Annotated in this window: 61 protein-coding genes and 1 other RNA gene (2 of these 62 only partly in view); 13 read left to right on the top strand and 49 right to left on the bottom strand. The window is 51.0% G+C overall.

Translation table 11 applies throughout. The features are described 5' to 3' along the window. The 5 genes from H581_RS0113320 to H581_RS0113300 all read right to left on the bottom strand — a co-directional run. A protein-coding gene (locus H581_RS0113320; RefSeq protein WP_028610426.1) for an aspartate kinase crosses the window boundary here: on the bottom strand, nt 1-174 show its 5' end (the start). The gene continues 1,080 nt to the left of window position 1, outside the view; 174 of the gene's 1,254 nt are visible here — the first part of the coding sequence; its start codon is at nt 172-174; the stop codon falls past the left edge of the window. Between the two features lie 123 nt (nt 175-297). Continuing rightward, on the bottom strand, nt 298-855 hold the full coding sequence (gene efp, locus H581_RS0113315; RefSeq protein WP_028610425.1) for an elongation factor P: 558 nt from the start codon (nt 853-855) through the stop codon (nt 298-300). A gap of 30 nt (nt 856-885) precedes the next feature. Then, nucleotides 886-1,959, bottom strand: coding sequence for a M24 family metallopeptidase (locus H581_RS0113310; protein WP_028610424.1), 1,074 nt, complete (start codon nt 1,957-1,959; stop codon nt 886-888). 28 nt (nt 1,960-1,987) lie between these two features. After that, nucleotides 1,988-2,428 carry a type II 3-dehydroquinate dehydratase gene (gene aroQ / locus H581_RS0113305; RefSeq protein WP_028610423.1) on the bottom strand — a complete coding sequence of 147 codons (441 nt, stop codon included), beginning with the start codon at nt 2,426-2,428 and terminating at the stop codon, nt 1,988-1,990. 92 nt (nt 2,429-2,520) lie between these two features. Further along, on the bottom strand, nt 2,521-3,030 hold the full coding sequence (locus H581_RS0113300; protein WP_028610422.1) for a YqhR family membrane protein: 510 nt from the start codon (nt 3,028-3,030) through the stop codon (nt 2,521-2,523). A gap of 213 nt (nt 3,031-3,243) precedes the next feature. Between H581_RS0113300 and H581_RS0113295 the strand changes: the two genes are divergently transcribed. Continuing rightward, nucleotides 3,244-4,188 (top strand): DUF1385 domain-containing protein, encoded by a 945-nt coding sequence (locus tag H581_RS0113295; RefSeq protein WP_028610421.1) that lies wholly within the window; start codon nt 3,244-3,246, stop codon nt 4,186-4,188. Between the two features lie 32 nt (nt 4,189-4,220). Then, nucleotides 4,221-4,544 (top strand): hypothetical protein, encoded by a 324-nt coding sequence (locus H581_RS0113290; RefSeq protein ID WP_051250774.1) that lies wholly within the window; start codon nt 4,221-4,223, stop codon nt 4,542-4,544. A 74-nt stretch (nt 4,545-4,618) separates the two neighbouring features. Here the strand turns inward: H581_RS0113290 and mntR are convergent, their stop codons facing one another. From mntR to H581_RS0113230, 11 genes are all read right to left on the bottom strand, one after another. After that, nucleotides 4,619-5,041: a transcriptional regulator MntR gene (mntR, locus tag H581_RS0113285; protein WP_028610419.1), complete on the bottom strand. Its 423-nt coding sequence runs from the start codon at nt 5,039-5,041 to the stop codon at nt 4,619-4,621. Nucleotides 5,042-5,162: 121 nt separating this feature from the next. Beyond that, nucleotides 5,163-5,876, bottom strand: a complete 714-nt coding sequence (locus tag H581_RS0113280) for a cytochrome c biogenesis CcdA family protein (protein WP_028610418.1) — start codon at nt 5,874-5,876, stop codon at nt 5,163-5,165. Nucleotides 5,877-5,897: 21 nt separating this feature from the next. Next, a complete protein-coding gene (locus H581_RS0113275; protein ID WP_028610417.1) occupies nt 5,898-6,707 on the bottom strand; it encodes a metal ABC transporter permease in 810 nt (269 codons plus the stop codon). Continuing rightward, nucleotides 6,691-7,503, bottom strand: a complete 813-nt coding sequence (locus H581_RS0113270; RefSeq protein WP_028611522.1) for a metal ABC transporter ATP-binding protein — start codon at nt 7,501-7,503, stop codon at nt 6,691-6,693. Before H581_RS0113270 ends, H581_RS0113275 begins: the two co-directional genes overlap by 17 nt. A gap of 68 nt (nt 7,504-7,571) precedes the next feature. Beyond that, nucleotides 7,572-8,627: a metal ABC transporter solute-binding protein, Zn/Mn family gene (locus H581_RS0113265; protein WP_028610416.1), complete on the bottom strand. Its 1,056-nt coding sequence runs from the start codon at nt 8,625-8,627 to the stop codon at nt 7,572-7,574. 294 nt (nt 8,628-8,921) lie between these two features. Then, nucleotides 8,922-10,931 carry a methionine--tRNA ligase gene (metG, locus tag H581_RS0113260; RefSeq protein WP_028610415.1) on the bottom strand — a complete coding sequence of 670 codons (2,010 nt, stop codon included), beginning with the start codon at nt 10,929-10,931 and terminating at the stop codon, nt 8,922-8,924. Between the two features lie 396 nt (nt 10,932-11,327). Next, the gene (yidD, locus tag H581_RS0113250) at nt 11,328-11,567 is read right to left on the bottom strand and encodes a membrane protein insertion efficiency factor YidD (protein ID WP_028610414.1); all 240 of its coding nucleotides are present in this window, start codon (nt 11,565-11,567) and stop codon (nt 11,328-11,330) included. A 17-nt stretch (nt 11,568-11,584) separates the two neighbouring features. Next, on the bottom strand, nt 11,585-12,022 hold the full coding sequence (locus H581_RS0113245; protein ID WP_028610413.1) for a Fur family transcriptional regulator: 438 nt from the start codon (nt 12,020-12,022) through the stop codon (nt 11,585-11,587). Nucleotides 12,023-12,096: 74 nt separating this feature from the next. Next, a complete protein-coding gene (locus H581_RS0113240) occupies nt 12,097-12,321 on the bottom strand; it encodes a hypothetical protein (protein ID WP_028610412.1) in 225 nt (74 codons plus the stop codon). 35 nt (nt 12,322-12,356) lie between these two features. Beyond that, nucleotides 12,357-12,557 (bottom strand): hypothetical protein, encoded by a 201-nt coding sequence (locus H581_RS0113235; protein ID WP_028610411.1) that lies wholly within the window; start codon nt 12,555-12,557, stop codon nt 12,357-12,359. 156 nt (nt 12,558-12,713) lie between these two features. Continuing rightward, nucleotides 12,714-13,136 carry an Hsp20/alpha crystallin family protein gene (locus tag H581_RS0113230; RefSeq protein WP_028610410.1) on the bottom strand — a complete coding sequence of 141 codons (423 nt, stop codon included), beginning with the start codon at nt 13,134-13,136 and terminating at the stop codon, nt 12,714-12,716. A gap of 137 nt (nt 13,137-13,273) precedes the next feature. Here H581_RS0113230 and H581_RS0113225 point away from each other — a divergent pair, with 137 nt between their 5' ends. The 6 genes from H581_RS0113225 (at nt 13,274) to H581_RS37900 (ending at nt 15,413) form a co-directional block, all read left to right on the top strand. Continuing rightward, the gene (locus tag H581_RS0113225) at nt 13,274-13,513 is read left to right on the top strand and encodes a spore germination protein (RefSeq protein WP_028610409.1); all 240 of its coding nucleotides are present in this window, start codon (nt 13,274-13,276) and stop codon (nt 13,511-13,513) included. Beyond that, nucleotides 13,510-13,713 (top strand): spore germination protein GerPB, encoded by a 204-nt coding sequence (locus H581_RS0113220; RefSeq protein WP_028610408.1) that lies wholly within the window; start codon nt 13,510-13,512, stop codon nt 13,711-13,713. Before H581_RS0113225 ends, H581_RS0113220 begins: the two co-directional genes overlap by 4 nt. Nucleotides 13,714-13,759: 46 nt before the next feature. Beyond that, entirely contained in the window at nt 13,760-14,428 is a 669-nt protein-coding gene (gerPC, locus tag H581_RS0113215) for a spore germination protein GerPC (protein WP_028610407.1), read from the top strand. Then, a complete protein-coding gene (locus tag H581_RS33960) occupies nt 14,429-14,686 on the top strand; it encodes a hypothetical protein (protein WP_036718579.1) in 258 nt (85 codons plus the stop codon). After that, a complete protein-coding gene (locus H581_RS0113205) occupies nt 14,679-15,116 on the top strand; it encodes a spore germination protein GerPE (RefSeq protein ID WP_028610406.1) in 438 nt (145 codons plus the stop codon). The genes H581_RS33960 and H581_RS0113205 overlap by 8 nt, the downstream gene beginning before the upstream one ends. Nucleotides 15,117-15,293: 177 nt before the next feature. After that, nucleotides 15,294-15,413, top strand: a complete 120-nt coding sequence (locus H581_RS37900; RefSeq protein ID WP_156889578.1) for a sporulation protein YjcZ — start codon at nt 15,294-15,296, stop codon at nt 15,411-15,413. Between the two features lie 80 nt (nt 15,414-15,493). On the opposite strand, the gene H581_RS0113195 is transcribed toward H581_RS37900, so the two are convergent. Continuing rightward, nucleotides 15,494-16,525 (bottom strand): YeiH family protein, encoded by a 1,032-nt coding sequence (locus H581_RS0113195; RefSeq protein WP_036718576.1) that lies wholly within the window; start codon nt 16,523-16,525, stop codon nt 15,494-15,496. Between the two features lie 191 nt (nt 16,526-16,716). Between H581_RS0113195 and H581_RS0113190 the strand changes: the two genes are divergently transcribed. Then, complete coding sequence (locus H581_RS0113190) at nt 16,717-18,588, top strand: prenyltransferase/squalene oxidase repeat-containing protein (protein ID WP_051250771.1); 1,872 nt, start codon at nt 16,717-16,719, stop codon at nt 18,586-18,588. Between the two features lie 63 nt (nt 18,589-18,651). Here the strand turns inward: H581_RS0113190 and H581_RS0113185 are convergent, their stop codons facing one another. The 6 genes from H581_RS0113185 to H581_RS0113160 all read right to left on the bottom strand — a co-directional run bounded on the left by H581_RS0113185 (nt 18,652) and on the right by H581_RS0113160 (nt 26,701). Continuing rightward, nucleotides 18,652-20,628 carry a glycoside hydrolase family 15 protein gene (locus H581_RS0113185; protein WP_028610403.1) on the bottom strand — a complete coding sequence of 659 codons (1,977 nt, stop codon included), beginning with the start codon at nt 20,626-20,628 and terminating at the stop codon, nt 18,652-18,654. Further along, nucleotides 20,610-22,076: a glycogen synthase GlgA gene (glgA, locus tag H581_RS0113180; RefSeq protein WP_028610402.1), complete on the bottom strand. Its 1,467-nt coding sequence runs from the start codon at nt 22,074-22,076 to the stop codon at nt 20,610-20,612. Before glgA ends, H581_RS0113185 begins: the two co-directional genes overlap by 19 nt. Before the next feature lie 45 nt (nt 22,077-22,121). Next, nucleotides 22,122-23,234, bottom strand: coding sequence for a glucose-1-phosphate adenylyltransferase subunit GlgD (gene glgD, locus H581_RS0113175; RefSeq protein ID WP_028610401.1), 1,113 nt, complete (start codon nt 23,232-23,234; stop codon nt 22,122-22,124). Then, nucleotides 23,231-24,397, bottom strand: coding sequence for a glucose-1-phosphate adenylyltransferase (locus H581_RS0113170; RefSeq protein ID WP_028610400.1), 1,167 nt, complete (start codon nt 24,395-24,397; stop codon nt 23,231-23,233). Before H581_RS0113170 ends, glgD begins: the two co-directional genes overlap by 4 nt. Before the next feature lie 16 nt (nt 24,398-24,413). Next, a complete protein-coding gene (gene glgB / locus H581_RS33955) occupies nt 24,414-26,324 on the bottom strand; it encodes a 1,4-alpha-glucan branching protein GlgB (protein WP_036718572.1) in 1,911 nt (636 codons plus the stop codon). A 137-nt stretch (nt 26,325-26,461) separates the two neighbouring features. Continuing rightward, nucleotides 26,462-26,701, bottom strand: a complete 240-nt coding sequence (locus H581_RS0113160) for a hypothetical protein (RefSeq protein ID WP_028610399.1) — start codon at nt 26,699-26,701, stop codon at nt 26,462-26,464. A 303-nt stretch (nt 26,702-27,004) separates the two neighbouring features. On the opposite strand from H581_RS0113160, the gene H581_RS0113155 reads away from it, so the two are divergent. Further along, nucleotides 27,005-27,898 carry a helix-turn-helix domain-containing protein gene (locus H581_RS0113155; protein ID WP_028610398.1) on the top strand — a complete coding sequence of 298 codons (894 nt, stop codon included), beginning with the start codon at nt 27,005-27,007 and terminating at the stop codon, nt 27,896-27,898. A 2-nt stretch (nt 27,899-27,900) separates the two neighbouring features. Here the strand turns inward: H581_RS0113155 and helD are convergent, their stop codons facing one another. Next, nucleotides 27,901-30,237: an RNA polymerase recycling motor HelD gene (gene helD, locus H581_RS0113150; protein WP_028610397.1), complete on the bottom strand. Its 2,337-nt coding sequence runs from the start codon at nt 30,235-30,237 to the stop codon at nt 27,901-27,903. Between the two features lie 83 nt (nt 30,238-30,320). On the opposite strand from helD, the gene H581_RS33950 reads away from it, so the two are divergent. Next, nucleotides 30,321-30,806 carry a queuosine precursor transporter gene (locus H581_RS33950; protein WP_051250769.1) on the top strand — a complete coding sequence of 162 codons (486 nt, stop codon included), beginning with the start codon at nt 30,321-30,323 and terminating at the stop codon, nt 30,804-30,806. A 27-nt stretch (nt 30,807-30,833) separates the two neighbouring features. Here H581_RS33950 and H581_RS0113140 read toward each other — a convergent pair whose 3' ends face one another. Then, on the bottom strand, nt 30,834-33,143 hold the full coding sequence (locus tag H581_RS0113140; RefSeq protein WP_036718570.1) for an alpha/beta hydrolase: 2,310 nt from the start codon (nt 33,141-33,143) through the stop codon (nt 30,834-30,836). Further along, entirely contained in the window at nt 33,134-33,922 is a 789-nt protein-coding gene (locus H581_RS0113135) for an ABC transporter ATP-binding protein (RefSeq protein WP_028610395.1), read from the bottom strand. Before H581_RS0113135 ends, H581_RS0113140 begins: the two co-directional genes overlap by 10 nt. 104 nt (nt 33,923-34,026) lie before the next feature. Between H581_RS0113135 and H581_RS0113130 the strand changes: the two genes are divergently transcribed. Beyond that, nucleotides 34,027-34,656 (top strand): GTP pyrophosphokinase, encoded by a 630-nt coding sequence (locus H581_RS0113130; RefSeq protein WP_028610394.1) that lies wholly within the window; start codon nt 34,027-34,029, stop codon nt 34,654-34,656. Nucleotides 34,657-34,709: 53 nt separating this feature from the next. Here the strand turns inward: H581_RS0113130 and H581_RS36435 are convergent, their stop codons facing one another. The 3 genes from H581_RS36435 to H581_RS0113115 are packed head-to-tail and all read right to left on the bottom strand — an operon-like array spanning nt 34,710 to nt 35,900. Continuing rightward, nucleotides 34,710-35,126: a hypothetical protein gene (locus H581_RS36435; protein WP_051250767.1), complete on the bottom strand. Its 417-nt coding sequence runs from the start codon at nt 35,124-35,126 to the stop codon at nt 34,710-34,712. A 6-nt stretch (nt 35,127-35,132) separates the two neighbouring features. After that, a complete protein-coding gene (locus H581_RS0113120) occupies nt 35,133-35,345 on the bottom strand; it encodes a DUF1540 domain-containing protein (protein ID WP_028610393.1) in 213 nt (70 codons plus the stop codon). A gap of 54 nt (nt 35,346-35,399) precedes the next feature. Next, nucleotides 35,400-35,900 carry a YpuI family protein gene (locus H581_RS0113115; protein ID WP_028610392.1) on the bottom strand — a complete coding sequence of 167 codons (501 nt, stop codon included), beginning with the start codon at nt 35,898-35,900 and terminating at the stop codon, nt 35,400-35,402. Between the two features lie 182 nt (nt 35,901-36,082). Between H581_RS0113115 and H581_RS0113110 the strand changes: the two genes are divergently transcribed. Then, nucleotides 36,083-37,930, top strand: coding sequence for a S8 family peptidase (locus H581_RS0113110; protein ID WP_028610391.1), 1,848 nt, complete (start codon nt 36,083-36,085; stop codon nt 37,928-37,930). Nucleotides 37,931-38,027: 97 nt separating this feature from the next. On the opposite strand, the gene rnpB is transcribed toward H581_RS0113110, so the two are convergent. The 20 genes from rnpB to yqfC form a co-directional block, all read right to left on the bottom strand. Next, an RNA gene (rnpB, locus tag H581_RS36560) (RNase P RNA component class A) lies at nt 38,028-38,434 on the bottom strand. 67 nt (nt 38,435-38,501) lie between these two features. Further along, the gene (locus H581_RS0113105) at nt 38,502-39,623 is read right to left on the bottom strand and encodes a Nif3-like dinuclear metal center hexameric protein (protein ID WP_028610390.1); all 1,122 of its coding nucleotides are present in this window, start codon (nt 39,621-39,623) and stop codon (nt 38,502-38,504) included. Beyond that, entirely contained in the window at nt 39,590-40,372 is a 783-nt protein-coding gene (locus tag H581_RS0113100) for a tRNA (adenine(22)-N(1))-methyltransferase (protein ID WP_028610389.1), read from the bottom strand. The genes H581_RS0113105 and H581_RS0113100 overlap by 34 nt, the downstream gene beginning before the upstream one ends. Beyond that, on the bottom strand, nt 40,372-41,208 hold the full coding sequence (locus H581_RS0113095; protein ID WP_028610388.1) for a hypothetical protein: 837 nt from the start codon (nt 41,206-41,208) through the stop codon (nt 40,372-40,374). Before H581_RS0113095 ends, H581_RS0113100 begins: the two co-directional genes overlap by 1 nt. Before the next feature lie 124 nt (nt 41,209-41,332). Next, a complete protein-coding gene (gene rpoD / locus H581_RS0113090; RefSeq protein WP_028610387.1) occupies nt 41,333-42,463 on the bottom strand; it encodes an RNA polymerase sigma factor RpoD in 1,131 nt (376 codons plus the stop codon). Nucleotides 42,464-42,481: 18 nt separating this feature from the next. Next, complete coding sequence (gene dnaG / locus H581_RS0113085) at nt 42,482-44,335, bottom strand: DNA primase (protein WP_028610386.1); 1,854 nt, start codon at nt 44,333-44,335, stop codon at nt 42,482-42,484. Between the two features lie 41 nt (nt 44,336-44,376). After that, nucleotides 44,377-44,847, bottom strand: a complete 471-nt coding sequence (locus tag H581_RS0113080) for a YaiI/YqxD family protein (protein ID WP_156889577.1) — start codon at nt 44,845-44,847, stop codon at nt 44,377-44,379. 73 nt (nt 44,848-44,920) lie between these two features. Then, nucleotides 44,921-45,736 carry a pyruvate, water dikinase regulatory protein gene (locus tag H581_RS0113075; RefSeq protein WP_028610384.1) on the bottom strand — a complete coding sequence of 272 codons (816 nt, stop codon included), beginning with the start codon at nt 45,734-45,736 and terminating at the stop codon, nt 44,921-44,923. Between the two features lie 20 nt (nt 45,737-45,756). Beyond that, on the bottom strand, nt 45,757-47,838 hold the full coding sequence (gene glyS / locus H581_RS0113070; protein ID WP_028610383.1) for a glycine--tRNA ligase subunit beta: 2,082 nt from the start codon (nt 47,836-47,838) through the stop codon (nt 45,757-45,759). Then, on the bottom strand, nt 47,831-48,718 hold the full coding sequence (gene glyQ / locus H581_RS0113065) for a glycine--tRNA ligase subunit alpha (protein WP_028610382.1): 888 nt from the start codon (nt 48,716-48,718) through the stop codon (nt 47,831-47,833). Before glyQ ends, glyS begins: the two co-directional genes overlap by 8 nt. A gap of 408 nt (nt 48,719-49,126) precedes the next feature. Then, entirely contained in the window at nt 49,127-49,870 is a 744-nt protein-coding gene (gene recO / locus H581_RS0113060) for a DNA repair protein RecO (RefSeq protein WP_028610381.1), read from the bottom strand. A 99-nt stretch (nt 49,871-49,969) separates the two neighbouring features. Beyond that, the gene (locus H581_RS37150; protein WP_084134574.1) at nt 49,970-50,131 is read right to left on the bottom strand and encodes a YqzL family protein; all 162 of its coding nucleotides are present in this window, start codon (nt 50,129-50,131) and stop codon (nt 49,970-49,972) included. Nucleotides 50,132-50,234: 103 nt separating this feature from the next. Then, a complete protein-coding gene (gene era, locus H581_RS0113050; protein ID WP_028610380.1) occupies nt 50,235-51,161 on the bottom strand; it encodes a GTPase Era in 927 nt (308 codons plus the stop codon). Beyond that, nucleotides 51,158-51,604 (bottom strand): cytidine deaminase, encoded by a 447-nt coding sequence (gene cdd, locus H581_RS0113045; RefSeq protein ID WP_028610379.1) that lies wholly within the window; start codon nt 51,602-51,604, stop codon nt 51,158-51,160. Before cdd ends, era begins: the two co-directional genes overlap by 4 nt. A gap of 28 nt (nt 51,605-51,632) precedes the next feature. After that, a complete protein-coding gene (locus H581_RS0113040; protein WP_028610378.1) occupies nt 51,633-51,995 on the bottom strand; it encodes a diacylglycerol kinase family protein in 363 nt (120 codons plus the stop codon). Next, a complete protein-coding gene (ybeY, locus tag H581_RS0113035) occupies nt 51,995-52,492 on the bottom strand; it encodes an rRNA maturation RNase YbeY (protein ID WP_028610377.1) in 498 nt (165 codons plus the stop codon). Before ybeY ends, H581_RS0113040 begins: the two co-directional genes overlap by 1 nt. After that, nucleotides 52,489-54,735, bottom strand: a complete 2,247-nt coding sequence (locus tag H581_RS0113030) for an HD family phosphohydrolase (RefSeq protein WP_028610376.1) — start codon at nt 54,733-54,735, stop codon at nt 52,489-52,491. Before H581_RS0113030 ends, ybeY begins: the two co-directional genes overlap by 4 nt. A 17-nt stretch (nt 54,736-54,752) precedes the next feature. Next, on the bottom strand, nt 54,753-55,724 hold the full coding sequence (locus tag H581_RS0113025; RefSeq protein WP_036719047.1) for a PhoH family protein: 972 nt from the start codon (nt 55,722-55,724) through the stop codon (nt 54,753-54,755). Between the two features lie 6 nt (nt 55,725-55,730). Beyond that, the gene (gene yqfD / locus H581_RS0113020) at nt 55,731-56,924 is read right to left on the bottom strand and encodes a sporulation protein YqfD (RefSeq protein ID WP_028610374.1); all 1,194 of its coding nucleotides are present in this window, start codon (nt 56,922-56,924) and stop codon (nt 55,731-55,733) included. 24 nt (nt 56,925-56,948) lie between these two features. Continuing rightward, nucleotides 56,949-57,188, bottom strand: the 3' portion of a protein-coding gene (gene yqfC, locus H581_RS0113015) for a sporulation protein YqfC (protein ID WP_028610373.1). 39 nt of this gene lie beyond the right edge of the window; only the last 240 of its 279 coding nucleotides appear in the window; its start codon lies off the right edge, out of view — the gene reads right to left on this strand; the stop codon is at nt 56,949-56,951.

Here is a 57,188-nt window from a genome sequence, read left to right as displayed (position 1 = left end):
ATTTAGCAGCTTCGATTGGTCGATCAGGTCATCTGTCGTATCTCCCATAGCAGAAACGACAACAACGATATCGTTGCCCTCCTGCTGTCTCTCAACTATTCGCTTTGCGACTCTCTTCATCCGCTCCGGTGTTCCGACCGAGCTTCCGCCAAACTTCATCACGATCAACGACAAAGCTGCCTCACTCCCAACCTCGACATATACATACAAGTCAATATTATACCACAAACCCATGCCCAGTGGGTATATCCGCATGCAAAAAAACCGCCCGAATACTATCGGACGGTCCTGTCATGCTTAAGCGCGGGAAATGTATTTGCCTTCACGGGTATCGATGAGCAATACATCGCCTTCGTTAATGAACAATGGAACTTGAACGTTAAGGCCGGTTTCAACCTTCGCGTTTTTCGTTGCGCCTTGCGCGGTGTTGCCTTTTACGCCAGGCTCTGTTTCGATTACTTTCAGTTCAACGCTGTTCGCCATTTGAATGCCGAGAATTTCGCCTTGGTAGCTCGAAATGTTTACGTTCATATTTTCCTTCAGGAAGTTGAGCTCCCATTCGAGCTGCTTCTTGTCCAGGTTGAACTGGTCGTAGGTTTCGTTATCCATGAACGTGTATTCGGATCCGGAATTGTACAAATACTGCACTTCACGGTTTTCGATGATCGCGCGGCCGATTGTTTCGCCTGCCCGGAATGTTTTCTCTACAACGTTGCCGTTACGGAGGTTCTTCAGCTTGGAGCGTACGAACGCAGCGCCTTTGCCTGGTTTTACGTGTTGAAAGTCAAGCACGGTGAAAATATCGGAGTCTACTTGTACGGTCAAGCCTGTCTTAAAATCGTTTACTGAAATCATTGCTGATTCCCTCCTGAATGAATAGTTCCCTTAACCTAAAGTAATCAATTCCTTTGGCGAAGAGGTTAATATTTTAATACCGGATTCCGTAATGACGATGTCATCCTCGATCCGCACCCCGCCGAAGCCGGGTACGTAAATGCCTGGCTCTACCGTCACGGTCATGCCCGGGGTTAAAATCGTGTCGCTTAGCTTGGATAGTCTTGGCGCTTCATGAATTTCCATGCCGAGCCCGTGTCCGGTACCATGCCCGAACAGATCGCCGTAACCGTATTTGGCAATGACGTCGCGAGCTAAAGCGTCCGCTTCGCGGCCGCTCATCCCCGGCTTAATATGCTCGAGTGCATGAAGCTGCGCTTCCAATACGATATTGTAAATCTCCAAATGCTTCTCCGTAGGCGTTCCGACAACGACCGTGCGGGTTAAATCGGAGCAGTACCCCTTATAGTAAGCGCCGAAATCCAGTTTTACAAATTCATTTGTGCCGATCAAGCGGTCACTGGCGACGCCGTGCGGCAGCGCCGAACGTTCTCCTGAAGCCACAATCGTATCGAATGACGATGAGATTGCGCCGTGGCTTCTCATGTACACTTCCATTTCAAGCGCGATATCCGTTTCGCGAACGCCCGTACGAATCAGCTTCAAAATGTGTTGAAACGTAGCGTCCGCAAGATCGGCCGCCTCCTGCATGATCTGCAGCTCGGATTCCTCTTTGATCATCCGAAGTCTCTCGATCAAGCCGGACGCAGGCTCTAATGAAATGCCCGGCAGCGCTTTCGTCCATGATGCAAACTCGCCGTACACGACATGGTCTTGCTCGAACGCGAGCTTCGCAAGCTTGTTCTGCTCCAGCAGCTCGCGCACGTTGTCGATCGGGCTCGGACCGTGCTCGACAATTTGAAACCCGGCAGCCTGCTTCGGCGCCTGCGTGCGATAACGGAAGTCCGTCAACAAATAGCTTTCGGAAGGCGTGATAAGCACCATGCCGGACGACCCCGTAAATCCGCTTAAATATCGGCGGTTGTGCCCGCTTCCAACCAGTATCGCTTCAAAGCCTTGCTCCTCGAGCAATTGACGGAGCCGTTTTACTCTATCGTTTGGCATATCCGCTTCACCCTTTCCAATTCGCTATTTACGATTGTTGCAAATGGCGTACGAGCGCGTGCAGCCCAAGCTCGTAACTGTGAGAGCCAAAGCCCGCAATTTGTCCGACGGCTACAGCCGCAACGACCGAGACGTGGCGGAATGCTTCCCTCTTATGAATGTTCGACATATGCACCTCGATAACCGGCAGGCCCACCGTACTTAGAGCATCCCGCAAGGCATAGCTGTAATGCGTCCAAGCGCCGGGGTTAATGACGATTCCGTCTGCCTTTCCGTATGCGCTATGTATCCGATCAATCATTTCGCCTTCATGATTCGTTTGGAAGAACTCAGTCCGAACGCCAAGCGCTTCGGATTTTTCCTTCAACTGAGCTTCAATGGCGGCTAGCGTTTCCGTTCCGTACACGCCCGGCTCCCGAATACCGAGCATATTCAGGTTCGGTCCGTTTAATATCAATATGCTGTGCATTCAAGCACCTCCCAAGCCACCAATCAAAGCAACTCTTCAAAGTCCATTAGACATTTTACCACAAATGTCCTGCGCTTGAGAAGTAGAATCCGCTAATGGGCTTTCATAGGCTCCCTCGAAGCTTCATCCGTGAATTCGAAGGCGATCGAATATCCGATAAAAACCCCCCACAACAAGAATACGCAGATCTCGGAATAAAGCGTATTCCAGCCTAATATCGTGACCCTTTCGGTCATTCCAAGCGGCGGGCCGGCTGCGATGAAGATCAAGGCCCACCAAGCCAAACCGTAGGCAATACCCGGCCACGGCCCCCGCAGACGCCTGAACAGGGCAGCGTACAGCAGAGCCGCGATAATAGAAATCAGAACGAAAGCTCCGATGCCGAAAGCGATCCCCCAGTACGTCTTCAAGAAGGCTTTACGGAAAAAAGGATCGGCCGCAAAGCCCGGAATAACCGTCGTAAACTTCATCGTATAAAAGATCCAACGAACAGTGCCCCATATTAGGCCTGCAAAAAAGCCGATTTTCACGGCATACAGCCAAGGATTCGTATGGTGCTGCCGGTCGTGGCCGCCGCTGCTCTCGCGTTTAAATACTTCCATATCCGCAGCCTCCTGTTCGGATTATTTCAAGACTGGTTTAGTATGTGATAAAAAAACGAACCGTAACCATAGGTTCCTCATGCAAGCTGCCTGTCGCGGGGCCGCTATGGCGTTGGCATTTATCCGGTAGATCAAGTACAATGAATAGTAAAGATGCAGCTATATTCGTCGACTCTATTTGACGAAAACCTACTCAAGGAAGGTGACAATCACTTGCCGCAAGACTCCAGAAGCATATATGGCGGACAGGCGGTTATCGAAGGCGTCATGTTTGCGGGCAAACATGTTAACGTAACGGCCGTTCGTCGCAAAAATGATGAAATCGTGTTTTACGAGGTACCGCGCACCTCGCAGCGCTGGGTTCAGCGCCTTAAAAAAATTCCGCTCGTACGCGGCGTAGTCGGAATCATCGAATCAAGCGCCAAGGGCTCCCAGCATTTGAACTTCTCTATGGAAGCCTACGCCGAGGACGAAGCCGGCGAGCAGCAAGAAGCCCCGGTGAAAGAAGAGAAGAAATCAGGCGGCTGGAGTTTAAGTATGATTGTTGGAGTGGCCGTTGCCGGCGTGCTCTCTTTTATATTCGGCAAACTTATTTTCACCGCTGCCCCTGCGGCACTGGAAGAATTGCTGTTCGCCGGTGTATTTGATAACAAGATCGGTCATAATTTACTAGAGGGACTTATTAAGATCATCCTGCTGCTCGCCTACTTGTATTTCATTTCAATGACCCCGCTTATTAAACGGCTGTTTCAATATCACGGAGCGGAGCATAAAGTGATCAGCGCCTTTGAAGCAGGCGAAGAGTTGACGGTTAGCAGCGTGCAGAAATACAGCCGTCTGCATTACCGCTGCGGTTCCAGCTTTATCGTATTTACGGTCATCGTCGGCGTCATCGTCTATTCGCTTCCCATCTTCACTTGGGATACCATCTGGGAGCGTGTATATATCCGGATCCTTCTCCTGCCGCTTGTGCTTGGTCTTTCTTACGAAGTGCTGCGCTGGACCAATGCCCTTAGAGAAGTGCCCGTACTGCGTTATCTCGGATATCCTGGACTATGGCTTCAGCTCCTCACGACCAAAGAGCCGCGGGATGAACAGGTCGCCGTTTCCATCGCTTCATTTAACAGGATGCGCGAGCTGGATCACCAAATGAAGTAATCAAAGTTGAACGAGGAAAGGCGGAAATGACAATGAGCAGAATGCCGAACAGATGGAATGTTTGGTCGATCGGGTTATTGGCATTACTTGTAATCGGTCTTGTGTACAGCATAATCAGCAGCCCAAGCGCATTTATAATTCCTATCGCGGTGTTGGGAGGCATTTTCCTGCTGTACAAATATCCGCCCTCTTTCTTAAGGAGCGGTAACGGCTCTCAGCAGGGACGTACGCATGCGAAGCCGGGGCGGACCGCCGCCGCCGCAAAAACCAAGACAGGCAAAACCCGCTCCAAAACGGTGCCCTTCCGCGTCATCGAAGGCGGCAAAGAGGATGACGATTTGCCTAAATACCACTGATATACCGTTCATGGATACAACAAAGAAGGTCAGAGGCTGCAGCCTCTGACCTTCTTTGTTGTTTCATTTACAACTTACTCGTTGTCCATCTCCGCGCGCAATGCCCGAAGCTCGTCCAACCGCTGTCTGTCGCGCTTGAAGTATTCAACTAATGATTCTATGCATGTGATCGAATCCCAGCTAAGATGATGCTCGATCCCTTCAACATCCTGATAAATATTTTCATCCTGCACGCCGATTGTCGTTAAGAAGGATTCAAGCAGCTGATGACGGTCAACCAGCCTCTTGCCCATCTTCTTCCCTTTGTTCGTAAGAACGAGTCCGCGATATTTTTCGTAAATCAAATAATTATCTTTATCAAGCTTCTGGATCATTTTCGTAACGGAAGACGGGTGTACCTCGAGTCCTTCCGCTATATCGGATACTCGCGCATATCCCTTCTCATCAATAAGCTTATAAATTCTTTCCAAGTAGTCTTCCATGCTCGGTGTCGGCATTGAAGAACCCCCTAACCCTACTTCTTCACCCAGTTTCCTCGGCGTTACTCTAAGTATCATACACTGTCCGCCGCATGCGCTGCAACCCGCGTTTCATTCTCCTCGCTTATCTAAGCCAAGATTAGAAAGCAAGCCATTCCGGCGTAATCTGATTCAGCCATATGGTGATTTTGGTCATTTGGTCGGTGAACAGCAGCACGCCCATCAAGATCATAACGGCCCCCCCGATCTTCATGACGGCGGCGGAATATTTCAATATCCATCTTGCCGTTCCGAGGAAAAAAGCGAGCACAAAAAATGGGATCGCGAAGCCGAGCGCATAGGCTGACGTAAGCTGAAACCAGGTTCCGGGCTCCGTCGCGGCAAGTCCTAAAATAGCGGTTAAGGCAGGCCCCATGCATGGCGTCCAGCCCGCCGAAAAGCCGATTCCAAAAATAAATGAGCTGATATAGTTCGCTTTCTTCGGTATCAAATTCATCCGCCGCTCCTTCATGAGCAGCTGCGGTTGAAATAGTCCTACAAGAAATAATCCCATTAAAATAATGAGTATCGCCGATAATTGCCGGATTAAATGCCTATATTCGCTGAAAAACTCCGCAAAAACATTCGTTCCGTACCCCAAAGCGTAATACACGGTACAGAACCCTAATATGAAAAACAGCGTATGCGACATCGTGCGCATACGTTTCTTCTTGTCATTCGTATTTCCCTTCAGATCCGTGACAGAAATGCCGGTTATGTAAGATAAGTACGAAGGATAAAGCGGCAGGCAGCATGGTGAAATAAATGAAGCGAAGCCGGCGCCGAACGCCAGCCAAATATTAATATCAGACAAGCCTCTTCACTCCCATTCGTATCAGCTGCCCGATCGAGCTCCCCGTCTGAAAAGAAGCAGCAAGAGCAGCACCGTAATCAGCAGCAGGACGATCGTCCCGCCCGGCGCGAGATTCCATATACCCGCTACAAGCAATCCGCATACGACGGCCAGCTCTCCAATAACGACAACGGTAATCACGCTTTGACGGAAGCTGCGGGCAATAATCAGGCTGCAGGCCGCCGGAATCGTAAGCAAGGCGGAGACCAGCAGCGCCCCCACGATTTTAATCGAAACGCTAATGACAAGAGCAGTCAGCACGCTAATCATAACATTATAAAATTTGACGGGCAAGCCGCTAACCGATGCCGCATCCTCATCGAACGTAATGAGAAACAGCTCCTTCACCTGCGTGCGGATGGCGATGAGCACGATGGCCGTTACCCCTCCGATCACGTACAAATCGGTGCTGCCCAGCGTATAGATGCTTCCGAATAAATAACTGTTCACATTCATATTAAAGTTTTTACCCATCGTAAATAACAGGGAAGCAAGCGCGACGCCGCCGGACATAATGATCGCGATCGAAAGCTCGGCATAAGACTTGTAGGCTTTACGAAGCTTCTCAATCGCAAAGGATGCGGCAATCGCGAATATAAGGCCGACTGCGATCGGATATACGCCGATTAAGAATCCGAGCGCAACACCGGCGATCGATACATGAGACAAGGTGTCTCCTATCATCGACAACCTTCTCAGAACAAGAAATAAGCCCATCAGCGGGGCGGTGACGCCGATCAGCAAGCCGCCGATAAGAGCCCTTTGAAAAAACTCGCTAGTTACGATCTCCAATCAAAACAACCTCTTTCCTGCTCTCCATTTCCTCCCGAAGCCCCTTCAAACTGTGCGCCAGATCGTTCTCTACGCAATCCTGCGTTTCATGCGAATGCTTGATATGAAACTTAAGCTCCCCGTTCTCGGCGGCAGGCTGCTCGCCTAGATAGGATCGAATCATCTCCAGATCATGCGAAACCATCAGGAAGGTCATATTATGGTGCTGATGCATGTGTTTAATCATATGAAAGAAGCTTTCCTGCGTTTCTGTATCAATGCCAACCGTCGGCTCATCCAAAATAAGCATGGAAGGGTTGTTAATCAACGCTCTGGCCAGAAAAACTCTTTGCTGCTGTCCGCCGGACAGCCGGCCGATCATTTTCGCCTGCAAATCCTCGATTCCCATCGCTTGCAGCGCATCCTCGCATTTCTTGTTATCCGTTTTGCTCATCTTTTTAAATATTTTATTCCGATTATATAACCCGGACATGACGACCTCTCTGACGGTCGCCGGAAATAAGGGATTAAAGGAATTTTTTTGCGGAACGTAGCCGATCTTCTCCCACTGCCTGAAGGAAGCGACATCTTCGCCGAATAGTCGGACCATGCCGCTTGTCGGCTTAAGCAGACCGACGATCATGCGCAGAAGCGTCGTTTTCCCTGCGCCGTTCGTTCCGATTAAGCCGATAAAATCGCGCTCCTTAACCGCAAAGCTGAGATCCGAAATGACCTTCTGCTGCTGATAGGAAAAGGAGACGTTTTCCACTGAGATAACCTCTTGATGACAGCTGGCGGCTGCCGCAGCCGAGTTCATTTGCACGATAAATCTTCCTCTCACAGCAATACGGAGCCATAGACGGCTCCGCAAGTTTGCCTTTTGTTCTATTGTAAAGCCTGCACAAGATTTTGCAAGTTGCGTTCCATCAGCGTAAGGTAGCTGTCCCCGGCTGCTTCCTGCTCCGATGTTAGGCCTTCCAGAGGATTTAATACCATCGTGTCGACATCGGCTTCACTGGCCAGCGTTCTAGCCAGCTGATCTGAAACCAGCTCCTCGAAGAAAATATACTTCACATCGTTTTCTTTCACGAACTTGGCAATATCGAGCAGGTCCTGCGCACGAGGCTCGGCTTCCGGGCTTAGACCCATAATCGGCACTTGATTCAAACCGTAATCGCGGGCCAAGTAACCGAACGCTTGGTGGGAAACGACTATATTTTTATTCTTCGTCTGAGAAAGCTGTTCGGTATATTCCGCATCGATCGCTTCCAGCTTCACTTTCAGCGCTTCAAAGTTTTTCTCATAGTCCGATTGATGGACGTCATCCGCTTCAACCAGGCTGTTCATCACGTTTTTCGCCAGAACCAACGCGGATTTCGGACTTACCCAAGTGTGCGGATCAACGCCGTTATGATCATGTTCTTCTTCCGCATGCTGCTCGCCATCATGCTCGTCTTCGTGCGCTCCTTCATGCTCGTCTTCGTGCTCCGGCTCTTCCTCGATTCCGTTAATAAGGGAGATTCCGGAGCTTATTTCTTTCGTTACGACCGTGCTGTCCTTCGACAAGCCTTTCAGAAAATCATCTACCCAACCTTCAAGTCCTGCGCCATGATAAAGGAAAAGCTCGGCATTCGAAGCCGTGCTCAAATCGCGGCTTTTTGGCGTCCAATCATGCGGCTCAATGCCGGAAGCGATTAAATTCACAACCTGGACATGCTCTCCTCCGATTTCAGTTGCGAGAAAGTACAAAGGATAAAAGCTGGTTACAACGCTGATGCGCTCGCTATCCGAAGCGGCATCCGCATTGGAGTCGTCTGTCGTTTGGGCATTGTCGGCTGGTTGATTGGTATTATTACCGCATGCTGCAGCTGCGAGCAGGATTATTGTCAATAGAAAACCTTGCGATAAGCGGCGGATCCATGCTTTCTTTGCTTGCTTCATATTTTTCTCTCCATTCTTTCTGTGCGGTTGTTTCCGTTAAATTATTTCGTAATCGTTACTATTACGTTTTGTATTATACGACGCCCCTACCAGGCTGTCAACCAAATTCATATAGGAATAATTCATCTAATTATTAAACTGTATTGACCGAATGAAGGAGAAATATGATCCAGAGGCATAGGTTTCACCGGAGACAAGCTAAGCGCATATAAGTGTAAACTTATAAATTCTTAGAATGGAACACAGAAAAACGCGGATTCTTTTCAATAGCGAAAAGAATCCGCGCTTATTTTCTTACTTCACTACCGCGCCGTTCGGCATATCGTCAGGAACGGATGCGAGCGTCAGCTGATCGCCTTGCGAGGCTGCGAGAATCATGCCCTGCGACCATTCGCCGCGAAGCTTCACCGGCTTCAGATTCGTCACGCAAATCACTTTGCGGCCGACCATCTGCTCCGGCGTGTAAAACTTCGCGATGCCGGATACGACTTGACGCTGCTCATAGCCGAGATCCAGCTGCAGCTTAAGCAGCTTATCGGCCTTCGGTACCGGCTCCGCTGCAATAACCTGCGCCACTCTCAATTCGACCTTCGCAAATTCATCGATGCCGATTTCGTCTTTGGTCTCCGTCTCAGCCTGTGCTGCCGCTTCCGAAGCAGCAGGGGCAGCCGCATTTGCACCGGGCTCAGCCCGACCCGCAGGCTGTTCCTGCTGAGAGCCTCCCCCCATAGCCGCTGCGATGCAGGCGGCCTCCTCCGCCGTATCAAGACGGGGGAACAAAGGGTTTCCTTTGCTTACCTTCGTACCCTCAGGCAACGAGCCGAACGCCTTGGTGCTCTCCCATGTGGTCAGCTTGCCCTGCTCGATGCCCAGCTGTTTCCACATTTCGCGCGGCGAATGCGTCAAGAACGGCTGCAGCAGTATTGAAACGATACGCAGCGATTCGGCCAGATGATGCATGACCGAAGCAAGCTCTTCCTTCTTCGTATCATCTTTGGCGAGCGTCCACGGCTGCGTCTCGTCAATATATTTATTCGTGCGGCTTACCAGCTGCCATAACGATGCGAGCGCAACGGAAAACTCCATTTTCTCCAGCGCGTCCTCCACCTGAGCGACCGTATCTGCGGCCAATTTCTGCAGCGGATCGTCAAAGTCCGTTACGGTGCCTTTATAAGGCGGAATGACGCCTTCGAAATATTTATCAATCATCGCCACCGTACGGTTAAGCAAATTCCCAAGGTCATTCGCCAAATCGAAATTGATACGCTCAACAAAATTTTCAGGAGTAAACGTGCCGTCCGCCCCGAATGGAACCTCTCGCAGCAAATAATAGCGGAGCGCATCCAATCCGTAACGGTCAATCAGCATAACCGGGTCTACAACGTTTCCTTTCGACTTCGACATTTTGCCGTCCTTCATCAGCAGCCAGCCATGCGCAAATACCTTCTTCGGCAGCGGCAGATCAAGCGCCATCAGCATGATCGGCCAGTAAATCGTATGGAATCGGACGATTTCCTTCCCGACCAAATGAACGTCGGCAGGCCAGAAATCGCGGTATTTCTCGTCGGCTCCTTCATTTCCGTAACCAAGCGCCGTAATATAGTTCGACAACGCATCGATCCACACATAAATGACATGTTTCGGATCGCCGGGCACTTTAATGCCCCAATCGAACGTCGTCCGCGAGACGGCCAGATCCTCCAGTCCCGGCTTAATAAAATTGTTAATCATTTCGTTCTTCCGCGATTCCGGTTGGATGAAATCGGGATTTTCTTCGTAATGCTGCAGCAAGCGGTCCGCATACTTGCTCATCCGGAAGAAGTAACTTTCCTCCTTCACCAGCTCAACAGGGCGTCCGCAATCGGGACAATTGCCGCCCTCCAGCTGCCGTTCGAGGAAGAAGGACTCGCAAGGCGTGCAATACCAGCCCTCGTAAGTTCCCTTGTAAATATCATCCTGCTTCAACAGCTGCGCGAAAATATTCTCGACGACCCGCTTGTGGCGGTCCTCCGTGGTCCGGATAAAGTCATCGTTCGAGATTTCCAGTTTTGCCCACAGTTCCTTAATACCCACCACGATGTTGTCCACAAATTGCTGCGGCGTTTGATCCTTCTCTTTCGCTTTGCGTTCGATCTTCTGCCCATGCTCATCCGTACCGGTCAGGTACCATACGTCATAGCCGCGAAGGCGCTTGTAGCGCGCCATCGCGTCGCCGGCCACCGTCGTGTACGCATGACCGATGTGGAGCTTATCGCTCGGATAATATATCGGCGTCGTAATGTAAAATGTTTTTTTATCGCTCATTCTAGCCCCTCCTTAAAGTTTGCTTGCAGCCGGATGTTTCCGTTAAAAAACGCAAAAAACTCCCGTCCAACATGGGACGAGAGTTTGAACTCACGCGGTACCACCCAAATTTCGATCACAACCGGCCGGCTTATGCCGATAGGTTGCGAAAGCTTCGTGTGCCGCCTGTCTGGCGGCTATCGCCGTTAACGCCGGCTGCGCGCCGCCCCCTTACGACAGCGGATCATTACGCTGCAGCTCGAAGGCGAATCCTCCCGGACCATATTCCAATAGCGTCCCTTGCCGGCTTCCACCAACTTTCCCGGCTCTCTGCGTAAGGTATTCCATTGTACTTATCCGTTCCTCGGATATGTTGGATTCATTTATGAAAAATATACCGAATCGGCACCCTTCCTGTCAAGGCGCATCCGCCTTTCCGTTCCGGACGGGAGGAACCGGATCATAGCCGCCGGGATGAAAAGGGTGACAACGGGCGATGCGCATCGCGGCAAGCCATGAGCCTCTCGCGGCGCCGTGCTTCTCGATCGCTTCCAGGGCATATTGCGAGCATGTCGGATAGAAACGGCAGGTTGGCGGCTTGAGCGGAGAAATGACCTTGCGGTAAAAACGAATGGGCGCCTGCGTCACTCTCCGCATGACCCGTTGGCCGCTCATTAATGCCCGCCGGCAGCCGGCTCTTCCTGCGCGCATGCCTTACAATAGCCGAACACCTCGAATTTATGCTTCACGACTTTAAATTCCTCCGGAACAACCGTCTGCTCCATCGGGCAGAAGGTGATCGGATACGTCATGCCGCACTGCAGACAGATCATATGATGATGGTGATCATGCTCCCTGCAGTGGAGCTTGAACTTGCCGCCGTCCTCGAAGATGACCTGCTCCAGCACGCCCAGCTCCTCCATAACGCGCAAATTGCGGTACACGGTATCGAAGCTTAAACCCGTATACGATTTTCCCATATATTCATAGACTTCCTTCGGAGCCAAATAACCCTGCGTCTCCGAGAACAGCTTCGCCAGCGTCTTTCTTTGATCCGTGATCCGCAGTCCTTGACTAGACATTCGCCTTATAATATCTTCCATTGTATGCATCTGCCCGATCCTCCGAACTTAAATGGTCTGACTCCATAATGACGAAAAAAAAAGCTCTCGTCAATGAGAGCCTCTTAACCGTTTAATCGCATATTGATGATAAAGCTCGTCACCATGGCCGCAAACCATACGATACTGAATGCTCCGACAAGCTTGCGGCGCAGATTTAGACGGGCAATATGCCGCGCATCTTCCATCTGCCTCTTCGCCTCCGTATAAGAGCGGTGCATGAATAAGTAGGTTATGGCGGAAGCGACGAATAGCATATTAACGATAAACCAAATGATTGTCCAGAACAAACGCATTCCTCCGGTCGTAATCGACTGCAATCCTGCTATAAATACCATTTATTTAAAATAAACATGAAACCGGCGAAGCTGACAACCGCACCTGCAAAGCTCAGCCAGCCCGTACGAAATTTCTGCTGGAACATGCGCAGGATCCCGAAGCTCAGCAACCCGAAGATCAACAATAAAAAGACGATACCTAATATAAATAACGAAGCAGATACGCTGCTTACATCGACCAACGACACTTCATACACTCCTTTTTATGCAAATATGTATACGTTTATTAGACATTATAAGGGAAACCGCAGTCATTATCCAGCGTCAACCCTGTCGATTTCGTGACAAAAAGAGCGCATGTCGATCGACAAGCCCCCTCCTGCGAAAAGAAGCAGCTCCCGCGGTCAGCGGATAACCGCTTCATGATAAGTACGGTTGGCCGGACGCTTCTGGAGTTTAACCTGCAGCACGTTGTCCTTAAGCAGCGTCTTGCAGACGCGCGGTTTCACGAGCTTCGGCAATTTAATGATCTCATGCTTGCCGCCGGGCAAGCCTTCAATCCTCAGCCGGTCTTCGCGAACGAACAGACGCAGCTGCTCCCGGTCGAAGCCATCCGGTAAATTTATTTTCACGAGAATAAAATGTCGGGTTTCGGAAAAGGCGGCCGAGCCTCTTCCGATCATCGCGCCGGCAGCCTCCGGCAGCGCTTTGGTCATCATTTTGCGAACATACCGCTCTACCCAATCCGGCTCCCTCAGCACTTCGAAGCCTTTTGGTAGCTGCTGATTTTCCATCCAACGTTCCAGATCATCCCATTTGGATGCCACAAGCAAACACCTGCCTTCCAGCACTCCTACCAACATATGCTCCAGAACCCGTTCAGGCTACATCGGCCGCAGTAACCTCTGGGCGAATGCCGCATAAGCTATAGCTATAACATGCTTTGTGAAGAAGGGTGATGCTCATGCCAGCTGTTGTCGGCTTCGTCAAAATCGTTAGTGTTGGCTCCAGCTCCATAGTTCAGTTCGGCGATGCCGTCCAATTGTCGCCATCCAGTAATTCCAAGACTTACGCAGGATCAGGCTCATTCTTGACCGGCAGCCTAGCGAACTCGAATACTGCTGTCAGCGCAACGAACACCCTCGATCCGGATTTGCAGGATAATACGGCGAATGAGATCGGCACTGGAGTCAATTTGATATGAGCTGGACGATTCATCAGAATATTACGATTCACCAGTTTCGCGTAGAAAATGTATCGAACAGCTCTGTCCTGCAGGTCGGAAGCGCGGGCTCGATCCGTTCGTTGTCGCAGCTGTATAATACAGGCGGGTTCACGGGCCCCGCTCCAGAGCTCGGCGCGGATAGCCCGCTTTCCTTCGTGCCGCTGCCGAATCCTACCTGATAAACGCGAAACCAAGCCATAATAGTGCCGAAGGAGGCAGATCCGCATGCAACAGCACAACCAGCTCTCGCCTTGGCAAATCTGGTCGCTTGACGTGCAGCAGAAGCTGAAGTCGCAGCAAGAGCAGATCGACAGGCTGGAAGCGCAGGTCGCTGCGTTATGCGAACAGCTGAAGCAGCTCGAAGCCCGTCCTGCATATAATATCGAGAGCATTGAATACCATTTTGATCAATTAAAAGTAGAGCAGCTGGACGGAACGCTTAATATCGGCATGACAGCCCCCGGCTCCGGCAACGATTCGTTTCCCGGCAGCATTGAGCAGTTAGCCGTTAACCAGCCCGAGGTGTTCCCGTCCGCCGGACCGTCTATTCCGCCACAATCGGGGCCGTACACGGATATTTTCAACGAAATGAACCGTTACCTGGATACGGAAGCGCAGCAGAAGCTGATCATGTACGAGAACGAGCTTTGCATTCCGCTGGATCCCTACCACCGCCGAATCGTGATCGAGGATGTCCGGAAGCAGGTACCGACCCGCATTCAATATTATTTGAGAGAAGGGGAACGCGGAGCAGAGGAGCAGTCGGCCGCCGTTGACGACAACGCGATTATATCGAGAGTTCTTGCCAAAACAAAAAGAGATGCCGACGCCGCCCTGCTCGCGTATATGAGGCAGCTGCAGAACGGCTCGGCGCCTTCGGGAGGAATGACATAAATGGTGTATTTTAAAGTGGTCAACCACGTCTTAAGCGTTGGACATATCGAAATTCTCGGCGTATCCAGCGCGTCCATGCTGCAGATCGGAGATACTGACAACGTGTCCTTATATTCCATGTTCGATACGCCGCCCGAATCGGTAATCGTCGGTCCGATGGCCCCTTTCCCGCAGCCCGGCAGCGCAAGTGAAATGACGGGCGAATCCTTAGTAGAGACCGAGGTCGGAGATACGACCTTCGAAGAAATCAATGGATGACGCAGCGCAGGGGAACCTTTACCCGATCAGGACGGCGAATATCGGATCGGTATGCATTATAAGCGCCGCCTCGTCTGCCGTCGTCCAGTTCGGTGACAGGGGCGAGACGAATGCCAGACTGCGGGCGTTGGCGCTGCAGCGGAAAGAGGATCATACGACGGCCGGCGACGTCTTCTTCGAGTCCTATACGGTGTTCTATCGCGACATGCCGAAGCTGATCGATCCAGATTACGACAGCGGACAGGTCCTCGCGCTCGAGCGCTCGAATCGATCGCCACACATCAATGTCGGCTGCATACACATTATTGCCGCCGGTTCTTCGTCGAGCATCCTGGCCGGCAACGGCATGAATTTGACCGCCGATTCGCGTATTAAGCATATCAGGCAATACCCGCGCCCCCGTCCCCTCCCTCCGATCGTCAGCTGTTAACGGGACATTCGGAAGGCAAGGCGCTCGCGGTCCGCAACAATAAGGCGTTTCCGCCAGGCATCCGCATAAATGTGTTTGCTCCGGTACAATCGTCCAATTCGGCTCGTCAATTCCGGCATACCCTAATGATGTGAGCTTGAGAAACACGCTCCAACCAAACATCGGGAGGTATGAACCATGGGATACCCTGTAGCAGGCGCAGGCGCCGGTTGCGGAGGCGGTCTTTGGACAAGTACGGGAGTTATTCTCGTCCTCTTTATCTTACTCGTAATCATTCTGCGCGCTGGCGTATTTTAAGCCTCGGCACGGACGTCCTTATAGTTTTTATGCAAAATACCGCATGGGTCCCCGACCGATGCGGTATTTGCCGTGCCGGTCTATCCGGCTAAGCCAAAGCCGTGCACGAGCAGCAGGCCCAGCCCCGTTAGCGCTGCCGAGCCAATAAGCCCCGCAGCAAATGTTTTTTTGCCTAGTCTTCCGAATAGGACAAGATCAACGCTTAAACCCAGACCCGCCATCGCCATCGCGATAAGGAAGTATGCGGCGAGAATCAGGAGCTCCGTCGCCTCTGCAGGCACGATGCCCAGCGTATGCACGCCGCTCATAGCCAAAAAGCCGACGATGAACCACGGGATCGGAAGCGACTTCCAGCTGATTCGCCCCTTCTCCGCTTCCGAGCGTCTATGCCACAGCCCGATGAGTAAGGCGGCCGGGACAAGCAGCGCTACGCGCGACATTTTGACAATGACAGCAAGCTCAACCGCTTCTCGACCTCCAGGGGCGGCCGCCGCAACGACATGCGCGATCTCATGGAGCGTTGCCCCTGAGAAAATGCCGTAGCCGGCATCGCTTAATCCGAGAACCGGGTACAAAATAATATAAATAAGCGTAAACACGGTGCCTAGAAAAGCAACGGTCGCCGCGCTGATTGCCGTTTCATGTTCCTTTGCTTTCATTAGCGGAGCAATAGCGACTACAGCCGCGGCGCCGCATATGGCCGTTCCGCAGGCCGTTAACATGCCCAGCTTCTTGTCGATTCCGAGCCATTTGGCCAGATTGTATACGAGAAAGAACGTGAAGACAATATGGATAACCGCGATAGAAAAAACATTTGGGCCGGCCTGAACAATATCGGTCAGATCAAGGCGCAGGCCAAGTAAAATAATGCCGAACCGGAGGAGCTTCCTGCCCGAGAATGCGATCCCTCCCTCGATTCGTTTCGGAACCCCGAGCCATGCCCGGACAGCCGTGCCGAGCAGAATAGCGATCACCAGTTGCCCCATGATGTCCAGATACGGGAGCATCGCGATATATTTGGATCCGATCGCGAGAAGGAGCGTGACCGCTATTCCTTGCGCAAATCCCCAGCCTCCTTTAGAATGGCCGGTCAGTGCAACTTGATGCCCCATTTACCTCACCCTCACTCTTACCTATCCGCTTTATCATGATGTTTTCATTCTCCTACTATACGGATGAAGTGTAGGAATGGGAAATTCAATTCCCCTATCCATTTCATTATTTTTGCTTATAAATGAGATGTAGGGACCGCGAATGCCGCATATACATGAAGCAACTACGATAGCAAAGGATGAAGCGGGCAATGGATATGAACCGTATCCGTGAGAAAATAAATGAAATTTCCGCGGAGCTGCTCCGCCGGCAATCACCCGACGGAGCATGGCGATTGTGCTTCGACTCCGGCACGATGACAGACAGCTATTTTATTATTTTGCTCCGTGTGCTCGGTCGGTCAGACGAGACGCTCATTCAAGTGCTGGCAGCACGGATCGCCTCCAGGCAGCTGGCGAACGGCGCGTGGAAAATATATCCCGACGAAGAAGGCGGCAATCTGGAAGCAACGGCGGAGGCCTGTTACGCGCTGCTCTGCGCAGGCTACAACCCTATTTCCGATCCGCATATTCAACGGGCCAAACATTTTATCCGTTCACGGGGCGGCTTGTCTAAGGCGCGTTCGCTGCTTACCCAGGTCATATTATCCGCGACCGGCCAGGCGGAATGGCCGCTCCTGCTGCGCATTCCGTTAGAAGCCTTCTTCTCCGATCACGGCATTGGCCTCGATTTGTTCTCGCTCTCCGGTCACGCCCGCGTCCATCTGATCCCGATTCTCATTATGGCCGACAAACAATTTGCCCGGCGGACTCCATTCATGCCGGATTTGTCCGATTTATTTCTTGGAAGCTCCCGAAGCTTCGTTAACGATTCCACCTGGATATCCGCGTTAAACGGTTTTCTTTCGACTCTGCCTTTATCGAGCTTCCTCCCGCCGGACTCTCCATCCGCACAGGAGAAAGCGGAGGCGTTCCTGCTCGAACGATTGGAGCCGAACGGAACGCTGCTAACTTATTCAACCGCAACGATGCTTATGGCCCTTGCCCTGCTCGCATTGGATTATTCGCCGGAATCCCCCGTCTTGACGAGGCTGCTTCTTGGCGTTCGTTCGTTGATGTGCAAGGATACGGCGCATATACAGGTTGCGTCTGCGGAGGTCTGGGACACAGCCATGTTAACCTGCGCGCTTCGGGAAGCGGATGCGGCTTCGTCTAACGCCGCTTTGGAGCGGGCAGGAGCCTATTTACTCTCGAAGCAGCAGACCCGCCTGGGGGACTGGGCGCTCCGGAGCCCTGGCACGGAAGCCGGAGGCTGGGGCTTCTCCGATGGGAATACCATGTATCCCGATGTCGATGACAGTGCAGCCGCCCTTCGGGCTGTACGGCCCTATACCCCATATATAATTGACGGCATCGAGCACTGGCAGCGAGGCTTGAATTGGGTCCTTGCGATGCGCAACGATGACGGGGGGTGGCCTGCTTTCGAGAGGAAAGGCCATACTCTTCCCGCCAGTTTTTTTGCATTTGAAGGCTCCAAGGATATTTCTACGGATCCGTCAACCGTTGATTTAACAAGCCGCATGCTGGCCTTTCTCGCCCGCGAGCTCGAAATGAGCATCGGATCACATTGGATTGACGATTCGGTCAAATGGGTGCTCTCGCAGCAGAAGAGAGACGGAAGCTGGTACGGTCGTTGGGGCATTGCCTACATTCACGGTACGGGCGCTGCTGTCCAAGGATTGTCGGCTGTCGGTGTCGCTGACGATCATCCCGCCCTCAAGAAAGCGGTCAATTGGCTGCTGGACATTCAAAATGACGACGGAGGCTGGGGAGAATCCTGCTTAAGCGATGAAGTGAAGCGATATATTCCTTTGCATGCCAGCACGCCCTCTCAAACCGCTTGGGCATTAGACGCGTTGACGGCCGTGCACGACAAACCGACGCCTGAGATCAAGAGAGGAGCGGAGGCGCTGCTTCAGGCGCTGGAGCGAAGGGATTGGACCTATACCTATCCGACCGGCGCTGGGCTCCCGGGAAGCGTATATGTTCATTATTCGAGCAATAACTACATTTGGCCTTTGCTGACGCTGTCCGCAATCGCGAAGAAATACGGCAATGCTTAGCGCACATTATAAAAGAAACCATATGCACACGGCATATGGTTTCTTAACCGCTTGGCGGTCTATTTAGTATTCATCTCGCAGCTCACGCAGTTTCTTATATTTTTCCGCATACTTGCTCACGCTGTGAACGACCGTCGCATGCGACCAGGTTAGAGGCGCGACCGATAACGGAGAGCCGTCATAAGGGTTTAGCTGCTCCGGCAATAATCCGCTCTCCAGCGCTTGATCGGATACCCACTGCAGCGTACGCCTCGGCCCTTCCAGCTCCTCAAGCGTCGACGCCGAGTCGATCTCGAAGTTAGCCACCCATAAGGTACATATGATCCAGGGGTTGCCCGGCACCTTATCGATTTCGCCCGATTGCTGGAAGTAATAATCGTTCGTATAGCGGGCAATGCCGCCGATATTCGTCTTGATTCGCAGACCTTCCTTAATCGCTTCCATCGTTTTCACAACCCGATAATCATCGACCGGAAGCACGCCGAACTCCAATACGCCGAACAAGCTGCTTTCAAGCGTCATATCTTTCACCCAGCGGTTATCCTTCTGGATGAGCCCCCGCGCGAAACGCCCGGTTTCCTCGTCCCATAGATTCGTGATGATGCCGTGCTTAATCGCTTCAGCCGTATTCTTGTAATGATCGCTTCGTTCGTAATCGCCGAACAGATCGGTGAAGAACGACGCCGCCATTAAGCCGCCATAGACGGAAGCAGCCGTATAGGTCCATATGCCGTAACGTTCCTCCCACAGATCGTAGCTCGGCTTCGGAAGGGAAAGCGAATGCTCCATGTATGAGCTCAGGAACGTAGCGGCCTTTCGGATGAGGTTGCTGTATAACGACTGAGGCAGCTCAATTACCTGGTTGCGGGAATAGTCCTTCCAAAGCGCGAAGAGCACGAGCGCGGTCTCATCCTCTTGAATGGGCAGCCTTCTGCTGCCCTGCACGATGTAAGGATGCCAGCTCGATCCGACCGTTCCGTCCGGGTTGTACTTATGGTACAAATATCCCTCCGGCGATAATGCTTGCGCGCAAAATTGGAAGAAGGGCGCGATAACGCTTTGGTAGCCGGCCATCGACATCGCATCGGCAATAAGCGCGCCGTCCCGAGGCCACATATAGCTGTAGTGATCGCGATTATACTGCAAAATATCCGTATCGTTAGCCGCCAAAATCGCTCCGCGCTCATCTACCTGCGTCCTTACAAGCAGAAGACTTTGCTTGAACATCCGGACGACATCAGGCGGCAGGTCGCCCAAGTCCTTCTCTGCCCGCCGCAGCCAATGTTTCCAATAGATGACGATACGGCTGAGCAGCTTCTCCGGATGGTTCTCGCTCACATACTGATTAAGCTCCTTCACTTCCTCCAGGTTCTGTCCGATCGACATCCAGTAATAGATCGATTTCTCGCTTCCCGCCGGTACAACGGTCCGGAAGCTGATCGTACTGTCAACGGAGCCTTGGGCGATCGAGTTGCCCATTAGCACGCCGTCCTCCGCATCGCGCCATGTGCCTTCCGCCGACTGAAACCGCTTGATGCCCGTCGAATATTGCATGATGCCCCCTTCATCGGAGAAGCCGTTAAACATAAAGTAATTGTTTCTTTTGTAATGATAGAGCGTATGATTCTCCGGGTAATAGACGGCCGTATCGCCGACTTCGGAGCCGTCTATCATCAAATCCTGGTGTAAGAATAATCGAACTTCTTTCGTTTGGCTGCTTTTATTACGAACGACGACTCTCTTAATGTAGATGCATTCCCGCTGATGGATCCCGTCGTTCATATAAAGCTCGATATCCAGCCGTTCATGCTTTGCCGTAATGTTGGTAACGAGAGAATCCTCGATATAATCCAGTTCAAACCGCCACTCCGGCTCATCCAGCCAGGTGAAAGTTCCTTCAACCCATACGCCTATGCGGCAATATTGTCCGCCGACATGATTGAGCTGTCCCACAAAGGGGTAATAAATATCGCGAATGTAACAATGCCGGTCTAAATTCAGCAGCATTTTTCCGTTGCCGATTACGAGATGGCGGGCCATGGCTCCTTCTCCTTTCGATGCGCTGCAAGCTGTGTGTAAACGGATAGATAAGCTTTGGCGGAACGATTCCAGCTGTAATCTTCTTTGGCTCCGTTCCGGACAATTTGCTTCCACGCTTCTTCATTACGATAGAGCGACAACGCCCTGCGAACGGTATACATGTAATCGTGCGCGTTGTAATTCGAGAAGCTGAAGCCGTTTCCTTCGCCAGTATATTCGTCGTAGGCTTGTACCGTGTCTTTCAGACCTCCTGTCTCGCGGACGATCGGAACGGAACGGTAACGCAGCGCTAGAAGCTGGCTAAGTCCGCATGGCTCGAATTTCGACGGCATTGCGAACAGATCGGAGCCTGCATATATCCGGCGGGCCAACCGGTCATCATAGCCCAGCCGGATGGCAGCTTTATCCGGATAGCGGACGGACATCTCCTTTAGAAATTGCTCGTAACGTTCCTCGCCCGCGCCGAGGATGACATACTGGGCGTCCTCCGTTAGCAGCAGCTCCTCGAAAGTGGCCGTTATGAGATCAAACCCTTTCTGTTCGACTAGCCGCGATACGATTCCGATGAGAGGAACGGATTCCGAAAGAGGCAGTCCTGTCTCCCGCTGCAGCTCGATCTTATTTTTTCGTTTGCGGCTCAAGGAATCGCGGTACGGCGTATGGAGGGCCGGGTCGTTCATCGGGTCGAACAGTTCCTCGTCGATGCCGTTCACGATACCGACTAAATCGCCGGAGCGGTACCGGAGCAGCGAATCGAGGTGCTCCCCGAAATATTCGCTTTTAATTTCCTCGGCGTAGGTGCCGCTCACCGTCGTCAGCTTGTCGGCGTAGACCAGTCCGCCTTTCATGCAGCTGGCGGCGCCGTGGAATTCAAGCGAGTCGTACCGGAACAGGTCGTCTCCCGCACCGGTCAAGTCCTTCAGCTGCTCGATTCCGAATACGCCCTGATATTTTAAATTATGAATCGTAAACACCGATTTCGTGTAGGCCCAAGCCGGATCGAAAGCGTACCTCGTCTTGAGCAAGAAAGGGATTAAGCCGGTCTGCCAATCATGGCAATGAACGATATCCGGATGAAAATCCATATACCTCACCGCTTCCATCACCGCAAAGCAGAAGAATACAAACCTTTCGGCATCGTCACCGTAGCCGTAAAGCCCTCTTCTCTTAAAATAAAATTCATTATCGATTAAATAATAAACGATGCCGTCCAGCTCAGCCTGCAGCAGACCGCAATACTGATTGCGCCAGCCGAAGGACACGGTAAAGTGAGCGACTTGCTCAAACTGAGCGGCCAGCTCCTGCGGTATTTCCTCATATTTCGGCAGTATGACTCTCGTATCCACGCCGCGTCTGCTCAGCGCCTTAGGGAGCGCCCCTGCAACGTCGGCGAGTCCGCCCGTCTTCGCAAGCGGCACAGCTTCAGAGGTTGCGAACAAAATGTTCATAGGAAACTCCTTTCCATTTGACGCTGTATACGCGCCTTCTCCAACTTAAATGATTTTTCGTTTTCCGGCCAGAAAAGGAGAGCTGTCCGCGCCGCGAATATCCCGGTTCCCTTCCACGCGCACATCCTTATCCAGTATGCTGTGCTGGACGATGCTGTTTAGGCCGATAATCCCGTTTTGCATAATAATGCTGTTGCTTACGACGGCTCCCTTCTGAATATGAACGCCCCTGAACAGAATGCTGTTGATAACGGTCCCCTCAATGCGGCACCCATTCGCAATTAGAGAATTTACCGCCCTGGAGCCATCCAGATAACGCGCGGGCGGCTCATCCTTCACCTTCGTGAAGATCGGTCCCGGCTGGAAGAAAAGCTCCTTCCAAACCTGCGGGTTAAGCAGCTTCATACTGTTGCGGTAATAGCTCGCGAGCGTGTTCACGACGCCTAAATAACCTTCATACATATAGCCGTGCACCTTCAGCTTATCGAGCCGCGAAAGAATGGCATGGCGCACGAGATGATCCTGCCCTTGCGCGAGCGATGTCTCTACGATCTCCATAAGCAGCTCTTTGCGCATCACATACATCTCCATCGAGTTAATATCGCTCTCCAACCGTCCGAAATGATCTTGAATCGCGACAATTCGGCCATCCTCATTCAGCTTCACCCTGCGGGCTTTGCCCGTCAGCAAATCCTCTTGCCGCTTGCACACCACGGTAATATCCGCTTCGCGCTCCAAATGATGCTGGATGACCTTCTCAAAATCGATGTTGCACACCATATGGCTGCGTGTAATCACGACGAATTCCTGCGCCGAACGGTAGAAGTAATCGCGATGCTGATAAAAATGGAACAAATCGCCGCGGTTAAAATCCTGAATATCGTCCGTGGCAGGCGGAAGCACAAACAATCCGCCTTGGCGGTGCTGCAAATCCCAATGCTTGCCCGAGCCGAGATGATCCATTAACGAACGATATTTCGTATGCGCGAAGACGGCCACATTCGAAATGCCTGAGTTGACCATGCTCGACAATACGAAATCTATCAGCCGGTAGCGCGCGCCGAAGGGAACGGTCGCGAGGCAGCGGCCTTGGGTTAGCCGCTCCAGCTTATCCGGCTCATGAATGAGATTAATGACGCCCAGCATCTTATGCTTCATGAATGCTCCACCTCCTGCAGCAGATGGTCGCTAGTTACGAATTGATCCACCGCAATAACGGTAATCGCATCATCCTCCGGACCGCCGATCGTCACGCCGGCTTGTATGACTGCCCCTTCGCCGATTATGGCTCTATATATGCGGGCGCCTTCGCCAATCCTGACATTCGGCATCACGACCGATTCCGTAATGTAACTGTTCTTGGCCGTGTGTACGCCATAGAACAGAACCGACCGGTTGACCGATCCTTCAAGCATGCAGCCTTCGGTAACAAGCGAAGACGATATTTCGGCTTGAGCGCCGATCCGCTGGGCAGGCTGGTTCGGACTGACGGAATAAATCCTCCAGGAGGAGTCCGACAAATCAAGCGGCGGATCATCCGCAAGAAGATCCATGTTGGCTTCCCACAGGCTTTCGATCGTTCCGACATCCTTCCAATAGCCTTTGAACGGATACGAATACAGCTCCTTGCCGTCCTTCATCATGGATGGAATGATATCCTTCCCGAAATCGTGGCTGGAGGCACGGTTGCCTTCGTCATAAATCAAATATTTTTGCAACTCCGACCATGTAAAAATATATACCCCCATGGAGGCGATGTTGCTTGTCGGATTTTTCGGTTTTTCCTCAAATGCCGTAATTCGGTCCTCGTCATCAATATGCATGACGCCGAACCTGCCCGCTTCCTTCCAATCCACCTCGATGCCGGCGATCGTAACGTCCGCTCCCGTGTGCTTGTGATGCTGAAGCATCAGCTCGTAATCCATCTTGTAGATGTGGTCGCCCGAAATGACCAGCACGTATTCCGGATTGTAGCGTTCGATGAACGACATGTTCTGATAGATTGCGTTAGCCGTACCCTTATACCATACGCCGCCTTTTTGTTTTACGAACGGCGGCAGGATCGTCATTCCGCCGTCACGGCGGTCGAGCCCCCATGGACTTCCAATGCCGAGATACCGGTTAAGGTCAAGCGGTTGATATTGCGTCAAGACGCCTACCGTATCGATCCCCGAATGTGCGCAATTGCTTAATGTAAAATCGATGATCCTGTATTTCCCTCCGAAATAGACTGCCGGCTTTGCCAAATCCCTCGTTAGGACGCCAAGTCTTTTGCCTTCCCCTCCGGCGAGCAGCATTGCGATCATTTCTTTTTGGCCCATGGACACCAACTCCCTCTCAATGTGTGTCCCCCGAGTCGTCTAGGTTGAACAGCATGAATGTAAAGGGGGCTAAACGAAGCGAAATGCTCTGATTGTGACCGTGCCAAGCGACGCTTTCGCTGCTGAAGCATAGCTGTCGTTGTAATTCCGTTCCGCCAAACTGCTTTTCATTGCTATTTATGAAAGAGCGGTATATACCTGGCTCTGGAACGCCGATTCGATAGCTTAAGTAGTCATTCCTGGAGAAATTAGCGATAACGATGGAGTAGTCCAAAAATCCGCGACGGATAAAGGATATGACGGATTGCTCCGTATTATGAACATCAATCCACTCGAAGCAGCGGGGATCGCGGTCCCTCTCCCATAGGGATGGCAGCGCTTTATAGGCATGGTTTAGTTTCTTGACGTAATGGTTCATGCTGCGGTGCATGTCGTAGTCCAGCAGCATCCAGTCCAGCATTTCGCCGTCCTTCCATTCGTCGAATTGCCCCCATTCGCCGCCCATGAACAGCAGCTTCTTGCCGGGATGACTCATCCAATAGCCGTAAAAAACGCGTAATTGGGCAAATTTTTCTTCGTAGGCGCCCGGCATTTTGTTTAGCAAAGACCGTTTGCCGTGAACAACCTCGTCGTGTGAAAGCGGTAAAACGTAGTTTTCAGAAAAAGCATAAAGGAGCGAAAAAGTAATCAGATGATGGTGATGCGCGCGTTCGGGCGGATCCAGCGCCATATAGCGCAGCATATCGTTCATCCAGCCCATATTCCATTTAAAATTAAAACCGAGGCCGCCTTGATAGGTAGGAGATGTGACTGCTGGCCATGCGGAAGAATCCTCTGCAAGCATTAGCGTGTCGGGGTAATAATGAAACACGGTTTCATTGAGCTTCTTAAGGAAGCGGAGAGCGTCTAGGTTATCATGGCCGCCAAGATAGTTGTACGTAAACTGTTCCGGCGGTTTATCCATATGCAGATTGATCATGCTTGCGACGGCGTCTACTCGAAGACCGTCCATGTGGAACATATCCATCCAATAAATCGCATTGGATATAAGGAAGCTAATCACTTCGTTCTTGCTGAAATCAAAGCCGAGCGTCCCCCACTGCGGCTTCTCGGCGCGCTTTGCATCCGGCCCTTCATAAATCGGAGTGCCGTCGAAAAGGCGAAGGCCGTGGTCATCCTTGCAAAAATGGCCGGGCACCCAGTCCAAAATGACACCGATCCCGTTCTGATGGCATTTGTCAACAAAGTGCATCAGCTGCTTCGGCGAGCCGTATCGGCTCGTTACGCCATAAAAGCCGGTGATTTGATACCCCCAGGATTGATCAAGGGGATGCTCCGATATCGGCATTAGCTCGATGTGCGTATAACCCATGTCGGCTGCATAAGGAATCAAGGTTCCAGCCAGCTCTTCGTAGGTATAAAACAATTCTTTCCCTTTAATTTTCCAAGATCCGGCATGCACTTCGTAGATAAGCAGCGGGTTGGAATAAACGGTCGTTTCTCTCTTCTTCGCGTACCATTCCCCGTCTCCCCAGTTATACCCGCTTAGGTCGGCAACAATGGATGCGGTGCCCGGGCGAAGTTCGGCGTAGAACGCATACGGATCGGCTTTACGGATCATGCTGCCCGAAGCCGTTACAATCTCGTATTTGTACAACACGTCTACTCCGATGCTATCGACGAACAGGCTGTGAATTCCCGTCGTTCCGATTCTCTCCATCACATGCTTCCTGCCGTCCCAGTTATTGAAATCTCCAATAACCCTAACGGCTTTCGCGTGCGGAGCCCATACGGCGAACCGAACGCCGCTGCTTCCATCCAGCTGGACGGGGTGCGCACCCATAAAACGGTAGCTGTGATAGGAACATCCTTCGTTAAACAAGTACAAATCTTCCTTCGATAACCCATTAGGTGCTGTTTGAACCAATAGCGGTCTCACCCCTCCGGAGGAATATTGATGATGTTATTCGCTGCACTTGGATGACTTACCCACATTATACATGGTTTTTTGTAAAAACACAGTCTGTTTTCATAGTTTTCATAACACGCATCAGGCATGATGCATCAGGTGGCGTTAACCTGACTCGGTTTCGCTGCTCTATGTATGTAATAATGCTTGGAGCAATAGCCTTTCGTCATCGCAATCTTCGTGCAATTTACCCATTTGCATTCGGAAAATTTCTTCACCCGTCGCGGTCTGACCATATGCGGATCGCCGTGACGCAATAAACGCTGATGATGCATCGCGCATAAATCCTTTGCTTTAATCGGCTTCGTACAGTTTTCAATGGTGCAGCAGTTCATTATTCGTCTCTCCCTGTGTGAATGCCTAATATTCCCTTCGATTATCTAAGGTTGTATGCATTCATCTTATCGGTAAAATGGTATAGAATAAAGCTTGCTGTACGTTTATTACGGCTGATTAAGATCAAGTTAAACCACGAAATCATCCGATACGTAAACAAAGAGCGGCCGAGTTTAATTTATTAAACCAATAAAGCGGATTGAACCGTTACTGAAGGCTCAATTTGTATAACCGGCCATGTAATTTTTAACAGATACTGGTATTTTTGAATGCTGTATGGTAATTGAAGGAGGGTTTGTTTTTTGTCGATTTATCGTCAAATATTTCAGTCATTCGATCAGCCCATGGTTATATTAAAGCAAAATAAACGCGAGACTTTAATAGAGGATGCGAATGTTGCCTTTAGTCGTTTAACCGGCTACTCACTTGAAGAGATGATAGAGAGGTCCCGTGAACATATCAAGAATAACTATTTCATTGACACTTCCCGGCAAATATTGAAGAGCGAGGTTATCATCCGCACGAAGTTGAAAAGGCCCGTCTCGATCCGCGTCAATCAACAGCCGCTGCCCGAAGCTCGTCCGGACGGCTATCGGCGCTCCCTGCTTCTCATAGAAGATTTGAGCTCCTTCAAGTGGATCGAGCAGCAATGCGGGAAAAATAGGGTTTTGCTAAGCGGCACCCTTGATAAGCACCAGCATATCCGATTTTTTCGCGACAGATTTGCGCCATTATTGTTTAAACCGGATAGGACGCTGGAAGATGAGACGCTTATGAATTTTATAGCTGACACTGAACAAGAGAGGCTGAAGGAAGTTTTGCAAGAAGCGTATCGCAAGAAGAAGGAACGGTGCTTAAAGCTTCAGACGAGCAAGCTGAGCGGAATCGAGCTTGAGCTGTCCATTACGTTTGCGCCCATTCTGGACGGTTTTGACGAAGTGAAGGAGTTTGCATTCGTCATCTGGGATCTGAAGCCGATAGATGAGAAAATTTGCTCGTCGTTGAAACTGAAGATCTGTATGGCGAAACGGGACATTAGCGCTGCACAGCTCGCCGCCTCGACCGGTATTTCCATTCAGACGATTTCCAAGCTTCGCAACGGAAAAATCGTGAAGCCGCAAAGGCTCACAGCAGAGCTGATCGCCTCGGAGCTTCAGGTGGATATCGGAGAAATATGGCAGCAAATCGGAAAATAAATTTATTGATCCATTCCAATGAAAGCCGTGAGCTCATCCGTATAATAAAGATGCAGCTCATGCATCGCCCTCGTACAAGCCGTATAGAACAGCTTCCGCTCGCTCTCCCGTCCGTAAACGTTTTGAGAGGCGTTGCTTATAATTACGACGTCAAACTCGACGCCCTTGGCGAGATAGGATGGTATGACCGCCATTCCTTTCTCGAATGTAACGGTCTCTTTCTCAATCAGCCGCAGCGCGGAAATATGCGGCTGAATCGCCGCGTGAATTCGCTTGCTTTCTTCCGCGGTTTTGCTAATTACGGCAATCGATTGATAGCCGGACCGCTGTAATTCGGCCAACCGTTCCATTATGCCCTGTATAAGCCGAGCTTCGTTCTCCGCTTTCGTTATTGTCGGTTCTGCGCCGTCCCGGTCAAACGGTTCGATCCGGTCGCCTCCTTCAATTATCCGGCTCGTAAACGAAACGATCGGACGCGTGGAACGGTAGCTCTTGGCCAATACGATCATCTCGGTCTCCTCTTCGCTGTAAAGCTTGGATAACGGTTCGAAACCATCCCCTGCTATCGCATGAGCGAAGATCGACTGATTCAAATCACCCAGTACAGTCATTTTGCAATTCGGAAATATCCGTTTTAAATAATGATACTGAAACGGCGAATAATCCTGCGCTTCGTCAATGAAGACATGCTTCACGCTCGTATTCGTGTGAAACCCTTCAAGCTTCTCCTTCAAATATAAATAAGGCGTTGCATCCTCATAATAAATTTCTCCCTGACCCAGCTTCCTCACCGTCTGCTCGCTTATCTCCCGCCAATTAAGGGGCAGCTCCCTCTCGCCTCCGCTTGAGACGTCACGAAGCGTTCGTTCATCCTCAAACAAGCGCCGATAGATCGCTGGAACATTCAAAAACGACAGCCGCTTTACCCGTTTCCTCAATTTCTTGAATTGCTCCTGAACGACCATCGCCGCCAGAAAATCCTTCTCCGCGTCAAAATCGTCAAACGATTCGCCGGAAAACCTGTTCTTTCTCCTTAATTCTTCGAACGCATTGGCATAGGTTTCCTGATCCAACAGCTCGACGTGTTCCTGCACCCAATCTTGCTCCCGTTCCTCGCGGCTCAGCTTCGTTAATTGCTTCAGCATCCACTCCGCCGCCAGCTTCATGCGATTGCCGATGGAGATGGAACGGTCGAGCTCATAGAACCGTTCCGCGATATCCGCTTCGGATATAAGCGTGCGCCCCCTGAACCTAACCGGCTTGAAGATAAGCCCCGAGTCGCCAAGTTTCGACGCATATTTCTCAATGACATGCATAAACGACAAACTTGATTTATACGTGATGGCCGACAGTCTTGTTTCATAGCCGGGTTCATTAACGGCTCCCAAGGTATACTCCATCTGCGAATACGGATCCTCCAGCTTGAACGTCCTGCCAAGCCGGTGCTCCAAATATTGCTGATAGGTGGTTTGCTGCATATTTTGTTCGCCCAGCTCAGGAAGGACGGTCGCCACATAGCTGTTAAACATCGGATTTGGCGAGAACAAGACGATCTGCTCGGCAGTTAGAATGCCCCGGTACCGATACAGCAAATAGGCGACGCGCTGCAGCGCCGCAGACGTTTTCCCGCTCCCCGCTGCTCCTTGAACGATCAGCAGCCTCGCCCGCTCATTGCGGATAATCCGGTTTTGCTCCCGTTGAATTGTCGCAACAATACTTTTCATCTGGGCATCGGATTGCTTGCCGAGCACCTCCTGCAGCAGCTCGTCGCCGATCGTCACGCCCGTATCGAACATGCTTAATATTTTACCGCCCCGGATCATATATTGGCGTTTTAACGTCATTTCCCCGCTGACGGAACCGCTAGGCGTCTCATACTTAACCGGACCCGGGCCGAAGTCATAGTAAAGACTCGAAACCGGCGCCCGCCAGTCATAGATCAGATAATCGTACCCGCTCTCGTCCAGCAGCGAGCCGACGCCGAGATAAATGCTGTCGGAATTCGACTGCCCCTCCTCGGTCATATCGATCCGCCCGAAATACGGCGAATGCTCGAGTTTCCTTAAGGTGCGAAGCTGCTCCTCCGAATGCCGGCGGCTTCTTTCCCGTTCCGACAGCAGCTCCGCTTGCTGTTTCAGACTCGCGTGCGTTTCGGCTGATTCCGCGGCATCCTCGAAATTAACCGTTACATCGTCCCAGAAATTACGGCGAATATCGACAATATCCTCCCGCAAGCTTCCGATCTGATCGCTGATTTCCTCTACCCGTGCACGAATTAATTTCGTCACATCCTCGACCCGGTGTTGTTCCTGATCCTGACTTTCATTTGGCATGCTCATGCTAACACTCCTTATCTGTTCGTAAGGTTGAATTTTTATCTTACCATCCATTTCCTCTTGTTTGAACCGCAGGATATTTATTAGTGCTGGTTTCCGAACAACTCATATATAATGGCTTAGTCAAAACAATCGATATCTCATTCTTCGGGATGGCGATTGCCATTTCGCTCGGAAATACGATGTACGGTACCATTTACCTCGCTTCCGTTCTGTTAAATGAGAAATATGGCGAGAAAGCGGCGAGAAAAGCCGTTTGGTTCGGCTTCTTCACTCTTATAGCTACAACCATTATTATGCAGATGGCATTAGCGTTTAATCCGCTGGATTCCGAATTCCCTCTGCAGGTACAAGGCGCCTTGGAGACACTGTTCGGACGAATGCCCCGAATTGCATTAGGCAGCATAGGCGATTATTTGGCGAGTCAATTTCTGGATGTAAAGATTTATTCGGGTTTGAACCGACTTTGTCCTGCCCGAATCAGCTTTGTATGCGGCCGGAAGCTTTACTTTCAAAGAGGAGCCTTGGAGGAGCCTGTCCGTAAGGGGCGTAAAAAGCGGGATGGCCTGTAGAATGGCATCCCGCTTTTGTTCTCCTGTTCAAGGCATGAAGCCGATATCGTCAAGCATAACCTTACCCGGACCGCTTACGAAACGGAACGTGATCCTGCTGATCTCATTTGCTTCGACGGCATCCGGCCCGAATGTCGCGAGCGGAACGACGAAGGTTTGAAACACAGGCTCCGTGGCGTTTTTAAATTTCCCTTTTTTCATCCGCGATTCCAGCCATGACAGCGATGTGAAAGCCGTGTAAGCCGGAGGCGATACCGGCATGATCTCCTCAAGCCCGACTTCCGTCGTCCCCCCGGCTTCGAACGTAAGCCCGATCACCACCGCAGGAAGCGGCGGCAATTCTTTCTCCTTGACTTCTAACGGATTCGACTCTTTCGCCTTCGCGTTCTTTGCGATAAGATCCCGTTCCATATTGGCCATCGAGAACACAAGGCTTGATTCCGTCATCCCCTTCGGATGAGCGTCTATGCTGCGGGATAGTTCCAGCTCATACTCCGCTCCAGGCTGATCCCATTCCAGTTCAATGCCCTTTGTTCCTTTGTTATGGTTGTCCCTGTCCTTCGCATTGGCCAATTGCCACAGGATCATTCCATCGGCTTCAGCTTTGCCGCCGAACGGAAGGGATGTCTTGCTGCCCCCCCTGTCATAACGGGTAATTTCCGTAAAGCCCGCTTCCTCGTACCGGTTCGTATAAACCGTCTCCGGAAGCCATGCGCCGCCGGTCCTGTAATCCTGGAAGAGCCTCTTGTATCCGGCTTCGCCTAGCAGCGTCGCCTGTAGGAAGGCGGAAACGTAAATCTTCGAAATATCGCGCTGCTCTTCTTCCTCCAGCAGACCGGCGCGGTTCAGAAATAAGCCGCCCGGCGAGCGTTCATCGGATCTTCCCCATGCCGTATTAAATTGGCTGTGATTAGCTCCCTCGATATATAACGCGGCTTTAAAGCGTTCCGATTGCTTGCCGAATGACACCCTGTTGTACTGCCGGTCGCCGTAAAAATTATTAACGTCAGCGTCTTTTGCCCCTTGAAGCGTCAAGTAATTGACATTGACGAGGCGAGCCGACTTTTCCTCCACCTTCTTATCGGTGGGAGCAATCGCAATCACGGACTCGATGTTTACGCCGTCTAAGGCGGCCAAGGTTTGGTCGCCTTTGAACCACCGGTCCGCATCGGCAGCCATCGCCGCCGCTTGACCGCCTCTCGAATGACCGATAAGCGCGACCCGGCTGAAATCGATTTTACCCGTTAACGGATTTCCGTCTTGTTTATTCAGCTGCTGCAGCTGCTGCAAATGCTTTAGAAGCACCCAGGCGCGCATCTTCATGTCATGATTCGGAATGCCGGACCAAACCGAATAGTTGAGAAAATTTTCATCGACGGAGATTGCAATTATGCCGTGACTCGCAAGCAGCTCGCCTATGTACGCATATCCCTCGTCGGAGAAGTGTTCCATGAGATGATTGCCGTGCACGATAAGCGCGATCGGGTAAGCTTCGCCGCCTTCGGGCATCCATACCCGGCCGTTTATGGGAAGTGCATGCTCGTCAAAGCCCCAAAAGTACGTTTTCAATTCCGGCCATTTCGTAATATAGGAGGAAGCGTCTACCGAAGCCGTCTTCAGGCCGACGTCATCGCCGAACCAATCTCTATGCTTATCCTTCCCGCTTCCGTACGTAAACGATCGAACCGCAAATCTTCCGGACACGGCAGGATTCGGCATATCCAAGATCCCGGCGCCGGTTGAGGCGGGGCTGTCCAGCGCCGCGTTCCGCTGAGGCACTGCCGCAGGGCCCGGCCAGACCGCCATCACCGCCGCCGTGGCTATGACACATGCTGAAATCACGGCAACGACGACCTTGCTGACCGGCTTTATTTTCGACCGGATAAGCAGTCCTAATAACCACCCGCTTGCAGCCCCTGAGACGGTATACACGGCGGATAGCACGATCGGCATAAGCACGCCAAGCTCTGCAAAATACAAAATCAAATACGTCTCGACCCCGACATAAAGCAGTAGCGCCGTGAATCTTCTCGGAACCGGAACAAGCATAAGCGATAACAGTATGGATAACAAAAACCCGCAAAGGACCATTGCCGCCATATTCACGACGATAAATAAGAATGCGTCGATCAACGTCCCGAATCCAGTCGGCATGCCAAGCGACGCGGCAAGTATCGAAAGGGAACCAAATAAGGCTAAGCTTCCCGATGCAATGCGCCAAATCCGCGTGTCCCGCCTGTTCCGCCTACGGTATCTGTTGATCAGCCAGCCTTTCACCTTATGAATCCTGCTTGGCTCGGGAGCTTGCTGTTCGGGCTCCTGCAGCGCTAAATCCATATGTCCCTCTTTACGGACAGCCAGCTGCGTCCTCCCTTCCGGTCGATTTGAACCGGAACTCCGAAGAAATCGCTCATGACTTCGGATGTAAGCACCTTAGAGGATTCTTCAGCGGCAAATACTTGTCCGTCTTTAATGAGCATCGTCTTTGTAAAACACGGCAATATTTCCTCGACATGATGCGTTACATAAATAATGGTCGGCGCATCCTCCTGTCCCGCTACGCCTTCGATCATCTGCAGAAGCTGCTCCCGCGCAAATACGTCCAGCCCCGTGCATGGCTCATCGAGAATAAGCAGCTTCGGCGACGCCATCAATGCCCGCGCAATAAGCACGCGCTGCCGTTCACCTTGCGAGAGCGTGTCATAGGTGCGTTCCGCTAGACTGGAACAGCCCAGAGCCTTCATCAGCTTCTCTGCTTTGTCCATATCTTCCAAGCCGGTACGGTCGTAAAGCCCAATTGTGGCAAACTTGCCGCTTAAAACAATTTTTAGAGCCGTTTCGCCGCCATACAACTTTTGCTGCAGGGACGTACTGACCCAGCCGATGCTCTTCCGCAGCTCGCGCAGGTCAAATTCTCCAAACCTTTTGCCCAGTACGGACATGCTGCCCTCCATAGGCCATATGTAACCATTGATCATATTCAGAAGCGTCGTTTTGCCCGATCCGTTTAATCCGAGTAAGCACCAGTGCTCCCCCTTTTCAACCTTCCAGCTGATCCGGCTTAATATCGCTTGGTTTCCACGCTCCCACGAAACGTCTCGAATGTTTATTATCATCGGTTTCCCCTATCCTTAGCCTTGCCTTATGCCGGTTCATTTGACTTTCGTCTATCAAATCGACCATTATATTAATACAACGATTGCTCAGGAGTGATTCTCAAATGAAAACCGATCAGTTAAAGCAGTGGGCTCATTTTTTTCTTACCTATAAATTTGCGCTTGATGCCGTCGAAACGAAGCTTAACATCTTAAATGAAGAATTTCAATTCATCCACGATTACAACCCGATTGAACATATGAAGACGAGAATAAAAACACCTGAAAGCGTCATGCAGAAGCTGCGGCGCAAAGGGCTGGACATTACGCTTGAAGATGCGAAAAAACATATCCGGGACATTGCCGGCGTACGCATCATCTGCTCCTTCTCCAACGATATTTATCAAATCGTCGAGATGATCAGCAAGCAAAGCGATGTGCGCGTCGTCGAAGTTAAGGACTACGTCCGCAGCCCTAAGCCTAACGGCTACCAAAGCATACATCTGATTATCGAAATCCCCGTTTTCCTTACGAACCGCAAGGAAAATGTATTGGTTGAAATTCAAATTCGTACCATCGCGATGGATTTCTGGGCAAGCCTGGAGCACAAGATCTATTATAAATTCAATGAACAAATTCCGCCACACATTCAGCAGCAGCTGAAGGGTTCCGCATCCATGATTGATTCGCTAGACAAGCAGATGCTTGCATTGAACGAAGAGGTGCAGAAGCATCGCGAGCAGGCGCTAAAATAAGTAAAAGCTCCTTTCCGATAGTCGGAAAGGAGCTTCTCTTCGTTAGGCAGCCATCAGGTAATCGCGTAATAAAAAGGAACAATGATTAAATTTAATGCTACTGCAATGATTCCGATTGCCATAGCCCAACCGCCAAGCGCGCGTGCCCCCTGCCGATAAGCGATAAAGCCTAGCACGGCTGCGGTTGCACCGAGCAATACCGGCCATAAAAACCATGATGCGACCGCAAACACAAGGGATACCCACCCAAGGGCATTGCCTCCGGTTTCCGCGTCTACACGGTCCGCCCGTTCGACATGCCTCTCTTCTCTCCGCTCCGCATCCGCAACCTGGCTGCTCACCGCAAAATCAGCGCCCATTTCTTCATTTACGTTCGGCATGCTGGCTGTCCCCACAACCGGACGGCTTACATGTTCATGACGATCACGTTCATCCAGAAGCTCTTTATAATCGTCTTCGTACTTGCCCATGAACCATCACTCCTTCGGTTTAAAGGTTTGGCAGCAAGTTGCCGCAGATTGCTCCGCCTGATCCTGATGGTATAGTCCCAGCTCATCGCCGGCAAATTCTTCATTCAGATTGGAAGCGCCGTGCTGATCGATTTCAATCATGATTTCCTTAGCTGCACAGTTGTTTCCTTCCTCCCAGAAGCTGCAATTAGCTACGCTGCAGGACACGCCTTTCGGCATAAAAAAATCACCTCCGTTATCAAGTTTCCCTGACCGGAGGCGATTCATTCTGCCTTATTTTTGTCCCTGCATACGGCGCTGCGTCATATAGTCATTCTCATAATAAGCAAGCTCGTCGCGAAGCTCCTCAAAAATCTTCGAAAGGCTGAGCACGATATCGCGGGCCGGGCGGACTGGCTTGTACCGGAATCGGATGGCATCCTGTCCCGTGTAAGCGTATCGTCCATCCTCGGAATAACATTCGTTCTTCGGATAGAAATATGCGCTCACGCATTGATGGTAAACCTCATACAATACGCGTTCCGCATAGTCTGTATCGAAATTGGGCCGTCTGAGAAGCACTCCCAGTTTTTCAACTGAAACCTCAGAAAACACCAGCAAATGTCTTAAATCGGATAATAAGCCTCTGTAAAATAGCTGTGCATCTTCCCCGCTGTCCTCCCCTGTCAATTGGAGCAAAGCATTGTTGTTCAGAAACGGTTCAAGCTGGTTTACCGCATCCTTAAGCTTCGTTTGAGTTGATTCCGTAAGTGCTTTGACATTAGCAGATGGCATATAGGTAGATCCCCTTTCATAATCCAAACACACATAAAAAATACAATCATAAACATGGTACCACAAATTACATGGAAGTGGTACTGGCGTTTAAACGATCTATTCGCATATTTTCTGCTCGGAATTCCTACCCTATAGGTTAGGCTCATCTCTAATCAGAAGAAATACTGGAGGTTTCAAGTATGAGAAAACATTGGATCATTGGCGCTCTTTCCATTTTAGCCGTTGCCGCGCTGCTTATACCTACCACTCCGCTGTTCGAGCCGCGTGATAACGGCAAAGCGCCGCAATCCTCCGAATTGTCGACGAATAAAGAGCATACGCTTAAGCTAGCTGCGCTTCAGAACGATATGAATGCCACATCCATGCTTTGTACGTCGGAGTGCTCCAAAGATTTTCAGAAGCTGATGAGCGCCGGTATGAATTCGCAATCGGATGCGAATGCCCGGATCAAGCATATGATGCACGAGCATATGCATATGAGCTTTATTAGCTGGATATCCGGCAAACGCAGCGTTAATCGCGGCAAAATTCCTGCAACCGATAACGGGCAAGCGAAGAAATTCGTCGCGACCGCCAAAGCCCAGGTCGCCAAGGGCGCAAAATTCCAATCGCCGGCCTTCACCGCGCAGGACGGCAGCCGTTATATGGTGCTTGGCGTACCGGATACGAAACATGCCGGCATCGGCGTCGTAGGCGTTATTAAGCAGGATATTGTAAAATCAGTGGAACAGCATCAAATGCGCAATCTTCGGATTGTTCCCTATCCCGCAGAAGGAAATTACAAGATTGAATCGGTGAAACCGAATTCCACGAGGGATACCACCGTGAAATCGGGCGAGGATAACGGAAATGCAAGCCATTATCATGTGCGGGACGTCGTTGTTCATTTCGTGTCGCCGTTAACGCCCGCCCAAATGGAGCAAATTAAAAAAGAAATCAATGCGGAATCGGTAAAAAAAATCGGCGACACCTTCGTATTTAGATCTAAAAACATGGAAACCGAGCATCTTATGCAATATTTCAAGCAAGCCTGGCAGACGGAATATACGGAGCCGCATTATTTGTATTTGACGAATGAAGAGGAGCAGGAAATTGTTCCGAATGACGCGTTATATTCCGAATACCAATGGAACCTCCCTTCCATCGAAACCGAAAAGGGATGGAACGTAACCAAAGGCAATGAAGAGGTAATCGTTGCGGTGCTGGATACCGGCGTGCAAAGCAACCATCCCGATCTCAAAGGAAAAACAACGACGGGCATCAATCTGATTGACGAATCGTTGGCCCCTGATGATGACGTCGGGCACGGCACCCACGTCGCAGGCATTATCGGAGCTACGGTCAATAATGGCGAAGGTGTGGCCGGATTGTCCTGGTATAACAAAATTATGCCGATAAAGGTACTCGACAGCAGCGGCGCCGGCTCAACCTATTCTGTCGCGCAAGGGATTATCTGGGCAGTCGACCATGGCGCCAAGGTAATTAATATGAGTCTCGGCAACTACGCCCAAGCCGATTTTCTGCATGATGCGATAAAATATGCTTACGAGCATGATGTCGTGATGATCGCAGCAAGCGGCAATGATAATACCGACCGTCCGGGATACCCGGCCGCCTACCCGGAAGTATTCGCGGTAGCCGCGACGGACAGCAACAAGGAAAAAGCATCGTTCTCCAACTACGGCGATTATATTGACGTCGCAGCGCCCGGCGACAGTATCGCAAGCACCTATCCGGGCAGTCAATACGCCGCCTTGTCGGGTACGTCTATGGCAAGCCCGCACGTCGCCGCGCTGGCCGGGCTGATCCGTTCCGTGAATCCTGAACTAAGCAACGAAGAAGTGATGGAGCTTATGCGAAAGTCAGCAGCGGACATCGGTACTCAAGGCAAGGATATCTATTTCGGTTATGGGGAAATTGACGTGGATCAGGCTCTTCATGCTGCGGCATCCTATGGCGGAGCGCTGCAGACCTATCCGGATCAAGTGAAACGCAGGCTGGATCGAATCATAAGTAAGTACGAATAGTCTTTTACGCTAAAAATTTGTTCAACTTATATCGAAAATTCGAATATAAAAAAGCACCCTTCGATTAGGAAGGGTGCTGTTTGTTTATAATCGTCGTGCGGAAAGTTTGCCGTAAGCCGGGTTCTGTACTTCTGGTGGTTCAATCGGGAACGACCCTCCCACGATGAAGCGACAATCATCTATCTAGGCCGCACATTGCTGTACGGCTCCAGCAACCAACCCGGACGCGCCCCAGGCTAGGGCTGCAGCTTAGTGGCTGCGGCGTCCTCTCGGTCTTGCTCCAGATGGGGTTTACCAGGAACATAGTCACCTATGCTCCTCGTGGTCTCTTACACCACGGTTCCACCCTTACCTGTACCGGCGTAAAGCCGGCCATCGGCGGTCCATTTCTGTGGCACTATCCTTCAGCTCGCGCTGACTGGACGTTATCCAGCATCCTGCCCTGTGGAGCCCGGACTTTCCTCTCGCGGCAACTAGGCCGCCAGCGATTGTCTGTCAAACTTTCCGTTAATACGTTTAAGTATACTCGTTATTTGATAAAAGCTCAACCCTGTAATGGTTGCCAATTCATCTATACGAATGTGAACGGTTCCGTATTTAATGCGGATGCGACAGCCGTCGTTTCATACTTGCTGTCTTCAAGCCGTTCATTCAGCCAATCAGCCACGCGCTGCTTCATCACCTTCTCGATGTTGTGCCCGGGATCGATAATGGTCATGCCGGCGGCAAGCGCGTCATGCGCCGTATGGTAGTCAATATCCCCGGTTATAAGCACATCGGCCCCGGCAAACAAAGCATGCCGGACGTATCTCGCTCCCGAGCCGCCCAATACGGCTGCTTTACGAATTACACGATCTAGAGGTCCGACAACCCGAACCGCCGGAACGTCAAAAATGCGCTTTGCCTGTTCGGCTAACTGGCCCAAGCTAAGCGGCTGCGATAGCTTGCCGGCGCGGCCCAGCCCGAAGGAACGGCCCTTCAAATCAACCGGGTACAGGTCATAAGCGACCTCTTCGTACGGATGGGCTTTGAGCATCGCTTGTACCGTTTTGCGGTGAATGCTGTATGGAACGACGGTTTCGATACGGATTTCATCGGCTTTCTCCAACTTTCCAGGTACCCCGATGTAAGGTTCCGTTCCAGATCCGGGAACGAAAGTGCCGGTTCCTTTGATGTTAAAGCTGCAATTGGAATAGTTTCCGATCTGCCCGGCTCCCGCGCGCCATATCGCCGCCAGCACCTGCTCATGATGGTTTTCCGGCACATAGACGACCAGTTTGTACAGCTTATCCGTATGCACCTCTTCCAGGCACTGACGGGCTTCAGGCACGATGCCGACAAGGTCCGCCAGCCAATCGTTAATGCCGCCGTCGGCCACGTCCAAATTCGTGTGCGAGATGTATACCGCTATGTCATGCTTAATCAGCTTCTCATACAGCTGTCCTGCAGCCGTTGAAGTATCCAGCTTGGCTAGGGGCCGATAGATAATCGCGTGATGGGCGATAATGAGGTTGGCGCCTTGTTCAATCGCTTCATCGATTACGTCGTCCGTTACGTCAAGCGCGATTAAAATTTTATGGACCGGTTTGTCCAGCGTGCCAAGCTGCAGACCGATTTTATCGTTTTCAACCGCGTAATGCTTTGGAGCGAGCTGCTCCATCAGCTGAATGACGGTTTGACCATGGGCAAACATTGCAATACCTCCTCTATCCTTATCATCTCGGCTATAAATTGTTCCCTTTTACGCGCAGATTCCGGCAAATCAGATCCGGCAAGCTGACCGCAGATTCGCTCAAGCTTATGCAGCTCATGCCGCCACTTCTTATGTAAGGCCGGCTGCGGATTCCGCAGCAGATGCGGACCCATTTGTTTTAACAGACCGGTCTTGGTCTCCGGCGGGAGATTCAGAGGCAAAAACCGCCCGTCGTACAATTCGACGTTCCTTTCGGCTGCATCGGTTGCTTTAACGGCGTTTAATACTTCGTATATTTTCCCGTCCTCCTCCAGAATGGATTCCGCTTTTAAATACCAGCCTTGATCGAGCAGCCATTCCCGAACCGTCTCCTCTCCGACATTCGGCTGAAGCACAAGCTCCTTTACCCCTTCAAGCTTTCCCGCGCTTCGTCCCGATTCCAAAATTTCTTTCATCAGGCTGCCGCCCATTCCTGCGATCGTAACGGTATCCGTTTCACCTGGCTGCAGAACTGATAATCCATCGCCCTGCCGTACGGTCAACCGGCTGCTGAGTCCCGCGTCTGCCGCCTGCTTCCGTGCCGCTTCATACGGTCCCGTATTCAGCTCGCCTGCAATCGCAGTCGGGCATTTCTCGATTTGCAGCAAATATACCGGCAGCATGGCGTGATCGGAGCCAATATCGGCGATCCGGTGACCGGTTGTCACATAGTCCGCGATCATTTGCAGACGTTTTGATAATTTAATCATTATACGACCCACACCATCCATTGTTTTCGCATTAGAAATAACAATCCTCCGCCGAAGGCGATTTTAACCAGCAATTGAAGCTGCAGCCACATGACTTCTTCCGTAAACATCATCGCATACAGCTCAGGCATAAACCAAACAATCGAGCAAGTCAAGAACAGAACGGCGGATACCGGCTTTGACCAACGGTGAACGAACCAGCTGCTCCAGCCGAACAGACAAGCAATCGGCAGCCAATAGAGCTGAATTTCATACCATCTGGAATCGGTCATGAACTCCGAAAGCAGCCAGGCATAGACAAGTATGGCCGTTAGCCAGCCGCATAGATGAAGGACATGAATTCGGGCCGCAATGCCGTATATAACCCAGAAGAGGGAACATAACGCGAGCAAGCCCGTTCTCCAGCCCCAATGATCTAAGCCATGCTGCTCCATGATGTATAAACCGCCGCCAAGCATGACTAACATTCCTATGCCCGTAAACGCGAGCCCGGCAGCTTCATTTCTTCCGCGAAGCCGCTGTCCAAGCCATAAAAATACCGCAACGGAGCCTGCTGCAACCCCTATTTGCAATAACGGATGAAATTCGTTAAAATAAAGCACAACAAAGGAAATTAAGGTAAAAGTTCCAAATGTAAGAAGCCATTGCATGCCTGTCGCACGCTGAACTGCGGCAATCGCTTTCCCTACCGTACCGTGCTGCTCTTCCGTTCGACGAGGGGTATCCTGATCCGCATATAGATTCAATAGAAAATCACAATATTGATCCGGCAGCAGCTTGCTTCGCCGCCAGTGCTCGATTTCCTTTACAATGATTTGCCGTCGATCCGGATTCATAGCATTCCATTGTCCTTTCGTTCTTGGCATAAATTAGGTAAGTACATTATAGGTATGCGGCAGAAGCTTAGAAAAAAGACCTCGCTGCAAGAGCAGTAAGGTCATGGTTTATCTAAATGTCATATTATTCGAGGAAATCCTTAAGCCGTTTGCTTCGGCTCGGATGACGAAGCTTACGAAGGGCCTTTGCCTCGATCTGACGAATACGCTCACGGGTTACACCAAATACTTTGCCGACTTCCTCGAGCGTTCTTGTACGGCCGTCGTCAAGCCCGAAGCGGAGACGTAACACATTTTCTTCCCTTTCGGTCAATGTATCAAGCACGTCCTCGAGTTGTTCTTTGAGTAATTCATATGCAGCCGCGTCCGCCGGAGCGAGAGCTTCTTGATCCTCGATAAAATCGCCAAGATGCGAATCATCCTCTTCGCCGATCGGCGTCTCAAGCGATACCGGCTCCTGTGCGATTTTCATAATCTCGCGCACTTTCTCGGTACTAAGTTCCATCTCGGCCGCAATTTCCTCCGGGGTCGGCTCGCGTCCAAGCTCCTGAAGCAGTTGACGGGATACCCGAATGAGCTTGTTGATTGTTTCCACCATATGAACCGGGATCCGGATCGTACGGGCTTGGTCAGCAATCGCGCGCGTAATCGCTTGACGAATCCACCAGGTCGCGTACGTACTGAATTTAAACCCCTTCTGATGGTCAAACTTCTCAACCGCTTTAATAAGTCCCATGTTCCCCTCTTGAATCAAATCCAGGAACAGCATACCTCTACCCACATAACGTTTCGCAATACTGACAACGAGACGCAGGTTCGCTTCCGCGAGTCTCCGCTTCGCTTCTTCATCGCCGTTCTCGATTCGCTGTGCCAGTTCAATTTCATCATCAGCGGAGAGCAGCGGAACCCGCCCGATTTCTTTTAAGTACATTCGAACGGGATCGTTAATTTTAATGCCTGGAGGCAAAGCGAGATCATCGTCGAAATTGAAGTCATCCTGCTCGCGCTCTTGTTCTTCTCCCCTGGCGGCAAGCGGATTTTCTTCATCGTTTTCGTTTAACACCTCAATGCCGAAATCATCGAGCTGTTCGAAAAATTCATCGATCTGTTCCGGATCCTGATCGAAAGGGGACAATTTCTCCATTATTTCTTTATACGTTAAGGATGACCTCTTCTTGCCCTGCTCGATCAGCTGATCTTTCACTTGATCCAGTTTTTGTTCAGTGTCTAGTTCAGTATGTTGATCATTCGCCATATTCCGACTCCCTCCCCCCTAGAAACGATCGTCCTGCCTCGTTTTAAGCTGTCTCTCTAGGGTTATAATCTCACTCAACATTTGTGCTGCTAATAAAGCATCGCCAGCACGCTCGGCACGCACCATTTCTTCTTTCCTCTGCTCAAGCTCCCGGAACTGAGGAACCTTTATGATATCACGGATATAAGCGTCCATTGTCGTATCATCGAACGGGAAGTCGCTATCCATCATCAGAATGGAGGAAGCTGCGCGTTCCAGTCGATCATCGTGCAGCGTTGCGATAAAGCGGCTGGCATCCGGCTCATAGCCTTGCGCATAATAAGCGTATAAATAAGCAGCAAGCGCTGCGTGATCCTCAACGTTGAACGCATCGCCCAGTCGTTCATGAACCGCTAGCGCCACTTCCCTGTCACGCATCATGACATGCAGCAGCCTTCGCTCCGCATTGTTATAAGCAGGCCGAAGCGTCGGCGGGCCGGACCTACGGGGTTTTTCATTCCTACCATTATTCCACGAATTGTCGTTATTATCCCCTTGCGGCTTCTTTTTTTGCAGCTCCTGACGCTTTTGGTGACAGTCCTGTTTCAAAGAGTCAAGCGAAATATCGAACTCCCTGGACAATTCCTTTAGGTAGACTTCGCGTTCCGTTGAAGAATCAAGCTCCGCTATAACCTCCACCGCTTCAAGCAGGTAGTTCTTTCTTCCTTCCTCTTTTAGCAGTATATGGTTTTTCCTTGAATATATAAGCTTAAATTTTGTTACCGACACCGGCTGATCCATTGCTTCCCGCATGAATGCCTCCGGCCCGTATTCGCTTATATAATCATCCGGATCCTTACCCTTCGGAAGCATCGCCACGAATACCTTAAGTCCTGCGCGCTCGAGAATGGGAATCGATTTGTAAGCGGCTGCTTGTCCGGCGTCATCTCCGTCATAACAAACAATAACCTCCTCCGCCTGCCTTCGAAGCATAGAGCAGTGTTCCTCCGTCAATGCTGTACCCATGGTAGCCACACCGTTTCTTAGTCCCGCGCTCCAAGACTTAATGACGTCCATGTAGCCCTCGAACAATACGACTTGCTTCCTTTTGCGAATGGCTGGGCGCGCATAATGCAGGTTGTACAATGTCCTGCTCTTCGTAAAAAGCATCGTTTCCGACGTATTCAAGTATTTCGGCTGTCCTTCGCCTATAATGCGACCCGCAAACGCGGTAGCTTTGCCGTCTCGATCCCATATCGGAAACATAATGCGATTGCGAAACCGGTCCACGTACCCGCTCCCGTCCGATTTGGCCGAGAGTAATCCGCCTTTCTCCATTAAGGCAAGATCAAAGCCGCGTTTCGTTAAAAATCTCGCCAGTACATCCCATTCTTCAGGCGCGTATCCGAGCATAAAATGATCGATCAGCTTATCGCTCATTCCGCGTTCACGCAAGTACTGCTTCGCTGCCTGTCCCTGCTTCGTGTTGTTCAAAATGTGATGATACAGCTTGATCGATAATTCATGCGCTTCGATGATCTTCTTACGGTCCGCGTCGTGAGGCGAGTCTTTGCCGCCCTCATGCGATGCCCAAGTGATGGGCATTCCTGCATCCTCTGCAAGCATGCGAACGGCCTCGGGAAACGAATAACCCTCCATCTCTTCAACAAACCTGATCACGTTGCCGCCCTTGCCGCAGCCGTAGCAATGGTAAATTTGGAGTTCCGGCGTAACCGTAAACGAAGGAGTCTTCTCCGAGTGGAACGGACACAGCCCCTTCATATATTTGCCGTGCTTCGTGAGATGAACGTATTTCCCGACCGTCTCTACGATGTCATGATGCTTACGAACCGCCTCTATGACTTCTTCCGGTATTTTATTACCGTATGTCATCGTTCATCACCTTCATCCTAGTAACACGTAAATAATATTCGCTATACGTTATGGTTCTCCTGCTCGTTTAGCAAAACTTTTGTCAACTTTTGTTGAAAACGATCGCGGTCCGCACCGCTCATCGCCTTCGGCCCCCTCGTTCTGCCTCCGGTGCGCCGCCTTTTCGCAAGCTCGTGCCTGCGTTCCATCAGGTAATCAATGTTCTCGTCCGAATACTGCTCGCCGCGCGGGGATAGAACGATCGCCCCTTTGCCTATCGCGATGCAGGCCAGTCCAAAGTCCTGGGTAATGACGATGTCGCCGCGCGCGATATGATTCACAATATACAAATCTACCGATTGATTGCTGCGGTCCACTTGAACGACTTCTACTCCGTCCTGCGGCGCCAGCCGGTGGTCATGGGAGGCGACCATCAGCACGCGCACTGCAAACCGTCTTGCTGTTTCTCCAATTTCCGTCTTAACCGGGCATGCGTCTGCGTCTACGACAATGGTTGGTTGCTCTGGCCGAATAATCGATCACCGCTCGTTTTCATTTTCATAACCTGTACTATTATATACGTCAAATTATCAAAAAATCCTGCAATTACGGCCTCCGTACATATTCCATAATTAAGCTGGCCGTTTCTTCAACGGCGCGATGGGAAACGTCAATGACAAAGCAGTCCAGCCGTCTCATAATGGTATCGGCATATTGGAGCTCTTTCTCAATACGGTCCGGGGTCGCATAGGATGCATTATTCGGAAGCCCGAGCGCCTTGAGGCGCTCTTTGCGAATCGTATTCAAATACGGCACGCCGATCGTCAGGCCGATCACTTTCTGTTTCGGCAGTTTGAACAGCTCATCGGGCGGCTTCAGCTCCGGAACAAGCGGCACATTGGCAACCTTAAATTTCTGATGGGCCAGATACATCGACAGCGGTGTCTTGGAAGTCCGGGAGACTCCAACCAGCACGATATCGGCCTTCAGCACACCGGACGTATCTCTCGCATCATCATATTTGACGGCAAATTCGACTGCCTCCACTTTGCGGAAGTAATCGGCGTCCAGCACGTGGTTAAGACCGGGCTCCTGACGCGATTTCCGCCCGGTTCGCATTTCGAGCGTCTCGATAAACGATCCTAATAAATCAATGGCGACCACTTCGTTTGCTTCCGCCAGCTTGCGCATGCTTTCGCGAAGATGCGGAATGACCAGCGTGTAAAGAACGATTGCATTTTCCTCCTTGGCTTGAAGCGTAATGCGCTGCAAACCGGCTTCGTCCGTAACGAAAGAGGACCGCCGGATGTCCGCATTGATCGGGTGAAATTGCGCGATAGCCGCCCGCACCACAACCTCGCCCGTATCTCCCGCTGCGTCGGATACGACGTATACGATCACTTCCGGATTAGCATTAGCCATTCTCCATCATCCTCCCGGCATTACCAGACAAGCTTCGAGAAATCTGCGATAACCGCAATATCGGCGGCAATTCCAGATAGTGTTGCCAACCGGTTTGCCCGAACCTCTTCATCCGGCGACATCACCATAACCTTCTCAAAATACGTATGAATGAACGGAGTCAAAGAAGTTAAGGATTGTACCGCCTTTGTAAAATCGCCATGTTCGACCGCAGCCAAGAATACAGGACGCTGCTGCAGCCATTGCTCGTAAAGCTCCTTCTCCACCTGCTCAGCAAAAAGCGCGGGATCGAGCGCTGCGCCGGTCGCTTTGGCAGCCAGATTGCCGACCCGGTTAAACTGCTCAACCGTAAGCTTGAACTCTGACCTGTCGTCACCGGCCGCAAGTGCTTGAACAACGGATGCGCGTTCGACGACAGAGCGTAAATCGGCGAAGCCCGCGGCCATGACGGCATCCACGACATCGTAACGCACGCCTTGCTCAGACAGCAGGTTTTTGACGCGAAGCGCGAAGAAGTCCGATAGATCCTTACGAATTTCCTCCGATGGACGTTTCAGACCCCTCGCCTCATGGACGGATAAAGCAGCGTCGTAGAGGTCGTGCAATTGCAGCTTCAGCCCATGTGCCAGAACGATCTGAACAATTCCTGCCGCTTGCCTCCGTAGCGCATATGGATCCTGTGAGCCCGTCGGAATAATTCCGATCGAGAAGCAGCCGACAATCGTATCGATTTTATCAGCCAAGCTTACGATGGCTCCCGTAAGCCCGGACGGAGCCAGATCGCCAGAGAATCGCGGCTGATAATGCTCGTTAATCGCCTTGGCCACGTTTTCGCGCTCGCCGGCTTTCCGTGCGTAATCCTCGCCCATTATGCCTTGAAGCTCCGGAAATTCATAGACCATCTGCGATACGAGATCGAATTTGCATATAGCTGCGGAGCGGCTTACATCCTTCGCCGTCTGCTCATCGACCTGCAGCTGCTGGCCGATCAGATCCGAGGCCGCCCGAATTCGGCGAACCTTATCGGCTACCGATCCTAATTCCTCGTGATATACAATGTTTTCAAGCTTTGATAACGCGTGCTGGATCGTAAGCTTATGATCCTCCTCATAGAAGAACTTGGCGTCCGACAGGCGTGCGCGCAGTACTTTCTCATTCCCTTTAGCAACAAGCTCGATGGACCTTTTATCGCCGTTGCGGACGGTTACAAAGAAAGGAAGCAGCTTGCCTTCGCCGTCCAATACCGGAAAGTACCTTTGATGCTCGCGCATCGAAGTAATCAGCACCTCCTGCGGAATGTTCAGAAAAGCCGGATCAAAGCCGCCGAACAACACGTTCGGGTATTCGACCAGGAACAGGACCTCTTCCAGCAAATCCTCTTTGACCGCGATTTCCCAGCCCTTTTCCTTCGCGAGTCCGTCGATCTGCGCGAGGATAAGCTGCTCGCGCTCGCTGACGTCTGCGATAACCTGCTGCTCACGCAGTTTCTCCACATATTGCGACGGTTCGGCTACGACGGTTTCTTGACCGAGAAAACGATGTCCGCGAGTTACGTTTCCTGTTTGTACGCCTGTAATTTCAAAAGGAACGATGTCTTGGCCGAACAAAGCGACCATCCAGCGGATCGGACGCACGAAACGAAGCTCGTGACTGCCCCAACGCATATTTTTCGGGAATGACATCGATGTGATAACGCCAAGCAAGCCGTCAGGCAAGATGGCGGATGTTGCCGTACCCAAGCTGCTTTTGTTTGCATATACATATTCCACGCCGGCAAGTTCCCGAAAGTATAGCTGATCCGGTTCTACGCCTTGACTCCGTGCGAATCCAAGTGCCGCTTTGCTCCAATTTCCTTGATCGTCCTGAGCGATTTTGCGTGAGGGGCCTTTCGCTTCCTCATTCATATCCGATTGCTTCTCGGCAACGCCTTGGATAAGCACCGCGATACGGCGCGGCGTCGCATAGGCTTGAACCTCTCCGTGCGCAATACGCGCATCCGAAAGCCATTTTGCCGTTTTATCCTTAAGCTGGTTCATAGCGCCGCGCACGAAACGTGCCGGCACTTCCTCCAGTCCGATCTCCAGCAGCAGATCTCTAGCCATTCTGCTCCACTCCTTTCTTCAGCAGCGGGAATCCGAGACGTTCTCTCTCCTCGTAGTAAGTAGAAGCGCAGGAACGCGCCAAATTACGCACTCGGTTAATGTAACCTGTTCTTTCCGTCACGCTGATTGCGCCGCGCGCATCAAGCAGGTTGAACGTATGGGAGCATTTCAGCACATAATCATAGGCCGGAAATACAAGATGCTGCTCCATCGTTTTCTTTGCTTCTTCCTCGTACATATTGAACAAGGAGAACAGCATCGCCGTATCGGATGTTTCAAACGTATATTTCGAATGCTCATATTCCGGCTGCTTGAAGACGTCGCCATAGGTGACGCCTTCCACCCATTCCAGATCGAATACGTTTTCTTTCTGCTGAATATACGAAGCAAGGCGCTCCATGCCATACGTAATCTCGACAGCGACAGGATTGGCATCGATGCCTCCTACCTGCTGGAAGTACGTGAATTGCGTAATTTCCATGCCGTCGAGCCATACTTCCCAGCCTAGTCCCCAGGCGCCAAGCGTCGGCGCTTCCCAGTTATCCTCAACGAAGCGGATATCGTGGTCGTTAGCGTCAATACCAAGCTTCTTCAGGCTTTCCAAATATAGCTCCTGAACATTATCGGGCGACGGCTTCAAAATCACCTGAAACTGGTGATGCTGGTACAGCCGGTTCGGATTCTCGCCGTAGCGTCCGTCCGCCGGTCTGCGGGAAGGCTCCACATAGGCGACATTCCATGGCTCGGGTCCGATCGAACGCAAAAAAGTCATCGGGTTCATTGTTCCCGCGCCTTTCTCCACGTCATAAGGCTGAACCAATATACAATTTTGTTCGGCCCAGAATTGCTGAAGCGTTAAAATCATTCCTTGGAAATTCATGCTTAACCCTCTCCTTCTTCCTTTGTTTTTCTGTCCGGTAAGGGACGTTTCCTGGATCAGCGAGGGCGACGTCTATACAAAAAAACTCCCGCCTCTACGCCTGCTGCCAGACGTAGGGACGAGAGTTAATATCCCGCGGTTCCACCCTACTTGGTTCCTCCAATTAGGAGCAAACCCTCTTTGTTCAGTATGACTCCGGAGTGCCCTTTCATCGCTTCGTCCGTCCGGGCTTCCACTATTCCCGGCTCGCTGAATCGGTCGATATCCGTCGATTACTTTCTCCATCATTGTCCATATTCATAATGCACTATTGTATGCTTCTTTACCTGAAATGTCAAACCGGATATTTGTCTTACTCGATATTTGTCTTACTTTCCGCTCATAGGCTGTATGCAAACATATAAATGATTATAATAGCTTATCCAGCTGGTCAAGAAAGCTTCGGGATTTCAATTGCAATCCTAAATGCGTATCCATCAGCTTGCGCATGCATTGCTTAAGCTCCGCCTTGGTCTCCGGCTTTACCTGGATCGTCCCCAGTCTTCGCATATCCATTCGCCGGAACAATCTGAGCAGCTTGTATGCGCCTTCCCCAAGCGTAATAGCAGCGGGATCCTTGCCTGTACATCTCGTGCATAATATGCCTCCGGCATATGCCGATAGTTTGAACGGCCCGACGACATTGCCGCAGCCGACGCATTGATCCATCTCCGGCGCATAACCGGATAAATCTAAAATGCGCATCTCATATAAATGGATTACGATTTGAGCGTCTTTGCCCTGTTCAAGCGCGGACAAGCAAGCCTGCAGCTGTTCGAAATGAAAGCCTGTCGCCTCATCGTCCTGAGTCGAACGATCCGTCAATTCGGCCGCATACGAGGCATATGCCGCCATTTCTAATTTTTCGCGCAAAATATGGTGAGACTCAATGATCTCACCATGATTAAGCGTACCAAGCCCGCTGGTGCGAAAATAAACAAATTCTCCGTATGTAAAAGGCTGGGCAAGCGAAGCATGCTTGCTCTTCACTTTTTTTGCGCCTCGAATAAGAACCCCGGCTTTGCCGTTCGACTTCGTGAGGAGCGTCACGATTTTGTTGCCTTCCCCGTAATCCATGCTGCGAAGGACGATACCCTCGACACGATACAACATAACGATAACTCTCCTCTAAACGCAGAAACGAAAGAACGCCTTCCCATGCCGGCGGACTTCCGTTTCGCGATAACTTATAAGCAGAATAGAGAACTAACGTTAGCCTGAGCTCTCATCCATTTCCGTTAACGTAAACTCTTCCTCTGCACCGGCTAACGGGTCGGAGCGTCTTTCCGCTCCTAACTGGTTCATTTCCTTATAAAGCATGAAAGATTCGACATCCCCGGTCATTGTAAAATACTTCCACGAAAAATCTCGCATTCGTATTCATCCCTTTCCGCTTCGGAAATGCTCTAGACGGTAATAGGATGCGATAAATATCGTCCGGTTATCCTTAACAAATTACGTCAATTGCGAAAGCCGATTAATCGTGCCGGAAACCAAGATCCTTCAGGACACGTTCCTGGTTTCTCCAGTCCTTCTTCACTTTTACCCAAAGCTCCAGGAAAATGCGGGAACCGAGCAGCGCTTCAATATCTTTCCGCGCCTGCTTGCCGACTTCCTTCAGCAACTCGCCCTTTTTGCCGATAATAATCCCTTTTTGAGAATCCCTTTCGACAAAAATCACTGCGCCAATATAGACGACGCCATTTTCCTTCACCCGCATATCCTCGATGGTTACCGCAATTGAATGCGGAATTTCTTCGCGTGTCATATGCAATATTTTCTCGCGGATTAGTTCCGAGCAGACGAATTGCTCGGGATGATCCGTAACTTGGTCGGCAGGATAATATTGCGGTCCTTCCGGCAAGTATTTGGAAATCTGCTCCAGCAGCGTATCGATATTATTTCCTTTAAGAGCGGAGATCGGCACGATCTCAGCAAACTCATGCAGCTCATTATACTGCGTAATCATCGGCAGCAGCTGTTCTGGCTCTACTTTATCGATTTTATTCATGACGAGAAAAACCGGCGTCTTTACTTTTTTGAGCTGCTCGATAATAAACCGGTCCCCTCCGCCGAGCCCCTCAGACGCATCGATCAGAAAGAGCGCCGCCTCTACCTCTTTCAAAGCGCTCTCCGCCGTCTGCATCATATAATTCCCCAGCTTCGATTGCGGCTTGTGAATGCCCGGCGTGTCCAGAAATACGATTTGGGTATCGTTCGTCGTATAAACGCCATGGATTTTATTGCGCGTCGTCTGAGGCTTATCCGACATAATCGCAATTTTTTGGCCGATGAGATGGTTCATTAACGTAGATTTGCCGACATTCGGCCTGCCAATAATGGCTACGAATCCCGATCTGAATTTTTTACTATCGCGCTCCGTTGTTGAAGTTGTTCGGCTCATTCGTTTGTTTTACGCTCCCTATTATCAAGTGACGCCGGAGTGAATGCCCCCGGCAAAATATCCGATACGGTCGAAATCGACCATTGTCCTTTTAAATTGCCCATAATGACAGGCATATCCGGCATGCAGAGCTCAACGAGCACCTGCCGGCAAATGCCGCAAGGCGCGATAGGGCCTTCCGTATCTCCAATGACGGCGATTGCTTGAAATTGTCCCGGCCGTTTCCCGTCCGCCACTGCACGGAACAGCGCCGTGCGCTCGGCGCAATTCGTCGGCCCGTAAGCCGCATTTTCCACATTGCAGCCAAAATGGATATGTCCTTCTTCGTCAAGCAAGGCTGCCCCGACTTGAAAATGAGAATAAGGAACATACGCGCGCTCCATCGCTTCTTTTGCCTTAAGCAGGAGCTTTATATAGGATTCCGATAATCCCTCGTATGTCATGCAGGCAACCTCCGTTCAAATTCCTGGTTCAATCAAACAACAAATACCATAAGGGCGGCCCGATGATGAGCAGCCCTATCAATACGGAGATCGCCGCTGCAATTAATACGGCGCCCGCGGCAACGTCCTTAGCCACCTTAGCAATCGGATGGATATCGGGACTCGCAAGATTAACCGCTTGCTCTACGGCTGTATTCATCATCTCCGCACTGATGACGACGGCGATCGAAAGCAGGATAACCGCCCATTCCAGCGGCTTCAGCGATACAAGAACGCCTAGGAAGCAAGCAATGATCGCAGCAACGATGTGGTAACGCATATGACTCTGCGTCCGCGCCGCAAAGCTGATGCCCGACCATGCAAATCCGAGGCTGCGGATGAACTTCCGCATTACCTTGATAAGCCGGCTTGCTGCAGAACCGCTTCCTGCTTCGCTGTCATTTCCGCTTCGGACGCTTCATCCTGGTGGTCATATCCGATTAAATGCAGAAAGCCGTGCACGAACAGAAATCCGATCTCGCGCTCCAACGAATGGCCGTACTCCTCGCTTTGCGACGCCGCCGTCTCAACGGAAATAATAATATCCCCCAGCATTCCGGAAATCGGATCCTGCTCGTCCTCGTGCTCCACCTCGAAAATAATATCCAGCTCTTCCGTCCCATCTTCTTGCATGGCAAAGGATAAAACATCGGTCGGCTGGTCAATTCCCCGGTAATCGCGGTTTAGCTGATGAATTTCCTCGTCATCGGTAAACGTTAAGGAAACCTCGCCCTCCGTAATGCCCTCCGCTTCTGCCGCAAGCTGAAGCAGCTGCTCCAGCTTCGTAATCCAGCTATCCGGAATTTCTATTTTTTGTTGCTCGTTGCTCCAATCCAGCTGTATGCTCATGCCAAACGCTCCTTTGTTTTGACGTCATCCGGATATTCAATACGGGAATGGAAGATGCCGATGACGCTTTCTTTCAACGATTGGGCGATCTTATCAAGCTCTTTAAGCGTTATATCGCATTCATTGTATTGATTGTCGTCGAGTCTGCTCTTGATAATCTTGTTAATCATCGCTTCAACCTGGTCCACCGTCGGGTTGCGAAGGCTCCGCACGGCCGCTTCGACGCAATCGGCTATTCCCACGACAGCCGCTTCCTTCGATTGCGCCTTCGGACCGGGATAACGGAAATCGTCCTCCGTGAACGAAGGCTCTACGCCTTGCTCCTCCGCTTGCTTCAACGCTTTGTAGTAGAAGAACTTCAGCGATGTCGTCCCGTGGTGCTGCTCGGCAATGTCGCGAATCGGCTTCGGTATATTATACCCTTTAAGCATATCCACGCCGTCTCTTGCGTGCGCGACGATAATCGACTTGCTTAGCTTAGGGTCTATGGTGTCATGCGGATTTTCGATATTCGTTTGATTCTCGATAAAATAATTCGGCCGCTTCGTCTTCCCGATGTCATGGTAGAACGAGCCTACCCGGCACAGCAGCCCGTCTGCTCCTATCGCTTCCGCGGCAGCCTCCGACAGATTGCCGACCATTACGCTGTGATGATAAGTTCCCGGCGTTTCGGTAAGCAGCTTGCGCAACAGCGGATGATTCGGATTAGACAGCTCCACCAGCTTAAGCGCAGACAAGATTCCGAACGTAATTTCGAAAAACGGCATCAAGCCGATGACCAATATGGCGGTAATCAAGCCGCTTCCAAAAGCAAACGCGACCGAATAAATAAAGAATGCCCTCTCCAGCTGTTCCGCCAGCAGCAGCAGCGTCAACACCGAGATCGATCCGAACAAGCTGACCATAATGCCGGCTTTCAAGATCGTCGACCGTTGACTTGCCCTGTGGATGGAGAATATCGCGGCAAACGATACGACAATAATAACGAATCCGTACTGGAAATCGAAAACTTGATGCTGGCCTGTATTTAATATAATACTGCCCATAATTGCGAACAATATGGAACTGATCATCGCCAGATGCATATCCAGAAGCAGCATGATCAGCATCGTTCCCAAGGCGGCAGGTGCCATATAGCCCGCATACGGCGCTGTATCTGTCTGCGTCAACGATACGATCTGCATCGTTACGATGTTAATGAAAAAGATAAGCCACAACATGAGCAGCGAAGCGTTATTGTACTTTGGCTTTATGCCGTTTATTCCGCCCGACTGGTGAAGATATGCATAGAGCGTAATGATAAACATGACGGACATAATGAGAAGTCCGGTCTGCGGCCAATAGTTTTTCTGCTCCTGCAGCAAGGATGAATCGACGAGCAGCTTATATAGCTCAGGCGTTATCGTCTGCCCACGCTTCACGATCAGCTCGCCTTCCTTAAAGACGACGGGAGTCGTATTCTGCTTGGCCTGCACCTTCGCCTCGTCTGTAGCTTCCTTATCGAAAAATTTGTTCGGCATGATGGCGAATCTGGCCAACTCTTGAACGATTTCACGGCTTGTCCGGCTCGATAACGAGCTTGCGTTCACCAGCTCGGCAACCTGCGTGCGCGCCGTCTCCGCTTCGCGAAGCTGCTCGCTCGTCAGCTTACGCACAATATCCCGAGCTACATTGCGCATCTCGGTTAACGTTTCAGCGGACATATTAGGCATTTTATAAAATGTTTCTTCCGGAATCGTATATTGCTGTTCCTTCGCAACTTGAGCCATCTCTTCGAGGAGCGTATCGTTATAAGTCCCTTTGCCTTGATTCTGCTTCACAAATTTATCGATATATTCCGAATAGCGGCCGGGAATCTCGTTCCGGTAGATGTCGATCTTGTTCTGCACGGTTACTTGATCATCCTGATTCAGTTGTTCGATCCGCACAAAAATCTGATCAACCAGCGTTTCGTTCCGAAGCGGCACGATCGAATAAATATCATCGATTCTCTCGGCCGCGGCTTCCTCCGCTTCCCTTGTCGCTTTCTCGTCTTTAATTTGGAAGGGCGCTTTAATGTCCTTCTCGCTGACAGCGCCCTCTTCAATATCGTATGTCTCGGGAACCACATGCGGAGCTAAACTGAAATAGAACAGCAGCACAAACATGAACATCAGCACCCATCGAACGGCTGCACTCTGCTTCCAACCCGCCGTCCTCGACGGCCGCAAGTTCCCCTGTTTTCCGGTCTGATTTTGGTTCATGCAGCAGACATTCCTCTCTAAGCTTTGTTTTCAGCATCCCAATTGTAGGCTACGATAATTTTCTGAACCAAAGAATGCCTCACGACATCCTGTTCAGAGAAATGGATGATGCCAATTTCTTCTATATCTCTCAAAATACGCTGCGCCTCGATTAAACCCGAGTTTTTGCCTCTTGGCAAATCGATTTGCGTAACGTCGCCTGTGATGACCATTTTCGAGCCAAAGCCGAGCCTGGTCAAAAACATTTTCATTTGCTCCGGCGTCGTATTTTGCGCTTCATCCAGAATAATAAAAGCGTCGTCGAGCGTTCTGCCGCGCATATAAGCTAGCGGTGCGATTTCGATCATGCCACGCTCAATGGCTTTGACTGTCTGCTCGGGCCCAAGCACGTCGTGCAGGGCGTCATACAACGGGCGTAAGTAAGGGTCTACCTTCTCCTGCAGGTCGCCGGGCAGAAATCCCAAATTTTCGCCTGCTTCTACTGCCGGCCTCGTAAGCACGATCCGTTTGACCGAACCTTCCTTCAATGCGGCTACGGCCATCACGACGGCCAAATAGGTCTTGCCCGTTCCCGCAGGTCCGATTCCGAATACGATATCCAGCTTGCGAATGGTCTTCACATAGTGGCGCTGCCCGATCGTCTTGACCCGTATCGGCTTCCCCCGGAAAGTCGTCGTAATTTCCTTCTTAAATAAGTCCAGAAGCTCCTCGGCTTGCATTGACTTTGCCAGCTCAAGCGCATAGGCTACATCTCTCTCCGAAGGCGTATATCCCCCGCGTACGAGCTGCAGCAGTACGTTATAAAGCTGCTCAAGCGAATCTACCTCTTCGGCTCCCCCGGAAATGACGATTTCCGCTTCGCGCGATGTGATCGATGCGTCGATCTGCGCTTGTACGAGTCGTAGAAACTTGTCCTGCGGTCCGAATACGGCTAATCCTTCCGCTGCGCTGCCGAGCGGTATTCTTGCTACTTTCGTTTCAATTGGCAACAATCCTCAATCTCCTTGCATCTGGACTAGTGGCATTTCCTTCACGATAGATTGCTCAACTTCAAAAAGAACTTTCATATAAACTTTACCATTCTCAGCCTTTTCATGCAAAACAATTTCCTCCCGGATAACCGAATCCGGACCTGCTTTCATGAGTACTTCTGCTTTTGCCTGCAGAATTCCGATGCTCTTCGCTTCGTCTGCCGTAAGCTCTCTCTCTTCCTGCCGCGTTTCCATAACCGTCTCCTTCATGCGGCCGACCGGCAAGGACCAATTGCGCCATGCCGCCCTTTCCTCATGCGTAATCGTTTCGGAGGATTCATAAGGATCTTGGCCATACCCGCTTAACTGAAGCGCTCTGGAGCCGATTACGGCATACCATTTCGTTTTTTTCTCACCCGTATATACCTTTGTCTGCTGTACCATCGGCGATTCGATTTCGAACTCATACCAGACTAGTCCCCTGACCCTTCCTTTGGCCACAACCGTCCGTGTATTTTCTTCGCCGCCTATAGTACCGGATATTAACGTTTGTCCTTTCTTTACCTTCGTGTTTTTCTTAACGACCGGCCTGCCCGCCTCGGCGATAATCTCCGTTACGACGGCGTCGGTTGAAGCAACGAGATGCCGCGGATTTTGCAGGGGAGCCTGATCGGGAATGGTATGCTCAACCACTTGAATAATAATCTTTGTCCCTTTCTTCTCCACGCCGACCCAGGAAGATCCCGGCAATTTCTTCACCAATTCCTTCGACAGCACGTCCGCATCCGCCAGACGGAAAGACCACTGCATCGGATATAAGCCTTCCTGCTTCGCGGCTAACCGGATTTGATCTTCCGTTAATTTAATGTTGCCCTGCACCTCGACGCTCCAAACCAAAGAGGACAGCATGAATATAATAGCGAAAAACAAGGTGATTCCGGCGGTAAAAAACATCCTTCTCTCCGCTTTCACCAGCCAGAACGGCAAGCCCTTCCGTTTCGCAACATGCATGCGGCAGCCTGTCTGCTTTAAATACGGACGAAGCTCGAAGAAATCACGGACCGAAATCTCAAATTCAAGCATACCCCCGCTTGTCCACCGGATGGAAGACAGTTGCAGCCCGCCTGTTAACGCAAGGTTGACCAGCTGTTCCGGTTGCCCTCCCCGAACATGTACGGTAACGATCCCCTTCATCCATTGTACCCCTCGTACGCTCAAACCGTTCCCCTCCCCATTACGAATTTATGGCAATATTTGAATGTTTTTAATTTGGCCTTCCACGAATACTTCTTCCGTCCATATCGTCCGTATGACAAGCTCGCTGCCCGTTACCTCCAGCTGTCCCTTGCTTAAAGCGAGCCTCAGGCTTTCGCTGGAAAAATGTACGACCCCCCGGTGATTCTCAATATACAGCTGACGGTCGCCTATCATCGTCAATCGCGGCAGATCGTACACGACGTCATGCGGCATATCCAGCAGCTC

Origin of the sequence: Paenibacillus harenae DSM 16969, assembly GCF_000422465.1 — a bacterium.
GTDB lineage: Bacteria > Bacillota > Bacilli > Paenibacillales > Paenibacillaceae > Pristimantibacillus > Pristimantibacillus harenae.
The sequence above is the reverse complement of the archived record's forward strand: the minus strand, read 5'-3'. Positions and strand labels throughout refer to the sequence as shown.

What these genes read in the sequence shown, in the direction of transcription:
- H581_RS0113270 (WP_028611522.1), bottom strand. Translation starts at nt 7,503, where the DNA reads ATGAACTCGGCTGCGGCAGCCGCCAGCTGTCATCAAGAGGTTATCTCA.
- H581_RS0113095 (WP_028610388.1), bottom strand. Translation starts at nt 41,208, where the DNA reads ATGAATCCGGATCGACGGCAAATCATTGTAAAGGAAATCGAGCACTGG.
- glgD (WP_028610401.1), bottom strand. Translation starts at nt 23,234, where the DNA reads ATGAAGCATAAGATGCTGGGCGTCATTAATCTCATTCATGAGCCGGAT.
- H581_RS0113170 (WP_028610400.1), bottom strand. Translation starts at nt 24,397, where the DNA reads ATGGGCCAAAAAGAAATGATCGCAATGCTGCTCGCCGGAGGGGAAGGC.
- H581_RS0113225 (WP_028610409.1), top strand. Translation starts at nt 13,274, where the DNA reads ATGCCAGCTGTTGTCGGCTTCGTCAAAATCGTTAGTGTTGGCTCCAGC.
- H581_RS0113030 (WP_028610376.1), bottom strand. Translation starts at nt 54,735, where the DNA reads ATGAACCAAAATCAGACCGGAAAACAGGGGAACTTGCGGCCGTCGAGG.
- glyS (WP_028610383.1), bottom strand. Translation starts at nt 47,838, where the DNA reads ATGGCTAGAGATCTGCTGCTGGAGATCGGACTGGAGGAAGTGCCGGCA.
- H581_RS33960 (WP_036718579.1), top strand. Translation starts at nt 14,429, where the DNA reads ATGGTGTATTTTAAAGTGGTCAACCACGTCTTAAGCGTTGGACATATC.
- cdd (WP_028610379.1), bottom strand. Translation starts at nt 51,604, where the DNA reads ATGACATACGAGGGATTATCGGAATCCTATATAAAGCTCCTGCTTAAG.
- glgA (WP_028610402.1), bottom strand. Translation starts at nt 22,076, where the DNA reads ATGAACATTTTGTTCGCAACCTCTGAAGCTGTGCCGCTTGCGAAGACG.
- H581_RS0113185 (WP_028610403.1), bottom strand. Translation starts at nt 20,628, where the DNA reads ATGGCCCGCCATCTCGTAATCGGCAACGGAAAAATGCTGCTGAATTTA.
- H581_RS0113160 (WP_028610399.1), bottom strand. Translation starts at nt 26,701, where the DNA reads ATGAACTGCTGCACCATTGAAAACTGTACGAAGCCGATTAAAGCAAAG.
- H581_RS0113120 (WP_028610393.1), bottom strand. Translation starts at nt 35,345, where the DNA reads ATGCCGAAAGGCGTGTCCTGCAGCGTAGCTAATTGCAGCTTCTGGGAG.
- helD (WP_028610397.1), bottom strand. Translation starts at nt 30,237, where the DNA reads ATGAGCATGCCAAATGAAAGTCAGGATCAGGAACAACACCGGGTCGAG.
- glyQ (WP_028610382.1), bottom strand. Translation starts at nt 48,718, where the DNA reads ATGAATTTCCAAGGAATGATTTTAACGCTTCAGCAATTCTGGGCCGAA.
- H581_RS0113110 (WP_028610391.1), top strand. Translation starts at nt 36,083, where the DNA reads ATGAGAAAACATTGGATCATTGGCGCTCTTTCCATTTTAGCCGTTGCC.
- H581_RS0113100 (WP_028610389.1), bottom strand. Translation starts at nt 40,372, where the DNA reads ATGATTAAATTATCAAAACGTCTGCAAATGATCGCGGACTATGTGACA.
- dnaG (WP_028610386.1), bottom strand. Translation starts at nt 44,335, where the DNA reads ATGACATACGGTAATAAAATACCGGAAGAAGTCATAGAGGCGGTTCGT.
- efp (WP_028610425.1), bottom strand. Translation starts at nt 855, where the DNA reads ATGATTTCAGTAAACGATTTTAAGACAGGCTTGACCGTACAAGTAGAC.
- ybeY (WP_028610377.1), bottom strand. Translation starts at nt 52,492, where the DNA reads ATGAGCATACAGCTGGATTGGAGCAACGAGCAACAAAAAATAGAAATT.
- H581_RS0113245 (WP_028610413.1), bottom strand. Translation starts at nt 12,022, where the DNA reads ATGCATACAATGGAAGATATTATAAGGCGAATGTCTAGTCAAGGACTG.
- H581_RS37900 (WP_156889578.1), top strand. Translation starts at nt 15,294, where the DNA reads ATGGGATACCCTGTAGCAGGCGCAGGCGCCGGTTGCGGAGGCGGTCTT.
- metG (WP_028610415.1), bottom strand. Translation starts at nt 10,931, where the DNA reads ATGAGCGATAAAAAAACATTTTACATTACGACGCCGATATATTATCCG.
- H581_RS0113135 (WP_028610395.1), bottom strand. Translation starts at nt 33,922, where the DNA reads ATGATAATAAACATTCGAGACGTTTCGTGGGAGCGTGGAAACCAAGCG.
- H581_RS0113265 (WP_028610416.1), bottom strand. Translation starts at nt 8,627, where the DNA reads ATGAAGCAAGCAAAGAAAGCATGGATCCGCCGCTTATCGCAAGGTTTT.
- recO (WP_028610381.1), bottom strand. Translation starts at nt 49,870, where the DNA reads ATGTTGTATCGTGTCGAGGGTATCGTCCTTCGCAGCATGGATTACGGG.
- H581_RS0113205 (WP_028610406.1), top strand. Translation starts at nt 14,679, where the DNA reads ATGGATGACGCAGCGCAGGGGAACCTTTACCCGATCAGGACGGCGAAT.
- H581_RS0113105 (WP_028610390.1), bottom strand. Translation starts at nt 39,623, where the DNA reads ATGTTTGCCCATGGTCAAACCGTCATTCAGCTGATGGAGCAGCTCGCT.
- H581_RS0113195 (WP_036718576.1), bottom strand. Translation starts at nt 16,525, where the DNA reads ATGGGGCATCAAGTTGCACTGACCGGCCATTCTAAAGGAGGCTGGGGA.
- H581_RS0113310 (WP_028610424.1), bottom strand. Translation starts at nt 1,959, where the DNA reads ATGCCAAACGATAGAGTAAAACGGCTCCGTCAATTGCTCGAGGAGCAA.
- H581_RS0113190 (WP_051250771.1), top strand. Translation starts at nt 16,717, where the DNA reads ATGGATATGAACCGTATCCGTGAGAAAATAAATGAAATTTCCGCGGAG.
- H581_RS37150 (WP_084134574.1), bottom strand. Translation starts at nt 50,131, where the DNA reads ATGCGAGATTTTTCGTGGAAGTATTTTACAATGACCGGGGATGTCGAA.
- aroQ (WP_028610423.1), bottom strand. Translation starts at nt 2,428, where the DNA reads ATGCACAGCATATTGATATTAAACGGACCGAACCTGAATATGCTCGGT.
- rpoD (WP_028610387.1), bottom strand. Translation starts at nt 42,463, where the DNA reads ATGGCGAATGATCAACATACTGAACTAGACACTGAACAAAAACTGGAT.
- H581_RS0113040 (WP_028610378.1), bottom strand. Translation starts at nt 51,995, where the DNA reads ATGCGGAAGTTCATCCGCAGCCTCGGATTTGCATGGTCGGGCATCAGC.
- gerPC (WP_028610407.1), top strand. Translation starts at nt 13,760, where the DNA reads ATGCAACAGCACAACCAGCTCTCGCCTTGGCAAATCTGGTCGCTTGAC.
- H581_RS0113300 (WP_028610422.1), bottom strand. Translation starts at nt 3,030, where the DNA reads ATGGAAGTATTTAAACGCGAGAGCAGCGGCGGCCACGACCGGCAGCAC.
- H581_RS0113130 (WP_028610394.1), top strand. Translation starts at nt 34,027, where the DNA reads ATGAAAACCGATCAGTTAAAGCAGTGGGCTCATTTTTTTCTTACCTAT.
- H581_RS0113290 (WP_051250774.1), top strand. Translation starts at nt 4,221, where the DNA reads ATGAGCAGAATGCCGAACAGATGGAATGTTTGGTCGATCGGGTTATTG.
- H581_RS0113075 (WP_028610384.1), bottom strand. Translation starts at nt 45,736, where the DNA reads ATGGCTAATGCTAATCCGGAAGTGATCGTATACGTCGTATCCGACGCA.
- H581_RS36435 (WP_051250767.1), bottom strand. Translation starts at nt 35,126, where the DNA reads ATGGGCAAGTACGAAGACGATTATAAAGAGCTTCTGGATGAACGTGAT.
- mntR (WP_028610419.1), bottom strand. Translation starts at nt 5,041, where the DNA reads ATGCCGACACCGAGCATGGAAGACTACTTGGAAAGAATTTATAAGCTT.
- H581_RS0113115 (WP_028610392.1), bottom strand. Translation starts at nt 35,900, where the DNA reads ATGCCATCTGCTAATGTCAAAGCACTTACGGAATCAACTCAAACGAAG.
- H581_RS0113220 (WP_028610408.1), top strand. Translation starts at nt 13,510, where the DNA reads ATGAGCTGGACGATTCATCAGAATATTACGATTCACCAGTTTCGCGTA.
- era (WP_028610380.1), bottom strand. Translation starts at nt 51,161, where the DNA reads ATGAGCCGAACAACTTCAACAACGGAGCGCGATAGTAAAAAATTCAGA.
- yidD (WP_028610414.1), bottom strand. Translation starts at nt 11,567, where the DNA reads ATGCGGAGAGTGACGCAGGCGCCCATTCGTTTTTACCGCAAGGTCATT.
- H581_RS0113140 (WP_036718570.1), bottom strand. Translation starts at nt 33,143, where the DNA reads ATGGATTTAGCGCTGCAGGAGCCCGAACAGCAAGCTCCCGAGCCAAGC.